The 47,084-nt window shown below is 36.8% G+C and carries 50 protein-coding genes, 1 tRNA gene, 1 pseudogene and 1 riboswitch; of the genes and pseudogenes, 32 read left to right on the plus strand and 20 right to left on the minus strand.

Annotated elements, in window-relative coordinates; genetic code table 11:
* On the plus strand, nucleotides 1-1,058 hold a 1,058-nt coding region (locus tag BBROOKSOX_RS00685), incomplete at its 5' end, for an inverse autotransporter beta domain-containing protein (RefSeq protein WP_139659242.1).
* 59 nt (nucleotides 1,059-1,117) lie between these two features.
* Here the strand turns inward: BBROOKSOX_RS00685 and BBROOKSOX_RS11985 are convergent.
* Together BBROOKSOX_RS11985 and BBROOKSOX_RS00690 are read right to left on the minus strand one after the other, a co-directional pair.
* On the minus strand, nucleotides 1,118-1,252 hold the full coding sequence (locus BBROOKSOX_RS11985) for a hypothetical protein (protein ID WP_257607710.1): 135 nt from the start codon (nucleotides 1,250-1,252) through the stop codon (nucleotides 1,118-1,120).
* Between the two features lie 44 nt (nucleotides 1,253-1,296).
* Nucleotides 1,297-3,054 carry a TonB-dependent receptor plug domain-containing protein gene (locus BBROOKSOX_RS00690; protein ID WP_180323794.1) on the minus strand — a complete coding sequence of 586 codons (1,758 nt, stop codon included), beginning with the start codon at nucleotides 3,052-3,054 and terminating at the stop codon, nucleotides 1,297-1,299.
* Between the two features lie 17 nt (nucleotides 3,055-3,071).
* Nucleotides 3,072-3,217, minus strand: a riboswitch (cobalamin riboswitch).
* A gap of 35 nt (nucleotides 3,218-3,252) precedes the next feature.
* Here BBROOKSOX_RS00690 and serC point away from each other — a divergent pair.
* From serC to aroA, 10 genes are read left to right on the plus strand one after another with little or no spacing between them, the layout of a single operon-like run.
* Complete coding sequence (serC, locus tag BBROOKSOX_RS00695; protein ID WP_139659244.1) at nucleotides 3,253-4,332, plus strand: 3-phosphoserine/phosphohydroxythreonine transaminase; 1,080 nt, start codon at nucleotides 3,253-3,255, stop codon at nucleotides 4,330-4,332.
* Nucleotides 4,332-5,489 (plus strand): phosphoglycerate dehydrogenase, encoded by a 1,158-nt coding sequence (locus tag BBROOKSOX_RS00700; protein WP_139659245.1) that lies wholly within the window; start codon nucleotides 4,332-4,334, stop codon nucleotides 5,487-5,489. Before serC ends, BBROOKSOX_RS00700 begins: the two co-directional genes overlap by 1 nt.
* Nucleotides 5,490-5,497: 8 nt before the next feature.
* Nucleotides 5,498-6,574 carry a prephenate dehydratase gene (pheA, locus tag BBROOKSOX_RS00705; RefSeq protein WP_139659246.1) on the plus strand — a complete coding sequence of 359 codons (1,077 nt, stop codon included), beginning with the start codon at nucleotides 5,498-5,500 and terminating at the stop codon, nucleotides 6,572-6,574.
* Nucleotides 6,575-6,614: 40 nt separating this feature from the next.
* Nucleotides 6,615-7,811 carry a hypothetical protein gene (locus BBROOKSOX_RS00710; protein ID WP_139659247.1) on the plus strand — a complete coding sequence of 399 codons (1,197 nt, stop codon included), beginning with the start codon at nucleotides 6,615-6,617 and terminating at the stop codon, nucleotides 7,809-7,811.
* Between the two features lie 7 nt (nucleotides 7,812-7,818).
* Nucleotides 7,819-8,388: a condensin complex protein MksE gene (locus BBROOKSOX_RS00715; RefSeq protein WP_139659248.1), complete on the plus strand. Its 570-nt coding sequence runs from the start codon at nucleotides 7,819-7,821 to the stop codon at nucleotides 8,386-8,388.
* The gene (locus BBROOKSOX_RS00720; protein ID WP_139659249.1) at nucleotides 8,372-12,070 is read left to right on the plus strand and encodes an ATP-binding protein; all 3,699 of its coding nucleotides are present in this window, start codon (nucleotides 8,372-8,374) and stop codon (nucleotides 12,068-12,070) included. The genes BBROOKSOX_RS00715 and BBROOKSOX_RS00720 overlap by 17 nt, the downstream gene beginning before the upstream one ends.
* Nucleotides 12,070-12,924, plus strand: a complete 855-nt coding sequence (locus BBROOKSOX_RS00725) for a DUF7281 domain-containing protein (protein WP_139659286.1) — start codon at nucleotides 12,070-12,072, stop codon at nucleotides 12,922-12,924. Before BBROOKSOX_RS00720 ends, BBROOKSOX_RS00725 begins: the two co-directional genes overlap by 1 nt.
* A gap of 11 nt (nucleotides 12,925-12,935) precedes the next feature.
* Nucleotides 12,936-14,000, plus strand: coding sequence for a histidinol-phosphate transaminase (gene hisC, locus BBROOKSOX_RS00730; protein WP_139659287.1), 1,065 nt, complete (start codon nucleotides 12,936-12,938; stop codon nucleotides 13,998-14,000).
* A complete protein-coding gene (locus BBROOKSOX_RS00735; RefSeq protein WP_139659250.1) occupies nucleotides 13,997-14,845 on the plus strand; it encodes a prephenate dehydrogenase in 849 nt (282 codons plus the stop codon). The genes hisC and BBROOKSOX_RS00735 overlap by 4 nt, the downstream gene beginning before the upstream one ends.
* Entirely contained in the window at nucleotides 14,838-16,139 is a 1,302-nt protein-coding gene (aroA, locus tag BBROOKSOX_RS00740; RefSeq protein ID WP_139659251.1) for a 3-phosphoshikimate 1-carboxyvinyltransferase, read from the plus strand. The genes BBROOKSOX_RS00735 and aroA overlap by 8 nt, the downstream gene beginning before the upstream one ends.
* Nucleotides 16,140-16,195: 56 nt before the next feature.
* On the opposite strand, the gene BBROOKSOX_RS00745 is transcribed toward aroA, so the two are convergent.
* A complete protein-coding gene (locus tag BBROOKSOX_RS00745) occupies nucleotides 16,196-16,522 on the minus strand; it encodes a TusE/DsrC/DsvC family sulfur relay protein (RefSeq protein ID WP_139659252.1) in 327 nt (108 codons plus the stop codon).
* 68 nt (nucleotides 16,523-16,590) lie between these two features.
* Between BBROOKSOX_RS00745 and lepB the strand changes: the two genes are divergently transcribed.
* Complete coding sequence (gene lepB, locus BBROOKSOX_RS00750; protein WP_139659253.1) at nucleotides 16,591-17,514, plus strand: signal peptidase I; 924 nt, start codon at nucleotides 16,591-16,593, stop codon at nucleotides 17,512-17,514.
* A gap of 43 nt (nucleotides 17,515-17,557) precedes the next feature.
* Here the strand turns inward: lepB and BBROOKSOX_RS00755 are convergent, their stop codons facing one another.
* The 3 genes from BBROOKSOX_RS00755 to BBROOKSOX_RS00765 are packed head-to-tail and all read right to left on the minus strand — an operon-like array spanning nucleotide 17,558 to nucleotide 20,534.
* Nucleotides 17,558-18,397, minus strand: coding sequence for a ParB/RepB/Spo0J family partition protein (locus tag BBROOKSOX_RS00755; protein WP_139659254.1), 840 nt, complete (start codon nucleotides 18,395-18,397; stop codon nucleotides 17,558-17,560).
* Between the two features lie 2 nt (nucleotides 18,398-18,399).
* Nucleotides 18,400-19,173, minus strand: coding sequence for a ParA family protein (locus BBROOKSOX_RS00760; protein ID WP_139659255.1), 774 nt, complete (start codon nucleotides 19,171-19,173; stop codon nucleotides 18,400-18,402).
* Nucleotides 19,173-20,534 (minus strand): S41 family peptidase, encoded by a 1,362-nt coding sequence (locus tag BBROOKSOX_RS00765; RefSeq protein ID WP_139659256.1) that lies wholly within the window; start codon nucleotides 20,532-20,534, stop codon nucleotides 19,173-19,175. The genes BBROOKSOX_RS00760 and BBROOKSOX_RS00765 overlap by 1 nt, the downstream gene beginning before the upstream one ends.
* Nucleotides 20,535-20,617: 83 nt before the next feature.
* Here BBROOKSOX_RS00765 and BBROOKSOX_RS00770 point away from each other — a divergent pair, with 83 nt between their 5' ends.
* The 7 genes from BBROOKSOX_RS00770 (at nucleotide 20,618) to BBROOKSOX_RS00800 (ending at nucleotide 23,774) form a co-directional block, all read left to right on the plus strand.
* A complete protein-coding gene (locus BBROOKSOX_RS00770; protein WP_180323795.1) occupies nucleotides 20,618-21,235 on the plus strand; it encodes an ABC transporter substrate-binding protein in 618 nt (205 codons plus the stop codon).
* Between the two features lie 11 nt (nucleotides 21,236-21,246).
* Nucleotides 21,247-21,552: an ArsR/SmtB family transcription factor gene (locus BBROOKSOX_RS00775; RefSeq protein WP_139659258.1), complete on the plus strand. Its 306-nt coding sequence runs from the start codon at nucleotides 21,247-21,249 to the stop codon at nucleotides 21,550-21,552.
* 37 nt (nucleotides 21,553-21,589) lie between these two features.
* A complete protein-coding gene (locus BBROOKSOX_RS00780) occupies nucleotides 21,590-21,730 on the plus strand; it encodes a hypothetical protein (RefSeq protein ID WP_180323796.1) in 141 nt (46 codons plus the stop codon).
* Nucleotides 21,731-21,740: 10 nt separating this feature from the next.
* Nucleotides 21,741-21,817, plus strand: a tRNA-Arg gene (locus tag BBROOKSOX_RS00785).
* Between the two features lie 6 nt (nucleotides 21,818-21,823).
* Nucleotides 21,824-22,597 carry a prolipoprotein diacylglyceryl transferase gene (gene lgt, locus BBROOKSOX_RS00790; RefSeq protein WP_139659259.1) on the plus strand — a complete coding sequence of 258 codons (774 nt, stop codon included), beginning with the start codon at nucleotides 21,824-21,826 and terminating at the stop codon, nucleotides 22,595-22,597.
* Entirely contained in the window at nucleotides 22,594-23,448 is an 855-nt protein-coding gene (gene thyA / locus BBROOKSOX_RS00795) for a thymidylate synthase (RefSeq protein ID WP_139659260.1), read from the plus strand. Before lgt ends, thyA begins: the two co-directional genes overlap by 4 nt.
* The gene (locus BBROOKSOX_RS00800) at nucleotides 23,445-23,774 is read left to right on the plus strand and encodes a zinc ribbon domain-containing protein YjdM (RefSeq protein WP_139659261.1); all 330 of its coding nucleotides are present in this window, start codon (nucleotides 23,445-23,447) and stop codon (nucleotides 23,772-23,774) included. The genes thyA and BBROOKSOX_RS00800 overlap by 4 nt, the downstream gene beginning before the upstream one ends.
* Here the strand turns inward: BBROOKSOX_RS00800 and BBROOKSOX_RS00805 are convergent, their stop codons facing one another.
* Entirely contained in the window at nucleotides 23,775-24,764 is a 990-nt protein-coding gene (locus BBROOKSOX_RS00805) for a thioredoxin family protein (protein WP_218973688.1), read from the minus strand.
* 132 nt (nucleotides 24,765-24,896) lie between these two features.
* The gene (gene cas6, locus BBROOKSOX_RS00810) at nucleotides 24,897-25,568 is read right to left on the minus strand and encodes a type I-MYXAN CRISPR-associated protein Cas6/Cmx6 (protein WP_139659263.1); all 672 of its coding nucleotides are present in this window, start codon (nucleotides 25,566-25,568) and stop codon (nucleotides 24,897-24,899) included.
* A gap of 54 nt (nucleotides 25,569-25,622) precedes the next feature.
* On the opposite strand from cas6, the gene rnc reads away from it, so the two are divergent.
* The 5 genes from rnc to acpS all read left to right on the plus strand — a co-directional run bounded on the left by rnc (nucleotide 25,623) and on the right by acpS (nucleotide 29,132).
* The gene (gene rnc / locus BBROOKSOX_RS00815; protein WP_139659264.1) at nucleotides 25,623-26,297 is read left to right on the plus strand and encodes a ribonuclease III; all 675 of its coding nucleotides are present in this window, start codon (nucleotides 25,623-25,625) and stop codon (nucleotides 26,295-26,297) included.
* Nucleotides 26,294-27,178 carry a GTPase Era gene (gene era, locus BBROOKSOX_RS00820; protein WP_139659265.1) on the plus strand — a complete coding sequence of 295 codons (885 nt, stop codon included), beginning with the start codon at nucleotides 26,294-26,296 and terminating at the stop codon, nucleotides 27,176-27,178. The genes rnc and era overlap by 4 nt, the downstream gene beginning before the upstream one ends.
* Before the next feature lie 114 nt (nucleotides 27,179-27,292).
* Nucleotides 27,293-27,982, plus strand: coding sequence for a DNA repair protein RecO (gene recO / locus BBROOKSOX_RS00825; protein WP_139659266.1), 690 nt, complete (start codon nucleotides 27,293-27,295; stop codon nucleotides 27,980-27,982).
* A 5-nt stretch (nucleotides 27,983-27,987) separates the two neighbouring features.
* The gene (pdxJ, locus tag BBROOKSOX_RS00830; RefSeq protein ID WP_139659267.1) at nucleotides 27,988-28,713 is read left to right on the plus strand and encodes a pyridoxine 5'-phosphate synthase; all 726 of its coding nucleotides are present in this window, start codon (nucleotides 27,988-27,990) and stop codon (nucleotides 28,711-28,713) included.
* The gene (gene acpS, locus BBROOKSOX_RS00835; protein WP_139659268.1) at nucleotides 28,710-29,132 is read left to right on the plus strand and encodes a holo-ACP synthase; all 423 of its coding nucleotides are present in this window, start codon (nucleotides 28,710-28,712) and stop codon (nucleotides 29,130-29,132) included. Before pdxJ ends, acpS begins: the two co-directional genes overlap by 4 nt.
* 35 nt (nucleotides 29,133-29,167) lie before the next feature.
* Here acpS and BBROOKSOX_RS00840 read toward each other — a convergent pair whose 3' ends face one another.
* From BBROOKSOX_RS00840 to BBROOKSOX_RS00855, 4 genes are read right to left on the minus strand one after another with little or no spacing between them, the layout of a single operon-like run.
* Complete coding sequence (locus tag BBROOKSOX_RS00840) at nucleotides 29,168-29,473, minus strand: hypothetical protein (RefSeq protein ID WP_139659269.1); 306 nt, start codon at nucleotides 29,471-29,473, stop codon at nucleotides 29,168-29,170.
* A 3-nt stretch (nucleotides 29,474-29,476) separates the two neighbouring features.
* Complete coding sequence (locus BBROOKSOX_RS12440; protein WP_139659270.1) at nucleotides 29,477-30,697, minus strand: pentapeptide repeat-containing protein; 1,221 nt, start codon at nucleotides 30,695-30,697, stop codon at nucleotides 29,477-29,479.
* A gap of 12 nt (nucleotides 30,698-30,709) precedes the next feature.
* Nucleotides 30,710-31,408 (minus strand): bifunctional 2-polyprenyl-6-hydroxyphenol methylase/3-demethylubiquinol 3-O-methyltransferase UbiG, encoded by a 699-nt coding sequence (ubiG, locus tag BBROOKSOX_RS00850; protein ID WP_180323797.1) that lies wholly within the window; start codon nucleotides 31,406-31,408, stop codon nucleotides 30,710-30,712.
* Nucleotides 31,405-31,854, minus strand: coding sequence for a peroxiredoxin (locus BBROOKSOX_RS00855; RefSeq protein WP_139659272.1), 450 nt, complete (start codon nucleotides 31,852-31,854; stop codon nucleotides 31,405-31,407). Before BBROOKSOX_RS00855 ends, ubiG begins: the two co-directional genes overlap by 4 nt.
* 44 nt (nucleotides 31,855-31,898) lie before the next feature.
* On the opposite strand from BBROOKSOX_RS00855, the gene lepA reads away from it, so the two are divergent.
* Entirely contained in the window at nucleotides 31,899-33,686 is a 1,788-nt protein-coding gene (gene lepA / locus BBROOKSOX_RS00860) for a translation elongation factor 4 (RefSeq protein ID WP_139659273.1), read from the plus strand.
* A gap of 38 nt (nucleotides 33,687-33,724) precedes the next feature.
* Complete coding sequence (locus BBROOKSOX_RS00865; RefSeq protein ID WP_139659274.1) at nucleotides 33,725-35,380, plus strand: DUF262 domain-containing protein; 1,656 nt, start codon at nucleotides 33,725-33,727, stop codon at nucleotides 35,378-35,380.
* A 284-nt stretch (nucleotides 35,381-35,664) separates the two neighbouring features.
* Here BBROOKSOX_RS00865 and BBROOKSOX_RS00870 read toward each other — a convergent pair whose 3' ends face one another.
* Both BBROOKSOX_RS00870 and BBROOKSOX_RS00875 read right to left on the minus strand, forming a co-directional pair.
* A complete protein-coding gene (locus BBROOKSOX_RS00870; RefSeq protein ID WP_218973689.1) occupies nucleotides 35,665-36,675 on the minus strand; it encodes a S1/P1 nuclease in 1,011 nt (336 codons plus the stop codon).
* Nucleotides 36,676-36,755: 80 nt separating this feature from the next.
* The gene (locus BBROOKSOX_RS00875; RefSeq protein WP_139659276.1) at nucleotides 36,756-37,541 is read right to left on the minus strand and encodes a cytochrome C assembly family protein; all 786 of its coding nucleotides are present in this window, start codon (nucleotides 37,539-37,541) and stop codon (nucleotides 36,756-36,758) included.
* A gap of 66 nt (nucleotides 37,542-37,607) precedes the next feature.
* Here BBROOKSOX_RS00875 and ffh point away from each other — a divergent pair, with 66 nt between their 5' ends.
* On the plus strand, nucleotides 37,608-39,023 hold the full coding sequence (ffh, locus tag BBROOKSOX_RS00880) for a signal recognition particle protein (RefSeq protein WP_139659277.1): 1,416 nt from the start codon (nucleotides 37,608-37,610) through the stop codon (nucleotides 39,021-39,023).
* Between the two features lie 9 nt (nucleotides 39,024-39,032).
* Here the strand turns inward: ffh and BBROOKSOX_RS00885 are convergent, their stop codons facing one another.
* The 6 genes from BBROOKSOX_RS00885 to BBROOKSOX_RS00910 are packed head-to-tail and all read right to left on the minus strand — an operon-like array spanning nucleotide 39,033 to nucleotide 43,682.
* Nucleotides 39,033-39,686: a hypothetical protein gene (locus BBROOKSOX_RS00885; RefSeq protein WP_139659278.1), complete on the minus strand. Its 654-nt coding sequence runs from the start codon at nucleotides 39,684-39,686 to the stop codon at nucleotides 39,033-39,035.
* Nucleotides 39,683-39,820, minus strand: coding sequence for a hypothetical protein (locus BBROOKSOX_RS00890; protein ID WP_180323798.1), 138 nt, complete (start codon nucleotides 39,818-39,820; stop codon nucleotides 39,683-39,685). The genes BBROOKSOX_RS00885 and BBROOKSOX_RS00890 overlap by 4 nt, the downstream gene beginning before the upstream one ends.
* Nucleotides 39,821-39,854: 34 nt before the next feature.
* Complete coding sequence (gene hisD, locus BBROOKSOX_RS00895) at nucleotides 39,855-41,153, minus strand: histidinol dehydrogenase (protein ID WP_139659279.1); 1,299 nt, start codon at nucleotides 41,151-41,153, stop codon at nucleotides 39,855-39,857.
* On the minus strand, nucleotides 41,150-41,767 hold the full coding sequence (gene hisG, locus BBROOKSOX_RS00900; RefSeq protein ID WP_139659280.1) for an ATP phosphoribosyltransferase: 618 nt from the start codon (nucleotides 41,765-41,767) through the stop codon (nucleotides 41,150-41,152). Before hisG ends, hisD begins: the two co-directional genes overlap by 4 nt.
* Before the next feature lie 15 nt (nucleotides 41,768-41,782).
* A complete protein-coding gene (murA, locus tag BBROOKSOX_RS00905) occupies nucleotides 41,783-43,042 on the minus strand; it encodes a UDP-N-acetylglucosamine 1-carboxyvinyltransferase (protein WP_139659281.1) in 1,260 nt (419 codons plus the stop codon).
* A 13-nt stretch (nucleotides 43,043-43,055) separates the two neighbouring features.
* Nucleotides 43,056-43,682 carry an MlaC/ttg2D family ABC transporter substrate-binding protein gene (locus BBROOKSOX_RS00910; protein WP_139659282.1) on the minus strand — a complete coding sequence of 209 codons (627 nt, stop codon included), beginning with the start codon at nucleotides 43,680-43,682 and terminating at the stop codon, nucleotides 43,056-43,058.
* A gap of 43 nt (nucleotides 43,683-43,725) precedes the next feature.
* On the opposite strand from BBROOKSOX_RS00910, the gene uvrC reads away from it, so the two are divergent.
* The 5 genes and pseudogenes from uvrC to BBROOKSOX_RS12575 all read left to right on the plus strand — a co-directional run.
* Nucleotides 43,726-45,504 (plus strand): excinuclease ABC subunit UvrC, encoded by a 1,779-nt coding sequence (uvrC, locus tag BBROOKSOX_RS00915; protein ID WP_139659283.1) that lies wholly within the window; start codon nucleotides 43,726-43,728, stop codon nucleotides 45,502-45,504.
* Nucleotides 45,505-45,515: 11 nt separating this feature from the next.
* Nucleotides 45,516-45,692: a hypothetical protein gene (locus tag BBROOKSOX_RS00920; protein WP_180323799.1), complete on the plus strand. Its 177-nt coding sequence runs from the start codon at nucleotides 45,516-45,518 to the stop codon at nucleotides 45,690-45,692.
* A 435-nt stretch (nucleotides 45,693-46,127) separates the two neighbouring features.
* On the plus strand, nucleotides 46,128-46,370 hold the full coding sequence (locus BBROOKSOX_RS00925; RefSeq protein WP_139659284.1) for an AbrB/MazE/SpoVT family DNA-binding domain-containing protein: 243 nt from the start codon (nucleotides 46,128-46,130) through the stop codon (nucleotides 46,368-46,370).
* Nucleotides 46,367-46,699 (plus strand): type II toxin-antitoxin system PemK/MazF family toxin, encoded by a 333-nt coding sequence (locus BBROOKSOX_RS00930; RefSeq protein WP_257607712.1) that lies wholly within the window; start codon nucleotides 46,367-46,369, stop codon nucleotides 46,697-46,699. Before BBROOKSOX_RS00925 ends, BBROOKSOX_RS00930 begins: the two co-directional genes overlap by 4 nt.
* Before the next feature lie 279 nt (nucleotides 46,700-46,978).
* Nucleotides 46,979-47,084, plus strand: a pseudogene (locus BBROOKSOX_RS12575) (IS30 family transposase); the annotation flags it as partial.

Here is a 47,084-nt window from a genome sequence, read left to right on the forward strand (position 1 = left end):
GTCGTGCTACGATTAACTTAGGTATTGGTCATCGTCTATTGGTAGAGGACGACATGGCAATTGCCGGTATTAATGTTTTTACTGACTACCAGACCAAGTCCAGTCACAAACGCCTAAGCCTTGGTTTAGAATATCAGCGTGCTAACTTTAGTGCTAATATCAATAAATATCATGCATTTTCAGACAAAAAATTAATCAACGGTTTACAGAAACAGGAAAGAGCCATGTCAGGTTATGATGTCAAGCTCAGCGGTCAAGCCCCTTATCTACCTTGGGCAAAGATCAAAGGCACTTATTATTACTGGGACGCTAAACTGGGTCCAGACATTAAGGGTAATATTTTGGGCGTGGATATTGAGCTTACGCCTTCAGTGAGCTTTGAGTTCGGTCAAGAAAACAACAACACCATGGATGCCAAAAGCTATGGCAAACTCACGGTAAAACTACCACTGGGCAACAAACAAAAATTCACCAACTTTGCGATTGCCAGCAAAGCCTTTAAAGACAGCCACAAAATGGACTTAGGCGCACTTGCTTGGATAGAACGTAGCAATATGATTGAAAATGAAAACGACATACCAGCGTTTACAGGCGGTGTTTTTGATGGGTTAGAATATAAATTGGTCACCTCACCTGTATCACACAGAGTTTGGCTTGATAGAAATCTCGGAGCAAAACAAGTAGCCACTAGCATTAATGACAGTGATGCTTATGGAGATTACTACCAATTTGGTGAAGCTGAATGCCCAACAGGCTTTCGCGTTCCAACTACTATAGAACTCACAGGAGAGACCCTCGAAATCCTTCTCAACAATCCGATTACAAATACTGCTGAAGCCTTCTCTAGCCCCCTTAAGTTGCCAGCTGCTGGTCGTCAAAATTCGGCGTTGTCGTCTAAGGATGACGGCTCTAAGGCTTACTTATGGACTAAGGAGGATAATAACTATTTGATCATCGACTCTAGCAAGACAGAATTCCTCCTCGATACTCAAGGTCTCCGTCTTAGCGTTCGTTGCATAAAAGATGTGGTGGAATATCATTTAAAAGTAAAAAATTGATAAAGACAACTGTAGCAACTGAGCTCATTGCACTTAGTTTGTTATGCTGCACGAAAATCTCAAAACCAACTAGAGTTTGAGCTTGATTTGGCAACATAGGTGAATAATTGAACTGACCAATCTAAGCCTTTAGTGGTGTTGATGCTTAATAAGTCTGTCAAGCGCAAGATTTTTGCCACCGTGTTAAACGACATCAAAAAACGCGATGTTACCACTACTTTATGATAATAGTGTGTGTTTAGAATTGATAATCCAAGCCTATTTCAATTGTTCGGCTTGGTTGGTTGTAACCCTTAGCTATGGTGTAGTTTTTATCAGTCGCGTTTTTAATATTTAATAACACTTTAGCATTATTGTTGATAGCATAACTGCTTGATAAGTTAATTAAAGTGTAGCCATCTAATTCAACACCACCATCCAAACTGGATGATTTTCTAATGACTTGCGCTCTTGCGTTAAATTTAGCATATTGCTTGGTAATTGTTAAGTCGGTGATATTTTTTGGTCTTCTTACAGGTTGTGTATCGCTATTATTAACACTACTTTTAGAATAGGTATGATCAAAGCCGATGTTATATCCAGAGATATTGGCACTTAATGACAGTTCGACACCTTTAGCGCTATATTGATCCTCGTTTGTGTAAGTAGAGTTCGGCCACCCACCTGTATACTTAATTCCATCTTTTTCTTTAGTTCTAAATAATGATAGGCTCACTTCACCCCAAGTGTGATTTTTGTTTAACCCTATATTGATATTTTTTGAAGTTTCTGGTTTTAAATCATTTATTTGAGTGCCAGAGGTTACTTCCTTGAGTGTCGGCGCCTGAAAAGCTGTGTTGTAATTACTCGTTAGTCTAATGCCGTTACCTAATTCCTTACCAAATCCCACATTGTAAACAGTATGGTTGCCAAACTTATTATGTTTGATATAACGAAGTCCTGCATTAATATCTAAGTCGTTAATATTTTTTTGCCAATTTATAAATAAATCTTGACTGGTGTGTTTTAATTTATTTGTTGTGTTCTCACTTTTAACTTGTGATAACCCAACATTGAGTAAAGCGTCATCAATTTTTATATCGTTAAATGCAGTTATAGTGGTTTCTTTGTATTTATCACCAATGGTGGTAGCATTCGTTCCACTATTTCTTTTGCTTTTAGTTTGTACAAGAGATAATTTGAGTTTCCAAGTGTTACTAAATTTATTGTTTGCATTAATAGTTATTTTGTTTAATTTTCTATCGCCTAATTTGTCAGTAGGTGTGCCACCAAAACTATCATATTGTGTTTTATTTCTACTTTTTAAATAACCAATATCAAAGTGCTTATTGCCAGCTTTAATTTGTGTCGTTTGATTGTCAATACTATCTTTTTCACCAGTTGTATCGCCAGTTTGAGCATTAATGCCATCGGTTGTGTATTGGTTGTGGGTGAATCTAACAAAGCCATTTTTACCGCCGTTACTTGCTGATAGTGTGTAAGTTTTAGAATTGTGTGTACCAAATTTAGTGCTTACGGTAGCACTTGCGCCATCTGCACCTTTTTTTGTAGTAATATTAATCACACCTGCAATAGCGGATGAACCATATAGAACAGAACCTGAGTTTTTGATTATTTCTACTTTTTCAATATCGTTAAGTGCAATACTTGTCAACCCGTATTCAACGGCACCATTTAATGAGTCAATGCTATTGATACTAACCCCATCAACCAAAACTAAAGTGTGGTCTGAATCACCACCACGCATAAAGAGCGCAGGGACATTGCCGTACGGGTTATACAAACCAACACTTGGCACCGTTGCTAAGAAATCTAAAAAGGTGTTGGCACCTGTGGCTTTAATATCATCAGCACTAAAGCTAAGAGTTGATGTAATAGAGCCGATCACTGGGCTATCGGTACGGTATTCGGTGTTAAGGTAAATGGGGATAGGGCCTAAAACTGCATTGGCATTGAGACTGGCGATGAGTGTTATTATGAGTAAGATTTTTTGCATGACATTCATCCTTCGTGAGTTTTAAAAAAATTGAATTATGTGTCGGACTGATGTTTTAAAACAAACAAATACCGTTGCGAGGACAGTGCGGGACTTGCACCCGCTTCCATAATGAAACCAAGGCGTATTATAGTCATTAAATAATTCAGTTCTGATAAAATTATGTTTTTGTTTTAATCAATCAGGGAGTGAGTTTAAATGAGTCAAGTTTATAATTTTAGTGCAGGTCCTGCGATGCTGCCAAAGCAGGTGTTACAAGTAATGCAAGATGAGCTTCTAGAATACGGTAGTGCCAAAGCATCGGTAATGGAGATATCTCATCGTGGTGCAGATTTTATGGCATTGGCACAAAAATCTGAACAAGATTTGCGTGATTTAATGAACATTCCTGATAACTATAAAGTTTTGTTTATGCAAGGGGGGGCATCTAGTCAATTTTCCATGGTGCCGATTAATTTATTGCGTGGTAAAACTAAAGCGAATTACGCCCATACTGGGCATTGGTCAAAGAAGGCGATTGCTGAGGCTCAGCGTTATTGTGGTGTGAATATTTGCACGGATAGCTCGGATAATAAATATACCAATATTGCTGATTTTGAGCATTGGCATATTGATGAAGACGGCGCTTATTTACACTACACGCCGAATGAAACCATTGCAGGTTTAGAGTTCGATTACACACCAGAAGCGGGTATGCTATTGGTGGCAGATATGTCATCTAGTATTTTATCGCGTGAGATTGATGTGTCAAAATATGGTGTCATTTATGCAGGTGCACAAAAAAATATCGGTATTGCTGGTTTAACGATTGTGATTGTGCGTGAAGATTTGATGGGTAATGTGGTCAAAAATCAGCCGATTTTATTTGATTATGCAACGCAAGCGAACAATGATTCAATGTACAACACACCATCAACCTACCCTTGGTATGTGGCAAGTCGTGTATTTGAATGGTTAAAGGAGCAAGGTGGTTTGTCTGCGATCGCAAAGATTAACGAGCGTAAGGCAAAGACACTGTATGAGGCGATTGACGGATCTGATTTTTACTCAAATCCTGTGGCAAAAAAATACCGTTCTTGGATGAATGTGCCATTTTTGTTGGCAAATGAAGATTTAAACTCTTTATTCTTAGAAAAGGCAGCCAACAATGGTTTGATTACTTTGAAAGGGCATCGCTCTGTGGGGGGTATGCGTGCGAGTATCTATAATGCTATGCCGCAAAAAGGGGTTGATCAACTGGTTGCATTTATGCAAGATTTTGAGAGAGAAAACGGATAATGAACAAAATACAAACATTAAATAATATCTCGAGCGTTGGTTTAAAGCAGTTGCCAGCAAAGGATTATGAAGTTGCCACTGAAATAACAAACCCTGATGCAATTTTAGTGCGTAGTGCTAGGATGCATGAGTTAGAAATTGGTGACAACCTTAAGGCTGTTGGTCGTGCGGGTGCGGGTGTGAATAATATTCCATTGGACAAAATGAGTGACAAAGGTGTGGTGGTATTTAACGCACCAGGCGCCAATGCAAATGCGGTAAAAGAGTTGGTGATATCTTCAATGTTACTTGCCAGTCGTAATATTTGTCAGGCGTGGGATTATGTGAATAGTTTGCCACTTAGCAATCTAAAAACTGCGGTGGAAGAGGGTAAGAAAAATTATGCAGGCTCAGAATTACCAGGTAAAACACTGGGTATTGTGGGTTTGGGTGCAATTGGTGTGCAGATTGCCAATGCAGCGAGTATGCTGGGTATGAAAGTGATTGGCTTTGATCCGAGTATCACTATTAAGAGTGCTTGGAAGCTCTCAGCCGATGTTGAGCAGGCGCTGAGTGTTGATGAATTATTTTCACAAAGTGATTTTGTGTCTTTTCATGTGCCATTAGTCGAAGGCACTAAGCATTTATTAAACGAACAGCGTATTGCCTTGTTACCAAAAGGTGCAACGGTTTTGAATTTTGCACGAGACGGTATTATTGACGAAGACGCATTAATTAGTGCACTTGAGGCAGGCAAGGTCAAATATTATGTGACGGATTTTCCAATTGATGGTAAAAAAGACCACGATAGAGTGATTGCTTTGCCACATTTAGGGGCATCAACAGCTGAGGCAGAAGACAACTGTGCGATGATGGTTGCAAACCAAGTAAAGGACTATCTTGAAAATGGTAATATTTTAAATTCAGTGAATTTTCCAGAGGCAAAAATGCCGAGAACAGGGGACTCTCGTTTGGCAATTGCGCATCAAAATATTCCGAATATGGTAGGTCAAATCTCAACCATACTGGCTGAGGAGGGTGCGAATATTGTTGATATGTTAAACAAATCAAGAGACGAAGTTGCCTATACTTTAGTTGACATAGAAGGCGGGGTTTCTGATACAGTGGTCAATAATTTAAAACAAGTTGAAGGTATCTTAATGGTAAGGAGTTTGTAAGCGATAAAATGGCTAAAGAATTGGAAAAACTAAGAGTTGAAATTGATGCGTTGGACAAGAAGATTCAGTCATTAATTGGTAGTAGAGCCGAACTTGCATCAGCAGTTGCAGAAGTTAAAAAGACTGCAGAATATAATAGTAGTTTTTACCGCCCAGAGCGTGAAGCGCAAGTGTTGCGCACCATTATTGAGCGCAATGATAACTTGGTTAAGGACAAAGACATGGCGCATATCTTTCGTGAGATTATGTCCGCTTGTCTTGCACTTGAGCAAGGTATCAATGTCGCTTACCTCGGTCCTGAAGGCACTTTTACGCAAGCAGCTGCCCTTAAGCATTTCGGGCATGCGGTATCGACGCTAGATTGTGGTAGTGTTGATGAAATTTTCCATGAAGTAGAAAAAGGCAATGCAAATTATGGCGTTGTGCCAATTGAAAATTCGTCTAATGGTGTGATTGGGGCAACGGTTGATATGCTTTATTCTCAAGATTTAAAGATTTGTGGCGAGGTTGAAGTTTTAATCCATCATCAATTAATGATGGCAGACCAATCTAAGGATATTGCGGTAATTTACGCACATCAGCAAGCACTTGAACAATGCCAACGCTGGTTAAAAAATCATTATCCAAAAGCACAACTGAAGTCTGTGGCTTCAAATGCTCTAGCAGCTCGACTTGTTAAAGACGAGCCAAATGCTGCAGCGATTGCATCAGAAGTAGCACTTGGTTTGTATGGTTTAGAGCGTGTTGCTAAAAACATTGAAGACAAAACTGGCAATGTCACACGCTTTTTGGTGCTTGGCAAAGAAGAAGTTGCACCTTCAGGTAAAGACAAAACCTCTTTATTGGTCGTTGCCAAACACGAAGCAGGGGCATTATTTGATTTGTTATCACCTTTTAAAGATCAAAATATAAATATACTGCAACTTGCACGCCATCCAATGCCAGGTATAAAGTGGGAATACCTATTCCTCATTGATATTGAGGGTCATCAGCAACAGGCGCATGTGCACAGCGCCTTGGTGAAGATTGCCAAAAAAGTGCTGAAGGTAGATATCTTAGGTTCTTATCCTGTCACAGTCCTGTAATTTTGCAATATGTAGTGTTTATGACTTTAAACTATAAATTATGAACACTTTTAATGACATTAAAGAATTAGTGTCAGCTCTAAAGAGGGAAGAAAAATTAATCTCCCAGATGTTTGTAAAAAGAAAATCTCTTAATTACAAGTTGAGTTACGCTTTAGAATTAGTTGATGATGACGAGGATAGAATTAATTTTCTTTTACAAAGGGCTGTTATTAGAGAGAATGGCGGGCTTCTTGAAATTGACGATCAATTTATTGAATTCTTTGAACAAGTACTTGATGTTAATGAAGAAATTAACCTTTCATACATTAATGAAAATATCAAAAGTATTAATGAAAATATAAATTACTATTTCAATGAGAATAATGAAAATAAAAAATACAGCTATCTTAAATTTATAAAAAAGACTTTCAGAAAAATGGGAGTTATTACATTTAGAAGTGTAGTTGATTTAAGACGAAATATAGAAAACACCTTTAAGAATGAATCAAATTACAAAAACAAACATCTGAAATTAAAAAACCTTGATGAGAAAAGAACTATTGTTACCGATTTAATCAAACAAACTTTATTATTAATCAATGATGAGGAGTTAACTTTTTTTAAGACAGCAACAGATGAAGAATTAAATCAAGTCATTGTAGACTTAAAACACAGTTTAAGTGAATGCTCACATAATTTAATTGAAATAGAGAAGCAAATAATTGATTATCTAAATCAAATAAAACATCAAGGAAAGTTTTTAGAAAAACTACGAAGATTAAAATATTTAAAAGATCATTTTCTAATTGAAGGCGAAACAGATATTAAACAAATTCTTACCAAAAAAAATCAAGTAATTTTTGAAGTTCGTGTAGCCGAACCTTTAAATTTATCAATAGATTTTTTATGTGAAAATGAGAATGCTTTTTCGAGTATTAAAAAAATAGCAAAAAAAAATTTAGATCGAATAAACTTTAAGCCATTATTAGCTGAAAGTATTTCTGATGAGCTTTTAGAAAACAGTGTTGAAGAAGAGACAATGATAAATTTAGAGGAAGTTAAGAATCGTTTTATTGCAACAAGCGACAATTTATTCAATTTTATTGTTCGCTATGATTTCTTAAAAGAGGTTGATTTTAACGAGCGGGTAACCATATACTGTCAAGTAGCCTCCCAATACGAATCAGAATTGAACATTGAAAATGAATTTCAAATTGATAATGACATTGAATACACCTTAATTTATCCAAAATAGAATTTTTATGACAAAATATACATCCGACATATTTAAGGTATTGCGTAGAGGGCAATTTATATGTTCTAATAGTCCAGATGATGACATACAAACGCTTTACAAAATTCTGGAAGATGAAGATAATTTTGAAGATTTATACGATTATTTTTATCAAATTGACTATATTTTAGAGCAAGGAGATGAGTTTTTCTATTTTAGTCGTAATGAAAAGAATGCTGATTTAGAAAGAAAAATTGAAAAAGCATTTGGCTGGATTAATACTTTAGATTTTTTTAAAACTTTTGACTCTTCTTTTGATGTTGGCTTTAGGTTTACTCCTTCTGAAATAGTCAATCAACTCAAAAACAATGCGGATTTAAAAACCAAATTAGATAACCTTAAAAAAATAAGTACGGATAAAAAAAGTTATTTAGATCAAATAAAAAAACTAATTGAAAAACTGGAAAAAGACAACTATATAACATTAGAAAATGAAATATCTGAAACATACAAAGTGCTTACTTCTTTTAACTATTTAAAAGACCTTGTAAACACTATTAACATACCTGAGATAATTGCAAATGAGATACCTGAATAAAATAGTCTTTATAAATAGTGCATCTGTAAAATACGCAGAGATTGGATTAGATGGAAATGTGCATCTAATTGGAACGCAAGGTGTAGGAAAAAGTACATTACTTAGAGCGATATTATTTTTTTATAATGCGAATAAATCTAAATTAGGTATTTCAAGAGAGAAAAAACGTTTTGATGAATATTATTTTGAATATCAAAACTCATACATCATTTATGAAATCGTGAAAGATAATATTCCATTTTGTGTTTTGGCTTACAAGGTAAATGGAAAGGCTGCTTTCAGATTTTTTAATTCTGAATACCAAAAAAAATTCTTTATTGATGAAAATAGCAGGGCTTTCGAAAATTGGGAAAAGACTCGTGACGCCTTGGGTAAAGCTATTTACTATACAAAAATAATATCAAACTACGAAGAATATAGAAAGATTATTTATGGTGATAATAAAGGGCTGAAATCTGAATTTCGTAAATACGCTTTGATTGAAAGCAAACAATACCAAAACATACCAAGAACAATTCAAAATGTATTGTTAAATTCAAATTTAGAGGCTAAGTTTATAAAAGATACTATTATAAATTCTATTAGTGAAGATGAATTTACAATAGATGTGTCTAATTATTCAAAGAACCATCTTAGGGATTTTGAAACACAAATAAAGGATATTAGAATTTGGTTTAAGAAAAACAAAAAAGGTGAAATAGTTGTAAGAAATCAAGCAGATAAAATTATTGATAATTATAGAATACTGAATTTCTTAAAAAAAGAAAAGAAAGGGTTGGCTATTAATTTATCCAGCAGAATAAATTATATAGAAAGAGAAAAGTCTCAATTATCTACAAATCACTCTATTGAAAACAGCAAGTTAGAAGAGTTATTTCAAAAGAAAGAAAACCTAAAGGGAATCCATTTAAAAAGAGAGCAAAAGCTTATTTCCAAGATAGATTATATTAACAAGAAACTGACGGAAGCAGAAAACAAGCAAACTGAATTTGAGAGTCAAAACATAAAACTATTAATTGAAAAAGTTGCTAAAAAAGAAAGCTTAATAAATAAACAATCAGCCAAAATAGATGAGAAAAATCTTCTCACTTCGCAGTTTGCTGAAATTAGCCAAAAATATAAGGCTCTAATAACACAAACTAAAAACCAAGAGAAAGAATTCGCTAATGAAAGAAATGCAGAAATCAATCGTTATGAAAGTGAATTTGGAGACAGGAAATCTGAGATTTTTGAAAGCTACAATAAGTCAATACAAGAAATTAGGAAGGCAAATCAAGAGCTAGAAGAAAAGGCAAATAATGAAATTGATTCCTTTATTGACAAAGAAAATAGCTTTAAAAGAGATAAGGCTGAATTGAAACATAAAACATTTTACGATGCTGAGATAAAGGGTTGTGAAGATGAAAAAACGCAACTCAATAGTAAAATACAAAAATCAAATACCTTAATTCTCAATTCAAATAACGAAAAAAAATTTTTAGGTAAAAAATTGGAATTTGAAGAAAAAGAAATTGTAGATAATGCTGAATCAAAAGTTGAAAATGAGCAAATAAATCAAAAAAAGCATTCAACTGAGATAGGGGATATTGAAACAAAAATTAGACAAAGCAAGTCTTCTCTTTATGGTTGGTTAAATGACAATGTTCCTAATTGGGAAGGTACAATAGGAAAAGTAATTGATGAAAAGTATGTATTGTTTAATACCGAATTAAGTCCAAAACTTATAGATAACAATACAGCTTCAATTTTCGGTTTAGAAATAAATTTAAATGCCTTAGATAACCGTATTAAAACTGTTAAAGAATATAACCAAGAAATTGAACTGTTAAAAGCTAAAGTAACTGAAATTCAGAAGTCAATCGCACTAATTAATGGCTCTAAAGAGAGCAGTTTGAAAAATCTAAATGTAAAATTTAGAAAAAAACTAAACACTCTAAAAGAAGTTATTTCTACAAATGAATATGTCGTATCTCAAAGTGAACAACATTTAAAAAATAATAAAATCAAATTAGATGAGTGGATATTAAAGTCAACATCTGAAAAAGCAGTTGTTTTAAGTAAAATTGAAGAAGATTTAGAGGGTCTTTCAATTCAAAAAGCCAAAGCTAAAGAGAATTTAGAAAACATTATAAAGGGGGGTGATCGTGAAATAAGCAAAAAAGAGAAAGAAAAGGCAGTAGAAATAAATAATGTTGAGCTTGCAAAAGATGAAGCCATCAAGACTATTAGCGCCTCAACAACTGAAAATAAAGTTAATGCAGATAAGCGTATAAAAGAATTGAAAAATCAGCAAGATTTGGAGTTAAACAATAAAGGAGTAGATACAGAAAGATTAAAAATTATTGAAGATTGTTTAACTGAAATTACTGAAGATTTATCTTTTATAAGGAGTAATGAGCGGACAGTTTTTGATTACGAAAAAGATAAAAGAGAGCTTTTTGATAAAGTACCCGAATTGAGAGCTGATAAAACTACAAACAGGAAAAAGCAAAATACTCTAAAAAAAGAACAAAGAATAGAGCAAGAAAAATTTGATAAAAAATACAATCAACAAGATGATATTGTTCAAGCAATACAAACTAAAATTGATGAATTCAATAAAGATGTAGAAACATTTAATCAATTTAAAACATCTGATACTTTTTTGTCTATCCAAAATGACTTTTTAAATAAAATTAATGAAAATAATCGTTCTAAAGCTGCTATTTTAATTATTGAAGAGCTAAATGATAGACATTATAAGAGTATTAACAAGTTTAACGACTTACAACAATCTGTTAATTCTTTTATTAGTAATTTCAATGAACAGAATATTTTCAGATTTAAAGTTAAATTAAACAAGGATTCTGATTTTATAAATTTTGCCATTGACCTTAAAGAATTTATTGAAGAAGGCAAAATCAATCAATTCGAAAAAAGAGTAAACGAACGATTTTCACATATTATTCAGCAAATTGGAAATGAAACAACCGACCTTATTTCTAAAGAAGCTGAAATTGAAAAAATAATCAAAAAAATTAATAATGACTTCATAAGCAAAAACTTTGTAGAAGCCATTAAAGAGATGGAAATGAGAACTCAAAAAAGTTCAAATCCAGTTGTAAAACTGTTAATTAAAATTAAAGAGTTTAACGATGAAAATAGTTTGATATTGGGTGAGAATAATCTTTTCACATCACCAGAGACAGAAAATAAAAATCATAAGGCGGTTGAATTATTAAAACAATTGGTTAAAGAATTAGAGAAGTATAAAAATTCAGTTCTTACACTGTCAGAATCATTTGATTTACAATTTAGAATTGTTGAAAATGATAATGACTCTGGCTGGGTAGAAAAATTATCTAATGTTGGAAGTGAGGGCACTGATGTCCTAGTGAAAGCAATGATTAATATTCTACTTTTAAATGTGTTTAAAGATAATGCCTCTAAGAAATTTAAAGATTTTAAACTGCATTGCATGATGGATGAAATTGGTCGTTTACACCCAAACAATATAAAAGGAATTTTAAGATTTGCAAACGATAGAAATATACTCCTTATTAACGGCTCACCAACAAGTCAAAATGCTATAGATTATCGCTATACTTACAAATTATCTAAGGAACAATCAAAAACAGATAATAAAAAGTATATAACAAGAATTAAACGTTTAGTAAAAGTAAATACCAGGGTTTTTAATTGATGCGACTAACTCTTAAAATAGGAAAAGTTCTAATTAAATTATTGAGTGGATATACTGTAACTTTTAGCTCTGCTAAGAGTGCGTTAATTAACGAATTGATCTCTGAAAATATTTTATGTCAAAAAGGAAAACATCATAAATCTATACAACTTAGAGATAAAGAGGCGTTAAAGATTTATCTTTCAAATCAATTGCAAATTAATGATTTAGAGGGCTATATTCATGCATTAGAAAACAAAGATGCAAGTCGTTCTGAATTCGTAAAAATTGCAAGAGACTCAAAAAAATCAAAAGAAAGGGCTTTTAAGGGTTTTTTAGTAAATAGTTATAGTCCCATTAAAGCGGAATTAAACAGTCAAAAACTAGTCATCAACCCAGTAGAAGGAAGTTTTATTTTTTTTTATGATTTTGATACCTTTAAAATAAGTAAAGATATTACTATTGTTGGTGTCGAAAATTCAAGAAATTTTAGACATATTGAGGAGCAAAAATATTTGTTTAAAGACATAAGCCCACTTTTTATATCTCGCTATCCTCAAAATCAAAACAAAGATTTTATTAAGTGGATGAAATCAGTTCCAAATGATTATATTCATTTTGGTGATTTTGATATTTCAGGTATTGGGATTTATTTAAATGAATATAAAAAACATTTATTTAGTAAAGCGAAATTTTTTATTCCTAAAGGCATTGAATATACAATTAAAAACAATGGAAGCAGAGAGAGATATGATAATCAAAAAGCTAATTTTGATAAAAATAAAATAAAAGAGAGGCAATTGCTAGCGCTTGTTAATATAATTAACACAGAAAAGAAAGGTTTAGACCAAGAGTATTATATTGAAAATTTATGAAAAAAAATAGCATGCATATTTGTGAGTCTATACTTTCCCTGAAGGTATATCAGGGAGGTAAACCTATTAGCGAGCTACAACGCGAGTTGGGCTTGGATGAAGTTGTGAAACTCGCCAGTAATGAAAATCCCTTGCCTGTTAGTAATAAAGTGCGCATGGCAATTGAGCAAGCCATCACTGAAGTAGGGCGCTATCCTGATGGCAATGGCTTTGAACTCAAGCAATCAATAGCTAAGTATTTGTCGATATCTAGCGAGCACATTACATTGGGCAATGGTTCTAACGATATTTTGGAGTTATTGGCTAGAATAAGTCTGTGTCATGCGAGTGATGAGGTGATTTTTTCGCAATATGCTTTTGTGGTTTACCCTTTGGTTACTAAAGCATTGGGTGCTAAAGCAGTCATCACTCCTGCAAATGACTTTGGTCATGACTTGGATGCGATGCTCTTGGCGATTACCAATAAGACTAAACTAATTTTTATTGCCAATCCTAATAATCCGACGGGTACCTTATTGGAAGACGCCGCGGTTTATGCATTTTTGTCAAAAGTGCCAGGTTCAGTCATGGTGGTATTAGACCAAGCGTATGTTGAGTATTTAGATATTAATGATATTACTATTGGCTGGCTGCAAGCGTTTGATAATTTAGTGATTACGCGTACTTTTTCTAAGGCGTATGGCTTGGCAGCTTTGCGGGTGGGGTATTCCCTTTCAAGTGGCGAGATTGCTGATTATTTAAATCGCATTCGTCAGCCTTTTAATGTTAATCAGATTGCACAAAGTGCAGCAATTGCTGCTTTGGCAGATGAAAATTTTTTGCAAGAATCTATTGTCTCTAATAGGCAAGGACTGTTGCAACTTAGCAATGAATTTGAGGCGTTAGGTTTATCCTATATTCCATCATCAGCAAACTTTATTGCTGTGAAAGTGGATAAGCCAAATATGGTTTATCAAGCTTTATTGAAAAAAGGCTTTATTGTGCGTCCTGTGGAAATGGAAGGTTATTTAAGAGTTTCTGTTGGCACAAAAAACGAGAATAAAAAATTCCTTATTGCGTTAAAATCTATCTTATGAATAAGATTTGTATCATCGGTGTTGGATTGATTGGTGGCTCATTTGCCTTAGGCCTAAAAAACACACGAAAAATTGAAATTGCCGGCTTTGGCAGAAATGAGGCGCATTTACAACAAGCGCAAAAACTGGGTGCAATTGATACCTATAGTTTGGATATTGCACGGGCATTATCTGGGGCAGAATTGGTGCTCATTGCGACACCAGTCAACAGTTTTAAAAATATTCTTGAACTTATTAAGCCACACATTAATGATCGTATTATTATCTGTGATGTTGGCAGCACCAAAGGCAGCGTGATTGCGATTGCTAAAGAAGTATTTGGCGCCATGCCACCTAGGTTTATTCCAGCACACCCCATTGCGGGTAAAGAGCAAAATGGTGTAGTGGCAGCAGAGGGCAGTTTGTTTAACAATAAACGCGTTATTCTCACACCAACGGATAATGCCGACACACAAGCAATTGAGTATGTGAGTGAATGTTGGCAAGCGCTGGGTGCAAAGGTGGAGATTATGAATGACAAAATACACGATGATTTATTGGCAATGACCTCGCATTTACCACATATGTTGGCATTTTCATTGATGGATTATTTAATTCAGAGTCATTCAAATGCGCTTGATTATGCTGCAGGTGGGTTTAAAGATTTCTCTCGTATTGCCTCAAGCGATGCGACAATGTGGCGTGATATTTGTATCAACAACCCTAATGAAATTGTTAAGCATATTGCAGGCTTTCAACAAAGCCTAGATAAACTCTCAAATTTGATTAAAGAGGGCAAAGCAAAAGAGATAAAGCAATTGTTTATTAATGCTAAAACTGCAAGGGATGATTGGTTAAATGAGTAAATTTATCATTCAACCTGCCAAGAAATTATTAGGCAAGCTCAAAGTACCAGGGGATAAGTCTATCTCACATCGTAGTATTATGCTTGGCTCATTGGCAAAGGGTATAACAGAAGTCAGTGGTTTCCTACAAGGAGAAGACGCCCTAGCCACGCTTAAGGCTTTTCAAAAAATGGGTGTCAAGATTGAACGAGACGTCGACAAAGTAGTGATTCATGGTGTTGGGCTACATGGACTTAAGCAGCCTGATTCAGCGCTTGATTTGGGCAATTCTGGTACTTCTATGCGCCTGATGTCAGGTATTTTAGCGGCTCAAAATTTTGACGCTGAGTTGGTAGGGGATGAATCCTTATCCAGGCGTCCGATGGGCAGGGTGATTGATCCATTAACAAAAATGGGTGCAGTGATTGAAAGTAATAACGGTAAACCTCCATTAAAGATTAAAGGTGCGCAGTTGCTTAAAGGTATTGATTACGATTTGCCAGTAGCATCAGCACAGGTAAAATCTTGCGTATTGTTGGCTGGTTTATATGCACAGGGCAAGACTTGTGTGAGTGAGCCAGAAACCACGCGTGACCATACTGAACGAATGCTTAAAGGTTTGGGGTATGCTGTAAAGGTAGAGGGTCATAAAATGTGCCTAAGTGGCGGTGGAGCGTTAACTGCGACGAAAATCCAAGTACCCAGTGATATATCTTCCGCTACATTTTTTATGGTGGCAGCTGCTATTGCCCCACAATCAGACCTCACACTAGAAGGTGTTAATATTAATCCAACACGCATAGGTGTGATCGATATTTTGCAGTTAATGGGTGCCAGTCTTAGTTTGTCAAATAAACGAGAAATTGGCGGTGAATTGTTGGCTGATATCCGCGTTCAATCATCACAGTTAAAAGGCATTCATATTCCAGTAGAATTAGTACCTCTTGCTATTGATGAATTTCCAGCGATATTTATTGCAGCAAGCTGTGCACAGGGTGAGACGGTTTTAACGGGTGCAAAAGAATTACGAGTGAAAGAGAGCGACCGTATTCAAGTCATGGCAGATGGTTTGGATATGCTTGGTATTGAAAATGAAGTGTTAGAAGAGGGTATTAAAATTCAAGGCGGTACTTTTCAGCAACCAAAGGGTATGATTGAATCACACCACGACCACCGTATTTCAATGTCTTTTGCTGTAGCATCACTTAGATGTGAGCATGCCATTGAAATCAACGATGTGGACAATGTCAAAACCTCATTTCCAAATTTTGTTGAATTGGCAAATTCTATCGGTATGAATATTGTAGAAATTTAAAATGATAAATAATAAAAAAGCGCTCAATGAGCGCTTTTTTATTGAAAATTTTAAATTTAGTAGCCGCCTTTGCGCTTAGTTTCAGGTAGCCCTGCAATTTTCCCTGCTTGTTTAGCGGGGCCTTTTGGGAAGAGTGTGTAAAGTTCTTTGGTGGTTAGTTTACCTTCCCAGTCGCCTTTCAAACCTTTAACCATATTGCGCTCATTAGGCTGGTTGGCGTTGTTATTAATGTATTCATCACGCAAGAAGTTGATGAGTTTAAGACTTTCATCTGTTAAATTAACCCCTTCTTCTTCTGCAAGTTCTGCAGCGATACTCTCGTCCCATTGGTTGAGGTCAACTAAGTAACCATGTCCGTCTCTTTCTAAATCTGCTAATGCCATCTTGTTCTCCAAAACAATAAAAGAAATTATTATATAATAAACAACTTTATCTTTTCCTTATTTTTTATATGACTATTGAAAACGCATCATCATTCCTTGCTTGGGATGTTTCTTCTTACTTAGCAGTATTTCTGGTTTTGGCATTTATTATCGTGCTTGCTGATCATTTTTTTATGGGCGAGGCAGAGGCAGAAGTGAACACACACTCAGAGAAAAAATCTTTGCTGAGTAAATGGCTGTACTTTGCCTGTTTTTTGAAGTTTAATAAAGCAGAAAAATATGCGCATCGCTCTAAAATTGTGCAATTAGCAGCAGAGTTTTATCCGGTATTGTTGCTGGTTTTTTTACTGAGAGGTTTTATAGTAGAGCCTTTTAGGATCCCGTCTAACTCAATGATGCCAACATTTCTAACTTATGATTTTTTATTAGTGGATAAAATTTCTTATGGCATTCACTTGCCAGTGTTAAACACTGAGTTGGTGGATATTGGTGACCCACAGCGTGGTGATGTCGTGGTGTTTAGGTACCCTAATTATGAGCGGGGTAAAGCTTACAAAGGTGCAGATTTTATCAAGCGTGTGATTGGACTCCCAGGTGATAGGATTGAATACATTAAAGACAGACTTACGGTAAATGGCAGAGTGATTGAACGCCAAAAAATCGGCACCTATACAGGGTTTGAGAAAGGTATTGAAATGACGGGACATGGGCGTTATCGTGAGTTGCTAGATAACAATCCACACGATATTTTGTTACGGCCTTATGTTAGTTCTCGTAGTGTGAGAATCACTGTCCCTGAAGGGCATTATTTTGTTATGGGTGATAACCGAAATCACAGTAGTGACAGTCGCTTCTGGGGTTTTGTCCCTGAGGAGTATATTATCGGTAGAGCCTTTTATATTTGGGCACATGGTGATATTGGTGGGTTATTTTCCAATCCTATCAAAGCATTGAAAACTTTCACCTTTAGCCGTAATGGCGTCATTGATTAAAAGCGCTTAGCTGTATTGCTCTTGCTAGAAAGGAAATAAAAAATTATTTGATATGGTTTAGGATATTATTAAGTTCATCTTCAGATTGATAATGAATAATAATTCTACCTTTGTTATCATTGTCTTTAATCTCAGTTTTTGAGTTAAGTTTTTTGCTTAAAGAATCCATATGTATTTTAATATGAGGTTCAATTGTATTAGATATAGCCGGCTTTGGATTTAGCACTCTTTTAACCAATTCTTCCGTTTGGCGCACAGACAAAGATTTTTGCACGACCTGATTGCCAACTTCAAACTGTTGCTCATTGCTCAAGGGTAGCAAGGCACGCCCATGGCCCATTTCTATATCGCCATTACTGAGTAATTGCTTGGCATTATCGCCCAGTTGCAATAGGCGGATTAAATTACTAACGCTAGAACGAGAACGACCGACCACATGTGAGATTTCCTCATGTGTCATTTTAAAATCTTCAATTAACTGGCGTAGTGCTTTGGCTTCTTCAAGTGGCGTTAGTGCCTCACGCTGGATATTTTCAATCAGACCAATGGCTAAGGCAACTTGGTCGTTAATTTCACGAACAATGACTGGGACTGTTGTTAGTCCAGCAATCTTAGCGGCGCGCCAGCGTCGTTCTCCAGCGATGATTTCATATTTATCGTAGGTAATTTTGCGAGCAACTAGCGGCTGAATAATACCTTGCGCTGAGATTGAGTTAGCAAGTTCGTTTAGCGTATCAGGGTTAATATCATCTCTGGGCTGGAATTGACCACGCTGCAACTCATTAACGCCTAAGATTTTGAGGTTGTTATCGGATTTTTCGTTGCTGGATGCTTGTCCTAGTAAGATATCTAATCCACGACCTAATTTTGAAGAGTTTGCCATACTTAATTTAACATTTTTTGTTTTCCAACAATCTCACTTGCCAGTGAAACATAGGAAATTGCACCTTTGGAGGATCTTGCGTAATTAATTGCCGCTTGACCGAAACTTGGTGCTTCTGCTAATTTTATATTTCTAGGGATAATGGTTTTAAATACTTTTTTTGAAAAGTATTGTTGTAGTTGTACTGAAACTTCATTTGACAGTCTATTGCGTGTGTCATACATAGTTCTTATTAAGCCGGTGATTTCTAAATCAGGGTTGGTGGTTGCCTGAATTCTTTCAATCGTTTGTATGAGTGCACTAAGACCTTCTAATGCATAATACTCGCATTGCATTGGAATAAGAATACCATCAGATGCAGTAAATGCATTAATAGTCAGCATATTTAGTGAAGGCGGACAGTCAATAATAATGTAATCGTATTTGTTGCTAACTTTGGCAAGCGCTTCTTTTAATAGATATTCTGAGTTGCCGTTTCTTATTAAGGCAATTTCAGCGGCGATTAAATCGGTATTGGAAGGAATAACATCAATTTTTACTTTGTCTGAATGCATAATAGCATCTTCAATGCTACATTCGCCTAATAATAATTCGCAAGTGGATTTTTTTAAGTCGTGTTTATTGATGCCGCAACCCATTGTCGCATTGCCTTGTGGGTCAATATCAACCATTAATACACGCTTCCTGATAGCTCGAAGTGCAGCACTTAGATTGACTGCGGTCGTCGTCTTGCCAACGCCCCCTTTTTGATTTGCAACTGAAAAAACGACGGACATTACTTTTGTAATACTGTCAGCGCTTTAAGTAAGTTGCGTGCTTCATGCACAAAATAATCTTTTTCAAGTCTTTCAAGTACCTTTTTATCTGTCTCTGTTTTCTTCTTATCTTGTGCATCTAAGATTTCTTTAGAAGACAATTTAGAAGGATCTTCCACTTCCAAATGACCATCCAAATCACTTTCTTTGGTGTTGGTGATTTCGTCTTTCTTTTCATCCTCTAGACTGATATTTTTCAGTTCAACATCAGGCACAATACCTTTAGCTTGAATAGAGCGCCCGTTTGGCGTGTAGTATCTTGCAGTGGTGATTTTAAGTCCGTAACCACCTTCAAGCTCAAGAATAGTTTGCACTGAGCCTTTACCGAATGAAGTCTTACCCATGATGATTGCGCGTTTATGGTCTTGCAATGCACCTGAAACAATCTCTGAGGCTGAAGCAGAGCCTTCATTAATTAAGACTACCATTGGTGCACCATTTAATACATCGCCTGGGTCGGCGCTAAATTTAATGTTGTTGTTTTTAAGTCTACTCTTGGTATAAACAATCAAGCCAGCATCATCAAGGAATAGATTAGAAATATCAACTGCACCATCTAAAATACCCCCTGGGTTGTTTCTTAAATCAAGAATGAGCGATTTTAAATCACCTTTGTTTTCATCAACTAGGCGCTTAAGGGTTTCTTGTAATAAATTAGCGCTTGGTTTTTGAAAACTGGAAACACGAACATAACCAATGCCATCTTTAAGTAAGTAGCCTTTGACTGAGATAATGGTGATAATTTCGCGAGTAATTTTTACCACGAATGGCTTGGTATTTTTACGCACAATCGTAACTTTAATATCGCTACCTGGCTTACCACGCATCAATTTAACGCCATCCTCTAACGACATACCGTTGACAGGTTTGTTACCAATTTTAACAATCTTATCACCCGCTTGAATGCCAGCTTTATAAGCAGGAGTGTCATCAATCGGTGAGATGACTTGAATAAGATTGTCTTTTTTGTTGATGACGATACCCAATCCGCCAAACTTACCCGATGCACTTTCTAATAAAGACTTTTGCGCTTTTGGCTCTAAATAAGTCGAGTGTGGGTCTAAGCCACTCACCATACCTTTGATGGCGTTGGTGAATAGTTTTTTATTGTCAACATCTTCCACATACAGTCTTTTAATCTGACTGTAAACTTGGGTAAATGCTTCAAGATCACTGAAAAATGCTTCTAACTTTTGTTTTTCTGTGGTAGTTAGTTTTTTACTTTCCGCGTTTTTTTCTGTGGCATTACAGGCGCTAAGTACAAAAAAAGTACAAAAAATTATTAGAGATAACGGGTGTTTTAAGGGATTCAAGAAAATCATAATATAATTATTCGTTTAATAAAGGATATAATAACAAGGTTGTGAATTTTACTTGTTTTATTTGTTAGATAATGGAGAAAAATATGAAAAAATTAAATATAATTCTATTGGTATTTAGTATGTTGGTGTCATCGCTTGTGTTTGCCTATGAGAATCCCTCTTTTTATGAAGCGGCAACAAACGAAACGCCAATACTAAAAGATAGCCCTGTTAAAGCGATACAAACAACTATCATTAAACTCAATCAATTAACCAATGTAGCTACTTACTCGCCACAAATGATGGGTTTCCTTGTTAATCGGGAAATTACACCGTTATTTGATTTTGAGTATATTGCTGATGAAGTCTTGTCAGCGAGCCATGTAAATCTAAATAACGAAGAAGTTGAATATTTTGCTAATTCATTGAGGCAAAATGTTATCAACACCTTGTTAACGAAATTAGCACAAGGTCGTTCAAGTTCGCTTGATTTTGTTTATGCAAGACCAATGGATGGTAATATGATTGTTGTTAGATTAAACGCCAAGGGTTATTCTAGATACGGTTTTAATGTTGATTTGTCCTTCCACAAAAGCAAATCAGGTAAATGGCAGATTTTTGATGTGGCACTTGGGCACGACAATTTGATTAATTACTATCAAAGAATGGTATTGATTAAAGTAAGAAGATATGGCGTGTATGGTATGTTAGGTAGAATTTAAAAAACAAAATTATGATGAAATTATTAGAAAAAGATGAAGATATTAATAAGGCAACCAAAGCGCTAAAAGCGATGGCACACCCCCTGCGTTTAAAGATTTTATGTGTATTGAAGAGTGATGAATTACCAGTGTTAGAAATTGTAGAGCAAGTTGGCTCTTCTCAGTCTAACATTTCTCAGCATATTGATATCCTGAGAACCAAAGGTATTATTGAATCACGGCGTGATGGTAATAAGATTTTATGCAAAGTAAAAGATGAGAAAATTTTGAAATTAGTTGCCAATATGCAAGCGGTTTTTTGTTCTAAAAACGACTAATTTAAACACTTTTGTATACTGAGACCTTTGCATAAATATGAATAATCATCAAAATGCCATTTTTCACCAACTTGACAATTTTATGAACTTTGCTATGACTGTATTTCATAAAATCACCAAGTCGGCAAAACTTGTCATTTTGCTAATCATCCCTACTTATGCAAAAGTCTCATACTAATACTAATTATGCGCTCGTAGCTCAATTGGATAGAGTCTTGGCCTCCGAAGCCAAATGTTGGGTGTTCAAATCACCTCGAGCGCACCATACTATATGACATACCCTGATATCAATCCAATCGCATTAGACTTAGGCTTTGTCCAGATTTACTGGTACGGCATAATGTATCTATTGGCTTTTTTGAGTGCTTACTTATTGGCAAGTTATCGCACTAAGCAACTGAATGATTGGAGCAAACAGCAAGTAGAAGATATGATTTTCTACGGCGCCATAGGTGTTGTTTTTGGCGGTCGTATAGGTTATATGTTGTTTTATAATTTTGCTGCTTTGTTGTCAGACCCATTGTCTATCTTGGCTGTGCAAGATGGCGGCATGTCATTTCATGGTGGATTTTTAGGCGTGTTGTTGGGGATGGCATTATTTAATCGTAAATACAACAAAACCTTTTTTGCGACGATGGATTTTGTTGCACCACTTGTACCGTTAGGTTTAGGTTTTGGTCGACTGGGTAATTTTATCAATAGCGAGCTTTGGGGTAAGGTAACCACGAGTCCGTTTGGGCTCTATATTCAAGAGCAGGGTGTTGCGCGCTATCCATCACAATTGTATGAAGCCTTTTTAGAAGGCTTGGTATTATTCGTCGTTCTGTGGATATTTAGCAAGAAACCGCGTGCACCGATGACAATTTCTGCGTTATTTTTAATTTTGTATGGGTTGTTTAGATTTATAATTGAGTTTGTTAGAGTGCCTGATGTGCAGTTGGGTTATCTGGCATTTGGCTGGCTTACTATGGGGCAGTTATTAAGTTTACCAATGGTCATGTTGGGCATCTACTTACTTTTAAAAGCCAACAGAGCGTTGAGATGAAAGCATATATTGATATTGGCAGACGAATCTTAGACGAAGGTGTATGGCTGTCTAATGTGCGTACTGGGCAAAAAACCTTGGCCATTATTGGCACCACCTTTGAATATGACTTGTCTGCTGGCACAGTGCCAGTGGTTACCACCAAACAGCTCTTTTGGAAATTAGCCATTGCTGAAATGTTGGGTTATATTCGTGGCTATCAAAGTGCAGCTCAATTTAGAGCATTGGGTTGCAACACTTGGAATGCCAATGCTAATAAAAACCAAGCATGGTTAGATAACCCGCATAGAAAAGGTGAAGATGATATGGGGCTTTGTTACGGTGTGATTGGTCGTGCTTTCCCTGGTATTGAAGACGATGAGCCACTGGACCAATACAAAAAGATTGTGAGTGATTTATCTCGTGGTATTGACGACAGGCGTGAAATTATGACCTTCAATCACCCTAATCTTATTCATCGTGCATGTTTGCCAGCGTGTTTGCACACGCATCACTTTAATTTATTAGGCGATGATTTGTATCTTGAGAGTTATCAGCGTAGTAGTGATTATGTACTTGGGCAGCCATTTAATCATTTTCAAGTGGCGTTTTTATTATTAATTACCGCGCAAATTACGGGCAAGAAGGCTAAGAAGATGCGTCACCATTTGTCAAATGTACATCTGTACGAAAATCAAGTTGAAATTTTTAAAAATGAGCAGATGAATCGTGAGCCATTACCTCTGCCAAAACTTAACATCAATCCAGAAATTAAAACCTTGCAAGATTTAGAAACTTGGGTGACAATTGATGATTTTGAACTGCTTGATTATGAGCATCATCCAGCAGTGAAATACCCATTCACAGTATGAACCTACCTCAATGCCCAAAATGCAGTTCCAAATATGTTTATGAAGATGGCAATCTTTTGGTGTGTCCTGAGTGTGCTTACGAGTTCTCAGTGGATGATTTAGACGAGAAAGAGCGTGTTATTAAAGATGCAAATGGCAATGTTTTGAAGGATGGCGATACAGTAAGCGTTATCAAAGATTTAAAAATTAAAGGCTCTCAATCGGTGGTGAAAGTGGGCACTAAAGTTAAAAATATTCGCCTGTGTGATGGCGACCACGATATTGATTGTAAAATTCCAAGCTTTGGTGGAATGAAGCTTAAATCCGAATTTGTCAAGAAAGTATAGTTACTTCCAAATATCAACTGTAATCCCTTGTTCTCTTAACTTGTCAGACTTATGCTCAATATAGCGCTGAAAGTTTGACTGAGTTTTGTATGCACCTGTCAAAACATAATCCATAATGCTATGCAAGTGATACTGCTTGAAATAAGCATCTTTGCGAATAATTTCATGACCAGCCTTGTCAAAGAAAACAATGGCAGGTTTGTAGGTAAGTTTTAACGCCTCATACCAATCTTTGGCGGTGGTGCGCTGGCCTGATGGGGTAATCAATTTTTCATTAGACAGAGCATCCAAACGCACGACTTGCATTTGTTGTAAGTAGTCTTGTGTTTGCTTTAATGGCATTAATTGAGTATGAAAAAAATCACATTGCGTGCAGTTTGGTTCTTCAAAAAAGACAGCTAAAACTTTTTGTGCTGGTCGGTTTTTGCTCCGCATTAATAAATGCGGAGGTGAGGCAAAGATTGTATGCGAGTTAAGCTTACCAGTCTTGTTTTTCTTTAACTTGTTAAGGTAGTCGGCGTAAGATTCTGTGAGATAGACTTGGCTGGCAATATAATCTAGCGTGGTGTGCATTTTATCAATAGATTGATAACCATTGAGTCTGAGTAGAGTTCTCCCCTGAGGATTTAAAAAAACAAGGGTAGGGGTAAACTGGATTTTCATATGTGCTGAAAATTCCTTTTCAGTAAAATCTTTACCTGTCCAATCGCTCAAAGTTGTATCGCCCCACATATTGATTTCAATCACATCAAAATCTTTTTGTAATTTGGCAACTAATTTCTTATCATGAAAGTTATCTTTGACTAATTTAGCGCAGTAAGGGCAGCCATTTTGATGAAAATAAATCATGACGTGACGACCTTTGTCATAGGCTTCTTCTAAGTCTTCAGAAAAATCCATAAAGGTTGTTTTGAACCAGTCAGGCAAAATATCAATGGTTTCTGCACCTAAAAAATCCCCTTGTTTGAGCACTTCTTGAGCAACAGACATGGATGAAAGACATAAAGAAAATATTAGAAATACAATGCGCATGCGTTGATTGTAGTCCTAAAGTTAAGCCAATGCAAATTTGGGGTTAAATACCACTAAAAAATATTTAACTGCTAAGCTAGAAAAGTCTTGCTAGACTGCATTAACACTTTCAATGCCTTTTTGTGGCAAAAATAGTCCACAACCTAGTAGGCGATGCTTGCCAATGCCTATTTCTTGGAGTTTGACAGATTCTGCTTTTCTGAGGTCGGCTATCATCAAAGAGCGTGTATGAATGGCACCTTCTGGCATTGATATTTTGCGTTTTAAACCTGCCATCATCTTTTTAGGTTGAATACCTAGTGCTTGAAGTTGTGTGAATGAGGTTTGTAAAAAGGTTTCTTCACTGGCATTTTTGTCACACATAATATGTTTGGCAAAAACGATTTGCATATCACTCATCAGTTTTGACTTTAACGCCTTGACTATGTCAATCTGATAGTCGCCTAAATTTAGTGTTTTTCCAACCAAAACCTCCGCCTCAGCTAACTTTTCTTGAGGCATTCGAATATTAAGTTTAGAGCGTTTAGAAGGGTAGTAAAAGCCAGATTCATGGTTTTGTTCCCAGCCATTGCCATCAGCCACACTAATATCAAACACACCAGCATTGGCTTCTTTTAGCCAAGGTAGGTGTTTGAGTAATGCCTGAGACAGAAAATAAGCATGGTCAATGGGTAAAATTTTGGCGTGAATAGTAAACACAGCATCTTGAATCGTCTCAGGAAGCGTAAAATGCTCTTCTTTAATATCTTCTTGCCAAAACATAAGAATAATTGGATTTTATAATGGCGTTAATTATATATAGACACCTATTAAACAATGAACGAATTACAGAAAAAAATTAATTATCAATTTAAAGACATTGCTTTATTGAGGCAGGCATTGACGCATCGTAGCATGGGCAAGGGTAATAATGAGCGTCTTGAGTTCTTGGGCGATAGCGTATTGGGTGTGGTGGTTTCTCGTGAGTTGTATAAGCGTTTTCCAAGTATTGCTGAGGGTAAGCTGTCTCGATTTAAGTCTTATGTGGTTAGAGGACAAACGCTATCGTTGATTGCAACCAAACTGGAGTTATCAAATTTATTAATTTTGGGTTCGGGCGAGTTGAAAAGTGGCGGACACAATCGTAAATCTATTCAATCTGATGCAGTAGAGGCTATCTTGGGTGCTATTTTCTTGGAAGCAGATTTTGATATTGTTAATCGGGTAATTCTAGATTTGTTTAAAGAATACATAGAGAGCATTAATCCAAATGACACTCTAAAAGATTTTAAAACGCAGTTGCAAGAACGCTTGCAAAAGTTTGGGCAAACACTACCACAGTATGACCTAATCAAAACTGTAGGCAAAGACCATAATGCAAAATTTACGATTAATTGCTTTTTAAAAGACCAATCAATACAAGTTCAACAAGAAGCCAAAAGCATCAAGAGAGCAGAACAAATGTGTGCTGAGGTTTTGCTAGAAAAATTAAAAGAGCAAAAAGCCTCATGAATCATAAGGCAGGTTTTATTGCAGTTATAGGTCGCCCAAATGTGGGTAAATCGACTTTAACCAATGAGCTTATTGGTCAAAAACTCTCCATTACCTCGCACCGACCGCAAACCACACGCCACCGTATTCATGCTATTGACACCACTGATGATTATCAAATGGTGTTTGTTGATACACCAGGTATGCATATTGGCAACACTAAGGCTATTAATGCTTATATGAACAGAGCTGCCAGTTCTAGCATTAATGATGTTGATATTATTTTGTGGTTAGTTGAGGCAGGTAAATGGACCAAAGAAGATGCTCGTGCTTTGGAGCATGTAGCAAAAGCGCAAGTACCCGTTATACTGTGTGTGAATAAGATTGACAAACTCAAAGACAAGAGCGCAGTTTTGCCTTTTTTAGCAGAAATTGGAAAAAAATATCAACCTGATGATTTGTTCCCACTTTCAGCGTTTAACAAGCCTGATACCAAAGCACTGCGAGCATTAATTTTAAAATATTTACCAGAGCGGGATAATATTTTTGATGCCGATTATGTAACCGATAGAAGTGAAAAATTTGTCGTTGCTGAATTTATCCGTGAAAAGCTAATGCGCCATTTGACGGATGAATTACCTTACGATATTACTGTTGAAATTGAACAATATGAATTAGAGGGTGAAATGCAAAGGATTGCTGCCAGAATTTTTGTTGATAAAATCTCACAAAAAAGCATCGTTATCGGCAATAAAGGCGAGATGTTAAAGCTCATTGGCACCGAATCTCGTCAAAGTATCGAAGGTTTTTTGCAGCGTAAAGTATTTTTAAAACTTTGGGTTAAAGTCAAACAAGGCTGGTCTGATGACAAGCGTTCACTCGCTTCATTGGGATATGATTAATTAAAAGATATTTGTCAATGACGCAATTTAGTTTTGAGGTAGTTACATACAGCACATACAACCTTGTAGATACCCAATTAAAATTAATATTAGCACAGTATTTGGTGGTTAATTATGACTAAGATTGATTTAACCTCCGCTTTTTTGATTCATCGTCGAGCGTTTAAAGAGTCTTCTTTATTGTTAGATTTTTTTACCCAAGAGCACGGCAAGATTCGTCTAGTGGGGCGAGGCTTGCGCAAGTCAAAAACACCCTTGCAAATGTTTCAACATATGAAAATCTCTTTTTCTGGTAGAGGTGAACTTAAAACATTAACGACTTGGGAGGCAGATGATGAGCCAAGAAATTTACAAGGAGAAACGCTGATACTGGGAATATATACAAATGAGTTGATTGCTAGATTATTACAAGAACAAGACCCGCATGCTGCATTGTTTGATGCTTATAAGGCATTCATCAGTCAGATTACCAAACTAGATCAGCAAGCAAGATACTGGTCGCTCAGATTGTTTGAAAACAATCTATTGTTTCAATTAGGTTACGGCTATGATTTAGAGAGTGATGTGCATGGCGATGACATTGCACAAGGGGCTTATTATGAATATCAGTCGCAATCTGGTTTTGTGCGTAGCGACATAGGTAAAATATCGGGAAACACAATTCAACGGATGTTGGCAAAAGATATATTAAATAGGCCGGATGTTGAGCAATTAAAATTATGTAGAAATTTAAACAGGGCGAGATTGCAACCGTTACTCGGCAACAAACCCTTGCAAAGTCGCTCTTTATTCTTTACCAAGTAGACAAAATGAGTATTTATTTAGGGGTCAATATTGACCATATAGCCACAATTAGACAAGCCAGAGGCACAAACTATCCATCCCCAGTAGCAGGCGCGTTGTTATGCGAAAAATCAGGTGCAGACAGTATTACTTTGCACCTGCGTGAAGACAGACGCCATATTCAAGATGAGGATGTGGTTGTCTTGCGCGAGAAACTCACCACTAAAATGAATTTAGAAATGGCAAGTACCGATGAGATGATTGCTATTGCTGGCAGAATAAAACCGCAAGATTGTTGTCTAGTACCAGAAAAACGCGAAGAACTCACCACCGAGGGCGGGCTAGATGTTGTGAGTCAAATTTCAAGAATGACAGATGTTTGTGCACAGCTTAAAGCCTCTGATGTTGTTGTCTCCTTGTTTATTGATGCACAAAAAGACCAAATTGACGCCGCCAAGCAATGCGGTGCACCCGTGATTGAGCTGCATACTGGACATTACGCCGACACCACAGGCGCTGAACAACAAGCTGAATTTGAACGCATTAAAAATATGGCAACTTATGCCCATTCAATTGGCTTACAAGTCAATGCAGGACACGGACTAACACTAGAAAACACCAGAGCAATTGCACAATTACCTGAGATTGTTGAGCTTAATATTGGTCATTCAATTATTGCCAGAGCGGTATTTGTTGGGCTTGAGTCTGCTACTAATGAGATGAAAAATCTAATGTTGGAGGCAAGAGTATGATTTATGGCGTCGGCACTGATATTATTAATATTGAGCGAGTTGAGCAAATATTAAATAAAAACAAAGACGGCTTTGTACACCGTGTACTGTCTGAACACGAACAAGCGCTATTTGCCAACAAAGGCGATAGTGCTGCGTATTGTGCCAAACGCTTTGCTGCCAAAGAAGCTTTTGCTAAAGCCCTAGGCACAGGCATTGGCAGGATTGTCAGTTTTCAAGATTTAACCATTAGAAACAACGAACAAGGCAAACCCTATTTTATTCCCAGTGAAAAACTACGCTTATATCTCGTCGATCGAAACATCAAACAGGCACATTTAAGCCTATCTGATGAAAAATTTAATGCCGTGGCATTTGTGGTCTTAGAATTAGGCGAAAAAAACGAAGCCGAAAAAGACGAATACGGCACAACTTTCTAGCCCCAAAAACCCCAGTGTGATTTAGGGCGCACCCTCTAGTTAATGTATTGACCAAACCCCGCTTTGTAAGCCTCTCGCTTTGTGCCTTCACAGCCAAACTTTTTTGCAGTTTGGTAGCTTGATACCGCTAAGGGATGTTGTTCCAGCACAGGCACAGGCGTTCTGTGCATTTTAAAACGCTTTAGCCCTTGGTTCATTTTGCGATAACCCGCTGTATTTAACCCAGCACAGTTTTCGTTGTAATATTTTACTGCACCTATCATTATCAGCATTTCGTTAGGCGACAAGGCTTTAACTGTCAATGTTGTTGTTAATAATAAAAATAGAAATATTTTTTTCATTGTTTAAATGTTTTTAATGTAGCGGGAAAGTGTTTTGATACTAGCAGACAGTTCTCCTTCTTTGTCTAACGATTCTTGGTTGTTTGTGTTGTTAGATGAAGTGTTTTCTTTGAATAATAAGGCTTGACGCACGCTGGTAAAACTGTCTCTGAGGAGTGATAACTCCTCTTTTTCGATATTGTCAATTCTGGTTAGATTTAAGGAGGCAGTTAAAATGCCTGTGGCAATATCAATGTGGTTATTTTGAGTGATCAGTTGTTGGGTTAATTGGCGAATTTTCCAATCGTGCCTTAGGAGTGCTGTGCCAGCAAATGCCAAGACAAAACTGGGGGAAAATAGAACCAAATGGAAGGAGGATAGGTTGCTAATATCAACTGAAAAAATCTTGCTGTAGTAAATATACCCTGCTATTAGTATTGCCGAGAAAAACAAAATAATGCCAAACTGCATTAAGAATGTTGAGTTTTTTTTATAGGTTTTAAGCGTGTCAGAGCCATCTTTATTGGAATTTGATATTTTTTCGATTGCGTCCTCTAATTCTTTGTCTTGACTCTCATCGCGTTGTACTGTTGCGTTCTTTAATTTGATTTTTAAAAGGGCTACTTGTTCGGCTTCCGCTGTTTTTTCCTCTAATTTTTCCTCTAATTTATCTATTTCAATTTGCTTATCTTTTTGATTTTGAGTGTTGTCTTCTAATTGTTGTATTTTTCTCTTTAATTCTTTCTTTTCTTGAATAGCTTGTTCGGCGTGTTTTATTTGTTGTTGTAATTGTGTTACTGTGTCATCATCAGTTAATCCTAATATTGCTCGTTGTGCCTGATCAACAAAGGCGTGTTCTGTATTTATAGCCCCTCGCAAATCCACCCCTCGCAAATCCACCTCTCGCAAATCCACCTCGTATAAATTTGCCCTTCGCAAATTTGCCCTTCGCAAATCCACCTCTCGCAAATTCGCCCCTCGCAAATCCACCTCTCGCAAATCCACCTCTCGCAAATCCGCCCCTCGCAAATTCGCCCTTTGCAAATTCGTTCTTCGCAAATCCACCTCTCGCAAATCCGCCCCTCGCAAATCCGCCCCTCGCAAATTCGCCCTTTGCAAATTCGTTCTTCGCAAATCCACTCCTCGCAAATTCGCCCTTTTACCTTTATCCCCCCCGCCTGTGTGTAACCAAAATTGATGTTCAGATAAGATTTCCCTCAGTTGCTCGGCGCTAATTTCTCTCATAAACTGTTTAGATTATTTCTGATAAAAACACAGATAATTCACACTCACATCACTTTCAAGCTTATAAGTTTTTGTAAAAGGGTTGTAAGTCATGCCAATCATGCTTTTTAGGGTTAAATCTGAGTGTCTTGCCCATTCGTCCATTTCGCTCGGTTTGATGAACTTGTCCCAGTCATGAGTGCCTTGTGGCAGGAGTTTGAGGATGTATTCTGCGCCAATAATGGCAAATAAGTAAGATTTTGCATTGCGGTTAAGGGTGGAGAAAAATAGCTGCCCATCAGCTTTAACGAGCGCACTACAAGCTTTGATGATTGAGGATGGGTCAGGCACATGTTCTAGCATTTCTAGGCAGGTTACAATATCAAAGGCTTGAGCGTTATCTTTGGCAAAATCTTCGACAGGGATTTTTTGATAATCTACTTCTAAACCCGACTCAAGTAAGTGTAGTTTGGCAACTTCTAAGCCTGCTTCTGCCATATCAATACCGGTAACAATCGCACCTTCTAGAGCGAGGGATTCTGCTAAGATGCCACCACCACAGCCAACATCAAGGATTTTTTTGTCTTTTAACGAGCCACCACATTTTTCTTTAATGTAGTTTAGGCGTAGTGGATTAATGTCATGTAGTGGTTTGAATTCAGAGTTTTTATCCCACCAGCGCGATGCTAATGCGGCAAACTTATTAACTTCATCAATATCTACATTGCTCATAATGCTTGCACTGCTTGCAAAACCTCTTCAACATGACCTTTAACTTTAACTTTATCCCAGGCTTTAAGAATATTACCTTTGGCATCAATGATAAAGGTAGAGCGCACAATGCCCATATATTCACGCCCCATGAATTTTTTTAGCTGCCAAACATCAAATGCTTCACATAAATCTCCCTCTACATCGGCAATCAATTCAAATGGAAATGCTTGCTTGGTCTTGAATTTTTCATGTTTGGTTAAATCGTCTTTTGAGACACCATAAATGATGGTATTGGCGTCTAAAAATGCTTGATGATTGTCTCTAAAATCTTGCCCTTCAGTGGTGCATCCTGGCGTGGCATCTTTGGGGTAAAAATACAAAACGATATTGTGCCCTTGCGTATCAGGAATGCTAATTTCTAAATTGCTTGTGGCTTGGCAGGTAGTTGGTTGGACTTTATTCATAACGGTATAATTTCGGGTTTAAAAATTCCAATTTTAACACCTACATGAAAAACATTCGTAATTTTTCAATTATTGCCCATATTGACCATGGAAAATCGACCATTGCCGATCGATTCATTCAATTCTGTGGCGGTTTAAGCGATCGAGAGATGTCAGCACAAGTATTAGATTCAATGGATATTGAAAAAGAACGCGGTATCACCATCAAATCGCAAAGTGTAACACTGGACTATCATGCCAAAAATGGTGAAACTTATCAGCTCAACTTTATTGACACACCAGGGCATGTGGATTTTTCTTATGAAGTCTCGCGTTCACTGTCTGCTTGTGAAGGTGCACTACTCATTGTTGATGCCTCGCAAGGGGTAGAAGCACAAACGGTGGCTAATTGTTATACTGCCATTGAGCAAGGCTTAGAAGTGGTAACAGTACTAAATAAAATTGACCTGCCAGCGGCAGACCCTGAGCGCGTGGTGGATGAAATTGAAGATGTGATTGGTGTTGAAGCGCAAGACGCCGTTCACGCCAGTGCCAAATCGGGTGTGGGTATTGAGGATATCTTAGAGCAAATTGTTGAAAGAATTCCCGCGCCAAAAGGCAGCGTAGAGGCCACAACTAAGGCATTAATTATTGATTCTTGGTTTGATAATTATCTAGGGGTTGTCTCTCTTGTTCGCGTTATGGATGGCGAGATTAAGCCAAAAGATAAGATTAAAATTTTCTCTAATGGCCATGAGCATTTGGTGGATGAAGTCGGTGTGTTTACGCCTAAGCGGGTCAAAACCACAAGCTTAAAAGCAGGTGAAGTGGGTTTCTTAATCGCCAATATTAAAAACATTGACGGTGCACCAGTGGGCGACACGATTACCAGTATTAAAAATCCAGTAACCGAGCCTTTAGAGGGTTTTAAACCAGTGCAGCCTCGTGTATTTGCAGGTTTGTTTCCCATCTCAGGTGAAGATTATGAAAAATTCCGCGATGCGTTGGCAAAACTTAGACTCAATGATGCAGCATTACAATACGAGCCTGAAAATTCTGATGCCCTAGGCTTTGGTTTTAGGATTGGTTTCTTGGGTTTGCTGCATATGGAAATCGTTCAAGAGCGCTTAGAGCGGGAATATGATTTGGATTTAATCACCACCGCACCCACTGTGGTGTATGAGATTTTAGACACTAAGGGCAATACATTGCGTGTTGATAGCCCATCAAAAATGCCAGAAAATCAATTTATTGACGAGTTTAGAGAGCCAATTATTACTGCCAATATTTTAGTAACAGATGAGTTTGTCGGTAATGTGATTAGCCTGTGTGTTTCAAAACGAGGTGTGCAAAAGAACCTAACTTATATGGGTAAGCAAGTCTCAATGGTATATGAGTTACCACTCAATGAAGTGGTGCTTGATTTCTTTGATAGATTAAAATCGGTATCACGAGGTTTTGCCTCAATGGATTACCAGTTTGCACGCTACCAAGCCTCGGATTTAATCCGTCTTGATATTCAAATTAATCAAGAATCGGTCGATGCCTTGGCGCTTATTATTCACCGTGAAGACTCCGTGCGCAAAGGCAGGGAGATTGCCGAAAAAATGAAAGAGCTGGTGCCAAGACAAATGTTTGATGTTGCTATTCAAGCCTGTATTGGCGTCAAAGTGATTGCCAGAACCAATGTTAAAGCCCTTAGAAAAAATGTAACTGCCAAGTGTTATGGTGGCGATGTTTCTCGCAAACGCAAATTACTTGATAAACAGAAAAAAGGTAAGAAGCGTATGCGCAGCGTTGGCAGAGTAGATATTCCTCAAGAGGCGTTTTTGGCAGTTTTGCATATTGATTAGTATTAGTATAGAATATTTTCTTTAAAACACCTAAAATTATGGGAAATAAACTAAAAATAAACACAGACGACCTAAATCTCAGAGACTTGTTGGGCAATGGCAAGAAATACCTTGTACCAAAATTTCAAAGAGATTATTCATGGGGGCAAGAGCAATGGCAAGATTTGTGGGAAGACATTGAATTTATTCATGAGAATGTTGATGAATACCATTATATGGGGTATTTGGTTTTACAAGAAAAAGAAGACAGCGTCTTTAGTGTCATTGATGGACAACAGCGATTTACTACATTCTCACTGATTGTTTTAGCGGCCATTAAAAGATTAAAAGAGATTAATGATGAGGAAAGAGCAAACCTGCTACTCAGAACCTTTATAGGCACTGAAGATTTAACTTATCTAACAATAGAAAATAAGTTAACACTTAATCGTAACAATGATTATTATTATAACCAAGCAGTTTCAGGACAGCCGATACCCAAAAGAAGTGTTAATAAAACTACTAGATTGATGCACGATGCATTAGACTTCTTTTATGAAAATTTTTGTCATGAGCAATTCTCACAAGGTGAAAAGATTAACGCCTTAATTGGAAATGTTGCTAGAAAGACCTTGTTTACTACTATATTTATTGGCGATGAACTTAATGCATATAAAGTTTTTGAAACATTAAATGCTAGGGGCGTGAGATTGTCATCAGCAGATCTGCTAAAAAATTACTTGTTCTCAACAATTGACATCAGTCAAGATATGCCTGATAAATTCATAGATAAACTGGATGAACAATGGGAAAAAATTGGTGTCAATATTTTTGGTAAAAACTACACCGATTACCTTCTAACAGAATGGAACAGTCGTCATAAAAAAGTAAGGCAAAATTTATTGTTTAAATCAATAAAAAAAGAAATAACAAACGACACTCTTGCTAGAAAGTATTTAAATCAATTGAGTAGCCATTGTTATCTTTATGCAGCATTAATCAATCCAGAAGAAGAGTTTTGGAAAGATTTTCCAGAATATAAAGAAATAAAGAGAGACTTGTTGTTTCTGAAAATGTTTGGTATTAGCCAACCAATTAGCCTGTTATTTTCCAGTTGCCTAAATTTTGAATCAGAATTTCATCGTATTCTAAAGTGGATTAAAAATCTGTCATTGCGCTACAATGTTATTTGCAGAGAACACACTGGAGAGCAAGAAAATCTTTATAGTAAAATTTGCGTTGATATACAAGATGGGTGTGGAATTCAAGAGATTAAACAAAAATTACTCACCTTGTACCCAAGCGACGAACGCTTTAAAAGTGATTTTACTGAAAAAACCTTTCCGACCAAACAGTCAAATAAAAAGGCGCGTTATTTATTAGCTCGGTTGGAGGAATACAACAGTAACAATAGTGCAGTAGACGAAAGTAAATTAACCGTTGAGCACATATTACCTGAAGAGTCTGATAATCATTGGTGTGAATATTTTGGAAAGAATTATGCTGTCTTTAATCAGCGTTTAGGCAACATGGCGTTAGTCTCATCTCAAGACAATATGGCTCAAGAGCCATTTTCAGAAAAGAAACCAAAAATATCAAACACAAAATATCAAATTAATGATATTGACTCATATTCGGATTGGGATGAGGTTGCTATCAATTCTAGGCAAAGCGATTTAGCGGATATCGCAGTTTTGTTATGGAAAATACAATAACGACCCAATGCTATTTTCAAAAAAATAATTACTTAGAGATCTTTGCATAAATAGGAATAACCATCAAAAACCCACTTTTCACCCACTTGGCGATTTTTTTAAATCCAGCCTTAGCTCTGCTAGGACAAGCTTTAAAAAAATCGCCAAGTAGGTGAAAAGTGGGTTTTTCCAATCCTCTCTATTTATACAAAGGTCTCTCTAGTTAAATATTTGTCTTTGTAATATTTTTAAAAACCCGATAGAGAGTCCAAAACTTATATAGACTCTAAAGAGAAGGGGTTTTCTTAATAGATAGAATTAAGAATATAACCCAAACGCAATCCTGCTAAGTACACTAAATTAATGGTAGTTTGTTTAACATTGTTTAAATAATCATCTGTTAAAACAATACTGTCTTTAGGGTCTTTTAATTTAACAATATCAGCGTCTATGGCGGAAAATACATTTTTATCAAATTGTTGTAAATCGTTTATCCAGGCTTTAGTGCTAAAACCCATTTGATATTTTTTTGGGTCTATTGTGGTACTTTTTACTATATTGGCAACGAAATCTTTAACTAGGTTTTTAGCAAAAAACTTTTCAGCATTGATGAAATATTCTTGAATGTTTCCTGTTTCTGGTGGGTATTGCTTTCTTGCTGCATCGGTTAAACATCCCATGCCATCCCAAATTGCGTGTAATTCTCTTGTTCTTAAACATTTGCCAGTTGCAGATGTTTTAACAAGAATTGAATTGGCGCCATAGGTTTCTCCATAAGGATTTCTTTTGGTTTTATACACTTTATATAAAGGCTCTATCACATGTAGCGGTTGATGAGCATCTCCGACTAAATGCACTAAATACATTAATAATAAAGACTGTTTAAATTTGCTTAGAGGATTGTCTTTTGGGTTTAATTTGTGTTTTTTGAATGCATGTAAAACCTTTTCAAGGTTCCAGTATAGGTCTAATTTGTAAAAAAGAACTTCGTTTGCATTCTTCGGAAGAGGAATCTTTTGGGGGTTGTGTATTGTTCTGCCAGAAAAATGTGCCTTGCTTAACACCTCAATATTGTGCATATTGTCTAACCAACTAGCGGATATAATGGGATTAAGATTCTTTTCAGAATCGCTAAGTTGATCAAGGATATCTGACAACAAAGGGGTGATTTTTGCTCGTTTTTCTACAGAAAGTTGATTAAGTGCAATATTTAAAATACTTAAGTGACCCTCTAGCCCATAGGCTTTGACCATAGACGGGGCGAATAGCAATGATTGAAATAATAGTACAGAGATAATTTTTTTTATAGGTTTCATATTTTTTATAGGTTTCATTGTTGTTATTGTGAGATTCTATCATATTTTATAAATTGTGTTGGGATTTTTAAGGGTGTTCTTTAAGACAGCAAACGCTCTAAGACAAACTTAGAGCCAAAATAAGCCAACAACAACACACTAAACCCTAACTGTATGGCGGTAATGGCTTGTTTTCCACGCCAGCCAAAGAGTTTGTGCCCAAAGATTAACACAGCGAAAATAATCCAAGCCACTAATGAAAGCACTGTTTTGTGAATAAGGTGTTGTGCAAAGAAATCGTCAATAAAGATAAAGCCGGTAATAAGTGATAAAGTTAGCAGGTAAAAACCAACTCGTAAACCTTGAAACATTAGTCTTTCCATGGTTTGCAATGATGGAAGTTTATTGATAAAACTGTTGATTTTTTTGGCGTGTAAGTAGTTTTCTTGGATTTTTAGTAACACTGATTGACACACTGCCAAAGCAAGCAGAGCGTAGGCAGTAATAGATAAAAATACATGTGAGGCAATGCTTAACGAGATGGTTTTGCCAGCAGTATCAGGGAATAAAAGACTAAAGGCAAGTGATAAAGCAGTCAGTGGATAAACCAAAACACCCAGTGCATGTACGGGCTTGGAGAGTGAGGATAAGAATAACAAAACCGAGATTAACCAAGCAGAAAAAGAGGCGCTGTTGGCAAGCCCAAAGAATACACCGTTAGTCGTCCAAAAATTTGTGAAAGTTAAGGTGTGTGTGATTATGGCAAAACTGAGCAATAAAAAAACGCTTTTTTGGTGTTTGTGCTGAGCGTTGTCTTGTGTGAAAAAACGCATTAATAATAGGGCTGCTAATAAATAAGCGATGATTGCGAAATAAGATAAAAGCATAATCAACTTTGCGTAGGTAAATATAAGTCATTATAATAGTATATTTACCTCTTATTAACACAAAAAATGTTTAACAACTTAACCGATAGACTCTCCAACAGTTTTAAAGCTTTACAAGGCAAAAATAAACTCTCCGAATCCAATATTAAAGACGCTATTCGTCAGGTGCGCCGTGCTTTGCTAGAGGCAGATGTTGCACTTGAGGTGATTAAAGTATTCCTTGATAAGGTACAAGAAAAAGCCTTAGGTTTGAAAGTCGGCGAGGGGCTAAACCCATCACAGGCTTTTATTAAGTTAGTTGAATCAGAATTAACACAGATTATTGGCGGTGAGAACAAAACTCTAGATCTCAAAGCACAACCACCAGCAGTGGTAATGGTAGCAGGTTTGCAAGGTGCGGGTAAAACCACTTCAATTGCCAAGCTGGCGCGTTACTTAAAAGAGCGTGAAAACAAAAAAGTCTTAGTCGTCAGTGCTGATGTTTATCGTCCAGCAGCGATCAAACAATTGGCAGTGTTGGCACAACAAGTTGGCGTGGACTTCTTCCCGTCTAATATTAATGAAAAGCCCGTAAGTATTGTTGCCAAGGCTAAGAAACACGCACAAAAACAATTTTTTGATGTGCTTTTAGTTGACACCGCAGGTCGATTGCATGTGGATAGTGAGATGATGGATGAAATCCAAGTCTTGCAGAAAAAAGTTAATCCGATTGAAACCTTATTTGTGGTTGATTCAATGACCGGTCAAGATGCAGCACATACTGCCAAAGTTTTTGCTGATGCTTTGCCATTGACAGGTATTATTTTAACCAAAACTGATGGTGATGCACGAGGTGGTGCGGCGCTTTCAGTACGCCATATCACCGGCAAGCCAATTAAGTTTTTAGGTGTGGGTGAAAAAGTTGACGCACTAGAGCCATTCCACCCAGATAGAATTGTCTCACGCCTATTAGGCATGGGCGATGTTTTGTCATTGATTGAAGAAATTGGACAAAAAGTTGACCATAAAAAAGCAGAAAAAGTCGCCAAGAAAATGGCAAAAGGGCAGTTTGATTTGGAAGATATGCGTGATCAACTGCTGCAAATGGAACAAATGGGTGGTATAGAAGCCTTGATGGATAAAATGCCAGGCATGGGGCAAATACCTCAAAGTGTTAAGAATCAAATGATGGGGGCAGTAGAAAGTAAAAAAATGGTGGCTATTATTAATTCTATGACACCTAAAGAACGCACGCACACCAAACTTATCAAGGGTTCACGCAAAAATCGTATTGCTAGAGGCTCTGGTACAGGACCACAAGATGTTAATAAACTACTCAAACAGTTTGAAAAAATGCAAAAACAAATGAAGAAAATGGGTGGCGGAAAAATGCAAAAAATGATACAAAAGATGGGCGGTATGCAGGGCGCTGAGGGTGGACTACCAGACCTGTCTAAAATGAAATTACCGCCTATGGGTGGTGGTAACAAGTTCCCTTTTTGAAATTTTGTGTTAAGATTGTTTTGAAAAAGCAGCCGAAAAGTGCTCAATACTGTTTTTAGCGCGACTATCTGTGTTAATTGTCTTTAATATTTTTTTAGCGTGTGATTTATAATTTTTATTACCAGTAATTAAAAATGCTCTTTTTAGATAATCTATTGCCAAGATGGGCTCCTGTTCCAAAAGTTCTGATAGTTCTTCATAATGATCTGCCTGTACTTGGGTGGCTTTTAAGAATTTTTTAAACTCTTCTTTAAAATTATTGTTAAATTCTATGTATTCTGATCGATTGAAATCTGATGGCATTTCAGCTCTAGGTGTTTTAATAATGACAGTTTCTTTCCCCAGTGCTTGTGCTACACCAAGTTCGTAATATAAGTTTGCTTGGGTTTTGATGGGCGTATCTTCGTGAATAATAACAATACATACTGGTACAGATTCAATAATTTTCCATATTTTTAATAAAAAATCTCTACCAGTTCTTTCCGCACTTGCATCTATAACTTTATATTCAAACGATTGACAGCAATCTTTTATAGATTGCTCAATATCTGAAACTAGTTTGGGTTTTGTTTTTCCTAGTTGGGTAATTAAAAAACAATGTTTTGGACGAAATTTAATCAAATAATTGATGGCATCGCCATCAATAGGACTGTAAATAATCACTTACGCTTTTTTGCCACAGGTACTTTAGCATACGGACCATCACTTTTTTTGTGTGAAAGAATACGACCCTTGTCGCGATCAATTTTGACATAACGATTAGTGCGTGGATTTTTAACTTGAATAATATCTGCCATAATCCTTATTATAGATAATTTTATTTATAATTGTTTATGATTTTTGAATACGATAGCGGGCAGATCGCGCGTGAGCCTGTAAACCCTCACCATCAGCCAAGGTAGCAGCGATCTCACCGAGCGTGTTTGCGCCTTTATCAGACATCATAATTAGAGAGGATTTTTTCTGAAAGTCATAAACGCCGAGTGGTGATGAAAAACGCGCCGTGCCTGAGGTAGGCAGTACATGATTAGGCCCTGCACAATAATCACCGATTGCCTCACAGGTATTTCTACCCATAAAGATAGCGCCAGCGTGCTTAATATCATCAAGCATGGATTCTGGGTCTTCAACACAGAACTCTAAATGCTCAGGGGCAATTTGATTGGAAATCTTAATTGCCTCAGTTATGTCTTTGGTGTGGATTAAAGCGCCACGCTCTTTAAGTGCCTTGGCAATAATCGTTTTTCTAGTCATGGTTGGTAAAAGTTTAGCAATGCTTGCTTCTACTTGAGCGATAAAGTCTGCATCAGGACACAATAAAATGGATTGTGCGTCTTCGTCGTGTTCAGCTTGTGAGAATAAATCCATGGCAATCCAATCAGGGTCGGTTTTGCCATCACAAATAATCAATATCTCGCTCGGTCCAGCAATCATATCAATGCCAACTTGCCCAAATACTGCGCGTTTAGCAGTTGCCACATAAATATTACCAGGACCGACGATTTTATCAACCTTTGGCACTGTTTCAGTACCATGAGCAAGGGCTGCAATCGCTTGTGCACCACCCACGGTATAAACGCTGTCTACGCCTGAGAGGTGAGCTGCTGCCAATACCAGTGGTACAATGACACCGTTTGGCGTAGGTACCACCATGATTAATTCTTCAACGCCAGCCACTTTAGCAGGAATAGCATTCATCAAGACCGAAGAAGGATAAGCGGCTTTACCCCCAGGTACATACAAGCCAACACGCTCAATCGGGGTGATTTTTTGCCCCAACATTGTGCCGTTGTCTTCTCTGTAAGTCCAAGTGGTTTGCTTTTGCTTTTCGTGATAGGTGCGTACTCTGTTGGCTGCAACTTGTAATGCGGTTTTTTCTTTGTCGCCTAAGTTGTCAAAGGCAGTTTTTAGCATGTCCGCATCAAGGGTTAAATCTGCCATACTGCTAGCATTAACACCATCGAACTTAATACTGTAGTCAATCAGTGCTGCGTCGCCTTTGGCTTTGATGTTGGCAATAATGTTATCAACGGTATTGATAACTTCTTTGTTTGAAACATCATTCCAAGCGAGTAATTTCGACAGTTTGTGTTGAAAATCAGATTGAGTTGAACTAAGATTGGTTATCATAGATTTCTCTCAATACTTTCAATCCAAGTTTTGATTTGTGTATTTTTGGTTTTGAATGATGCAGCGTTCACCACAAGGCGAGAGCTAATGTCCTCAATGTGCTCAAGTGGCATAAGACCGTTTGCCTTTAGTGTGTTACCCGTGTCAACCAAATCAACAATACAGTGCGCCAAACCAACGACGGGTGCGAGCTCCATTGCACCGTAGAGTTTAATAATTTCAGTTTGTTGGTTTTTAGCGTCAAAATAGCGTTTGGCAGAATTGACATATTTGGTGGCAATTTTCAAGGTGTCTTGTTTTAATTTTTCTTTGTCACTTGCTGCTACCATTAGTTTGCATTGGGCAATATTCAAGTCTAACAATTCAAATAAGCCATTAGCACCATGTTCAAGTAAGACATCTTTGCCAGCGATACCCATATCAGCTGCACCGTGTTGCACGAATACGGGAACATCAGTGGCACGAATAACGATTACCTTGACCTCATCAAGGTTGGTGTCTAGAATTAATTTTCTGGAATTCAGCTCTTTATCGGCAATTTCTAACCCTGCTTTTTTTAGCAATGGTAGGGTTTGTTTAAGAATTCTGCCTTTAGACAATGCGATTGTTAACATAATTTATACTCTTAATTAATCTTGGACTCTTTCAATGTCAGCGCCCAATGATTTTAATTTCTCTTCAATGGTTTCATAGCCACGGTCAAGGTGATAAACACGCTCAATCGTGGTGGTGCCTTTAGCGGCCAACCCTGCCAGCACTAATGATGCCGAAGCCCTTAAATCAGTTGCCATCAAGTGCGCACCAGTGAGTGATTTTACGCCTTTACAAACCACCGTATTGCCCTCTAATGTTAGGTCAGCCCCCATACGCATTAACTCAGGAATGTGCATGAAACGATTTTCAAAAATATTTTCAGTAATGCTACTATGACCTTTTGCAATCGTATTTAATGCGGTAAATTGTGCTTGCATATCGGTTGGAAAATTTGGATAAGTGCCGGTTTTAATACTGACGGCTTTTGGTCGCTTGCCTTTCATGTTAAGGCTGATTGATTCTTTTTCAGTTTTAATGTCAGCACCGATTTCAATTAATTTTCCAAGCACTGAACGCATTGTTTGAGGATTGGCATTTTTAACAGTAATAGAGCCACCAGTAATGGCAGCAGCGATCAAGTAAGTGCCTACTTCAATACGATCTGAGCAGACTGAATACTCTATACTGTTTAATTTACTCACACCTTCAACTGTGATAATTGAGGTGCCAATACCGCTAATTTTTGCACCCATTTTATTAAGGAAATAGCACAAGTCAGAGACTTCTGGCTCTTGTGCAGCGTTGTTAATTATGCTCGTACCTTTGGCTAAAGTGGCAGCCATAATGACATTTTCTGTGGCGGTTACAGTTACTTGGTCAAAATGAATATTTGCACCTATCAAGCCATCAGTTTTTGCGTAAATATAGCCATTTCCAACGCTAATACTAGCACCCAACTCTTCTAATGCTTTCAAGTGAAGATTAACAGGGCGTGTACCAATAGCGCAACCGCCTGGTAGCGACACTTTGGCTTCGCCATATTTTGTCAACATAGGTCCTAGCACCAAGATTGATGCACGCATGGTTTTAACCAAATTGTAATCGGCAACCAAATTATTGAGTTTTGATGAATCAACAAACAAGGAAGAGTTTGATTCTAAAATAAAATCAGCACCCATGCTCATTAACAATCTGAGCGTGGTAGATATGTCGCTCAGCTGCGGTGTATTATTAAGCGTTATTGGACCATCTGCCAAAATAGAGGCAAATAAAATAGGCAATGAGGAGTTTTTAGAGCCTGAAGCTTTAATGGCGCCTTGCAGGGGTTTGCCACCTTGGATAACTAATTTATACATTTATATGGTGAGTTTAATTTTGCGCAAGTTTTTTGATCAATTTTTTAGTTAGGCTATCAATTCCCTTGCGTTTAATATGTGAATCAAATTGTGCCTTGTAAGTTTTAATCAAACTAATACCTGAAAACACTACATCATACACACGCCACTGTTGCGAATAAATCATTTTTATAGAAATACGAATAGGCTTCGGGTCGTTGTTAAGATTGATAGATAACTTGACGATCGACTTGTCATCTTTGCGTTTTACATTAGGATCGGCTGAAATCTTAAGGCTATCAAATTTATCATAAGAACTAAGAGCGCCAGCGTAATCTTTGATTAAAGATTTTACGATATAGTCTTGGAAGATTTGTTGTTGTTGATGATCTAAATTATGCCAGTGTTTTTTTAGCGTCAGTTGCGTTGAAAATTTTATCGCAATATTGGGTAATAATTTTTCCTTGATTAACCCCTTGATATTTTCAGGTGTGGCTTTTTGTTGTGTTCTAAGATCTTGAATTGACGATAGTGTGTTTTCGAAAATACTAAGTGCAGCTGCACTTGGTGTATTAAAGTCGTTAATTGACAAGATATTGTTTGTTGCTAAAGCCATATTCATCGATAAAATAGACCCTATAATAAGTAGCGTTTTAATCATTTTTTAATTACATAGACTTTTTAAAAGTTTTTTATTTTACCCGATGGCGCCAGAAAAACTAAAAAATTTAACAACGCAACCCGGTGTTTATCAAATGCTTGATAAACAAGGCATGGTGATTTATGTCGGTAAGGCAAAAAATTTAAAAAAACGCGTATCCAGTTATTTTAGTAAAACCCATCAAGACGATAAAACCAGAGTGCTGGTTGCTAATATTGATGATTTTGATGTGGTGATTACCGACACAGAAACACAAGCATTGTTGTTAGAAAACGAGCTGATTAAGCAGCACAAACCCAGATATAACATTTTGCTAAAAGATGCAAAGAGCTACCCCTATATTTATATCACCAATGACAAGCACCCAAAAGTGGGTTTTTATCGAGGCACAAGGCATAAAAATTATCAATTTTTTGGTCCTTATCCATCCGCACATGTGGTGCGAGACTCGCTGAATTTATTAAAGAAAATTTTTAAAGTTAGGCAATGCGCTAACGCCACCTATCGCGCTCGCTCACGACCTTGTTTAGAATATCAGATCGCGTTATGTAGCGCACCATGTGTGAATAAAATCAGCGATAAAGATTACGCACAAGATGTCAAAATGATGTCGCTTTTTTTATCAGGAAAGAGTGTGCAAACGCTGGACAACATCTCACAAAAAATGCAAGCAGCCGCCAAAAATCAAGAATTTGAATTAGCAGCGCACTTGCGTGACCAAATGATTGGACTACGCACGATTCAAGAACAGCACAGCTCTCAAAGTATGGGTAATATGGATGTTATTAGTGTCGCCACGCAAGAGGGCGTTCATGCTGTCGAAGTGTTATTTGTACGCTCAGGCAAGCAAATTGGTCAAGAATGTATTTTTCCAAAACACACCAAAGGCAAAGACACCACAGAAGTTTTGTCGGCCTTTTTGCCCTTGTATTATTTAGGCAAAGACACCCCTACGCAACTATTACTCAGTGAAAAATTATCAGATAAAACATTGATCGCCCAAGCGCTATCTACCAAAATTATTGACACACCACAAAAAGACAAGCGCCACTTTCTAAAAATTGCCGATTTAACCGCACAGGAAAACCTAAAACAACATCTGGCTTCTAAATTCACCAAACGCGTACAACTAAAGCAACTACAAACCACGCTTAATCTTAAAACCCTACCAAACACCATGGAGTGTTTTGATATCAGCCACACCATGGGTGAGGCAACTACCGCATCCTGCGTGGTGTTTGACAAAGGATTGCCAAAGATTAAAAAATATCGCCAATTTAATATCAAAAATATCACCCCAGGTGATGACTACGCAGCCATGAATCAGGCAGTTTTTAGGCGTTATTCGCGTTTATTGAAAGATAAAAAACCCTTACCTGATGTGGTGTTTATTGATGGTGGTTTGGGACAACTCAATCAAGCGATTATGGTGATGGACTCCATTGGTGTTGAATCTATTCAACTCGTTGGCGTGGCAAAGGGCGAAGGGAGAAAAGCAGGGCTGGAAACTTTGATACTGGTTAAAGACGGCAAAACACAAAAAATCAACCTACCACCACACGACCAAGCCCTGATGTTGATTAACCATATTCGTGACGAATCACATCGCTTTGCCATTAAAAACCACCGACAAAAGCGCGGTAAAAAACGCACAACCTCAGCACTTGAAGGCATTGAAGGTATCGGCAAAGCACGCCGAACAGCACTACTTAATCATTTTGGTGGTTTGCAAGAGCTCAAGCAAGCCTCTGTTGAAGAAATGCAAAAAGTCAACGGCATTAGCCTTACCTTAGCGACTAAAATAGCCAAAACCCTTAAATAATCAATTCAGCCATGTTTATCCTTCGTCTTTTAGTTATCGCATTTATTATTGGTTATGTTGTTTGGAAGATAAACAATAAACTACTGGGTAAAAATCTCAAACTTGCTCAAGTGATTGCTGCAGCTTTGGTGGTGACTTCATTGGTGTATTTAGTGCTTGGGATTTTATCGTATTTGATTGAGCCTTAAATCAAGCAAAGCTTAATTATTTTTTAATCTTGTCGCTGCGTGGCAACGCTCGGTACTTTTTCTACTTGTCTAGAGAAAGTACCCAAAAAGAAGACATCCACTAAAAGCTATCTAAAGCACTCTAAACTTGTTGCGCTACCTTTGTAAACAACAGCACAAGGGATTATCACTCCACTTCGTCAAGATTGCTTTGATGATTTTTATCAGACCTTTAGAAAATACACCAGGAAATTATAAACATAAAGAGGGTTGATTGATTTTCTATCAATTGGCACTGCATTAAAACCAATTATGCTAAATGTACGAGGGATTTTGATTGTTAGTTTTGTTAAAGAAATAATTAGTGTCAGAGTGTTGTTTTTTATAAAAACCAGCTAACAAACAAATCCCTTTTATGATATACTTTTGATATACATAAAAATAAAGCAAAGAAATATGCAAACAACCGTTTCCAAATGGGGTAATTCAGCAGGGTTAAGATTATCAAAATCAATTACAAGTCAACTGCACATTTCTATAGGGGATAAGTTGGATATTAATATTGACAAAGGTAGAATTATCATTAAACCTGTGGTTAAAAAACACAAGCATAATCTCGATGAATTATTGGCACAGGTGCCTAGTGATTACCAAGTGAGTGAGGTTTTTTCAGATACTCAAGGCATAGAAAAATTGTGAGTTATATTCCTAAAAAGGGTGATTTTGTCGTCCTTAGTTTTAATCCACAATCAGGACATGAGCAACAGGGAAGAAGACCCGCTTTGGTGATTAGCAATACAAGTTTTAACAAAAGAATGGGGTTGGCTGTTGTTTGTCCTATTACCAATACTGATAGAAAAAATCCTTTTCATGTTCCTGTTGATAGTGATAAATTAACAGGGTTTGTGATGAGTGAGCAGGTTAAATCGATAGATTACAAAACTAGAAAAGTTCAATTTGTCGCACCAGCAAAACCAAAACTGGTTAACAATGTGTTAGGTATTGTTGACAGTATTATTCAAACATAGATAGATTTAATCATGATTCATTCTGATAAAGGGGATGCCATGCGTTTAATTGGTGTTCTTACTGCGGACTTGAAAAATTAATGATGTAATACCAAATTCAAAAAATAACAATACCATAAATAGTGTATAATAATCATTTTTTTCACCAACAAAACAATGCCAAAAAGAATTCAACTACCTGATGATTTTTATAAACACGAGAGACCTTTGTATAACCCAACAAAAAAAACCCAATCTGCTAAAATAACACCCATCTAAAACAACCATAAAACACCCAAAATGTCTTGGAAAAACACCCAACAAAATTCATTTGCAGATTCTCTTGTTATTGAACATAAATCTCTATCAGAACTAGACGATGTGCATAACATCATTAACTGGGGCG

The sequence above is a fragment of the bacterium endosymbiont of Bathymodiolus sp. 5 South genome (genome assembly GCF_900128535.1).
Classification (GTDB): domain Bacteria; phylum Pseudomonadota; class Gammaproteobacteria; order PS1; family Pseudothioglobaceae; genus Thiodubiliella.

Coding starts and splice junctions, on each gene's coding strand:
- BBROOKSOX_RS00770 (WP_180323795.1), top strand. CDS start 20,618: ATGAAAAAATTAAATATAATTCTATTGGTATTTAGTATGTTGGTGTCA.
- pheA (WP_139659246.1), top strand. CDS start 5,498: ATGGCTAAAGAATTGGAAAAACTAAGAGTTGAAATTGATGCGTTGGAC.
- BBROOKSOX_RS00840 (WP_139659269.1), bottom strand. CDS start 29,473: ATGAAAAAAATATTTCTATTTTTATTATTAACAACAACATTGACAGTT.
- pdxJ (WP_139659267.1), top strand. CDS start 27,988: ATGAGTATTTATTTAGGGGTCAATATTGACCATATAGCCACAATTAGA.
- BBROOKSOX_RS00855 (WP_139659272.1), bottom strand. CDS start 31,854: ATGAATAAAGTCCAACCAACTACCTGCCAAGCCACAAGCAATTTAGAA.
- lepB (WP_139659253.1), top strand. CDS start 16,591: ATGACTATTGAAAACGCATCATCATTCCTTGCTTGGGATGTTTCTTCT.
- serC (WP_139659244.1), top strand. CDS start 3,253: ATGAGTCAAGTTTATAATTTTAGTGCAGGTCCTGCGATGCTGCCAAAG.
- aroA (WP_139659251.1), top strand. CDS start 14,838: ATGAGTAAATTTATCATTCAACCTGCCAAGAAATTATTAGGCAAGCTC.
- BBROOKSOX_RS00865 (WP_139659274.1), top strand. CDS start 33,725: ATGGGAAATAAACTAAAAATAAACACAGACGACCTAAATCTCAGAGAC.
- rnc (WP_139659264.1), top strand. CDS start 25,623: ATGAACGAATTACAGAAAAAAATTAATTATCAATTTAAAGACATTGCT.
- lgt (WP_139659259.1), top strand. CDS start 21,824: ATGACATACCCTGATATCAATCCAATCGCATTAGACTTAGGCTTTGTC.
- BBROOKSOX_RS00800 (WP_139659261.1), top strand. CDS start 23,445: ATGAACCTACCTCAATGCCCAAAATGCAGTTCCAAATATGTTTATGAA.
- BBROOKSOX_RS00755 (WP_139659254.1), bottom strand. CDS start 18,397: ATGGCAAACTCTTCAAAATTAGGTCGTGGATTAGATATCTTACTAGGA.
- BBROOKSOX_RS00780 (WP_180323796.1), top strand. CDS start 21,590: ATGAATAATCATCAAAATGCCATTTTTCACCAACTTGACAATTTTATG.
- BBROOKSOX_RS00760 (WP_139659255.1), bottom strand. CDS start 19,173: ATGTCCGTCGTTTTTTCAGTTGCAAATCAAAAAGGGGGCGTTGGCAAG.
- acpS (WP_139659268.1), top strand. CDS start 28,710: ATGATTTATGGCGTCGGCACTGATATTATTAATATTGAGCGAGTTGAG.
- BBROOKSOX_RS00690 (WP_180323794.1), bottom strand. CDS start 3,054: ATGCAAAAAATCTTACTCATAATAACACTCATCGCCAGTCTCAATGCC.
- BBROOKSOX_RS00725 (WP_139659286.1), top strand. CDS start 12,070: ATGCGACTAACTCTTAAAATAGGAAAAGTTCTAATTAAATTATTGAGT.
- BBROOKSOX_RS00700 (WP_139659245.1), top strand. CDS start 4,332: ATGAACAAAATACAAACATTAAATAATATCTCGAGCGTTGGTTTAAAG.
- murA (WP_139659281.1), bottom strand. CDS start 43,042: ATGTATAAATTAGTTATCCAAGGTGGCAAACCCCTGCAAGGCGCCATT.
- BBROOKSOX_RS00890 (WP_180323798.1), bottom strand. CDS start 39,820: ATGGCAGATATTATTCAAGTTAAAAATCCACGCACTAATCGTTATGTC.
- BBROOKSOX_RS00910 (WP_139659282.1), bottom strand. CDS start 43,682: ATGATTAAAACGCTACTTATTATAGGGTCTATTTTATCGATGAATATG.
- cas6 (WP_139659263.1), bottom strand. CDS start 25,568: ATGTTTTGGCAAGAAGATATTAAAGAAGAGCATTTTACGCTTCCTGAG.
- BBROOKSOX_RS00745 (WP_139659252.1), bottom strand. CDS start 16,522: ATGGCATTAGCAGATTTAGAAAGAGACGGACATGGTTACTTAGTTGAC.
- ubiG (WP_180323797.1), bottom strand. CDS start 31,408: ATGAGCAATGTAGATATTGATGAAGTTAATAAGTTTGCCGCATTAGCA.
- BBROOKSOX_RS00710 (WP_139659247.1), top strand. CDS start 6,615: ATGAACACTTTTAATGACATTAAAGAATTAGTGTCAGCTCTAAAGAGG.
- BBROOKSOX_RS00735 (WP_139659250.1), top strand. CDS start 13,997: ATGAATAAGATTTGTATCATCGGTGTTGGATTGATTGGTGGCTCATTT.
- recO (WP_139659266.1), top strand. CDS start 27,293: ATGACTAAGATTGATTTAACCTCCGCTTTTTTGATTCATCGTCGAGCG.
- BBROOKSOX_RS00805 (WP_218973688.1), bottom strand. CDS start 24,764: ATGTCTGTTGCTCAAGAAGTGCTCAAACAAGGGGATTTTTTAGGTGCA.
- BBROOKSOX_RS00920 (WP_180323799.1), top strand. CDS start 45,516: ATGTTTATCCTTCGTCTTTTAGTTATCGCATTTATTATTGGTTATGTT.
- hisG (WP_139659280.1), bottom strand. CDS start 41,767: ATGTTAACAATCGCATTGTCTAAAGGCAGAATTCTTAAACAAACCCTA.
- BBROOKSOX_RS00775 (WP_139659258.1), top strand. CDS start 21,247: ATGATGAAATTATTAGAAAAAGATGAAGATATTAATAAGGCAACCAAA.
- BBROOKSOX_RS00765 (WP_139659256.1), bottom strand. CDS start 20,534: ATGATTTTCTTGAATCCCTTAAAACACCCGTTATCTCTAATAATTTTT.
- era (WP_139659265.1), top strand. CDS start 26,294: ATGAATCATAAGGCAGGTTTTATTGCAGTTATAGGTCGCCCAAATGTG.
- hisD (WP_139659279.1), bottom strand. CDS start 41,153: ATGATAACCAATCTTAGTTCAACTCAATCTGATTTTCAACACAAACTG.
- BBROOKSOX_RS11985 (WP_257607710.1), bottom strand. CDS start 1,252: ATGTCGTTTAACACGGTGGCAAAAATCTTGCGCTTGACAGACTTATTA.
- BBROOKSOX_RS00720 (WP_139659249.1), top strand. CDS start 8,372: ATGAGATACCTGAATAAAATAGTCTTTATAAATAGTGCATCTGTAAAA.
- hisC (WP_139659287.1), top strand. CDS start 12,936: ATGCATATTTGTGAGTCTATACTTTCCCTGAAGGTATATCAGGGAGGT.
- lepA (WP_139659273.1), top strand. CDS start 31,899: ATGAAAAACATTCGTAATTTTTCAATTATTGCCCATATTGACCATGGA.
- BBROOKSOX_RS12440 (WP_139659270.1), bottom strand. CDS start 30,697: ATGAGAGAAATTAGCGCCGAGCAACTGAGGGAAATCTTATCTGAACAT.
- BBROOKSOX_RS00870 (WP_218973689.1), bottom strand. CDS start 36,675: ATGAAACCTATAAAAAAAATTATCTCTGTACTATTATTTCAATCATTG.
- BBROOKSOX_RS00925 (WP_139659284.1), top strand. CDS start 46,128: ATGCAAACAACCGTTTCCAAATGGGGTAATTCAGCAGGGTTAAGATTA.
- ffh (WP_139659277.1), top strand. CDS start 37,608: ATGTTTAACAACTTAACCGATAGACTCTCCAACAGTTTTAAAGCTTTA.
- BBROOKSOX_RS00875 (WP_139659276.1), bottom strand. CDS start 37,541: ATGCTTTTATCTTATTTCGCAATCATCGCTTATTTATTAGCAGCCCTA.
- thyA (WP_139659260.1), top strand. CDS start 22,594: ATGAAAGCATATATTGATATTGGCAGACGAATCTTAGACGAAGGTGTA.
- BBROOKSOX_RS00715 (WP_139659248.1), top strand. CDS start 7,819: ATGACAAAATATACATCCGACATATTTAAGGTATTGCGTAGAGGGCAA.
- uvrC (WP_139659283.1), top strand. CDS start 43,726: ATGGCGCCAGAAAAACTAAAAAATTTAACAACGCAACCCGGTGTTTAT.